The organism is Psychrobacter sp. bablab_jr014, from assembly GCF_016464015.1.
Taxonomy (GTDB): domain Bacteria; phylum Pseudomonadota; class Gammaproteobacteria; order Pseudomonadales; family Moraxellaceae; genus Psychrobacter.
Map to the genome: position 1 here is coordinate 115,343 of NZ_JACDXT010000049.1, position 57,671 is coordinate 173,013.

Sequence of the window (57,671 nt, forward strand, 5' to 3'; positions counted from 1 at the left end):
CACGTTTGTTTTAATACGATAGTCAACATGGAATAAAAAAGATACAACGTGAAAAATGTACCCGATTTAAAGGTATTTTTCTTGCTTGCTGTGACTGCGTCTCTAGAGGCTACTAAAAACACCTTTAAATCTCGATGTCTCTTATTTATAAAGCATTCACTAGACTTCTTGCATAAGTCATCGTCAGCCCTTGTAACTCCGTCAATGGAAGTCAATGAACTAGTACTTTTGCAAGAGATCTACTATATGTATTTTTTGAGCAAAAAAACCACAACGCCCTGCCAATAGCAGAACCTTGTGGCTTTTATTATCAGTAAATAGTTTAGATCGGATACTGGCGCTGCTCGGTCTGTACAGACACCCATTGATAGGTGGTGAACTCATCAAAGGTGATATGACGCCCAAAACGTCCAATACCTGAGGCTTTTTCGCCGCCAAAGGCAATGCGCGGCTCATCATTGACGCTTTGGTCATTGATATGCACCATACCCGTCTTCCAGCCATCAGCAAACTTTTGCGCCCGCTTGATGTCTTTCGAATGCACCGCGCCGCTCAGTCCCGCGTCTGTATCGTTGGCTATTCGCAGTGCGTCATTATCACCTGAGTGCGCGATGAGTGTCGCTACAGGGCCAAACATCTCAGTACAAGCAGAATAACCCTCATTGGTACTCTTGAGCACGTACGGATACACCACTGCGCCGTCGCGTTTACCTTCAAGCAGCACCTCTGCACCGCCTTCTACGGCACGTTTTACTGCTTCTTCCACACGAATAGCTTCTTTTTCATCAATCAATGGACCAACCAACACTTCTGGTTGTGAAGGATCGCCAACTTTAAGCGCTTTGGTGTATTTAACGAACTTTTCGGCAAAATCATCAAAGATAGACTCATGCACGATGATGCGGTTGGCAGACATACAAATCTGCCCGCTGTGTAAGAAGCGCCCAAAGACTGCGGAGCGCGCCGCGTAATCGACGTCGGCATCCTCGAGCACAACAAACGCATTGTTGCCGCCAAGCTCCAAGAGACAACGTTTAATCGCGCCGCCTGCCTTTTCACCAATGCGCTTGCCCACCTCGGTTGAGCCCGTAAAGGAGATGACTTGCGGGATGGGATGCGTGTAAAGCTCGTCACCGATTTCAGAGGTTTTGGGGACAACGACAGACAGCACGCCCGCTGGCAAGCCCGCTTCTTCAAAGATTTTTGCCAATAGGACCCCGCCTGTGATGGGCGTGTTTGAGGCAGGTTTTAACAACACCGCATTGCCACTTGCCAGCGCGGTGACGACCGAACGCATCGCCAAAAATAACGGGAAGTTAAACGGACCAATCACCGTCACCACGCCGACAGGCTTACGAATGATGTGATTGATTTTGTCAGGAATGACAGAGCGCGTGACCGTCGTTTCGAGCAAAAACGGGTACTCTGCCGCGACTTTTATCACGCCGACACAGGCATCGACTTCGGTACTGGCCTTAATGACCGTCGAGCCTGCCTCACGCACCAACATATCAATCAGCTCATCACGGCGCTTGACGATGATTTGCGCCGCTTCTTCAATGATGTGGCTCATGGCGTAAGGGTTGGTCGCGCTCCACGCTTTCTGCGCTTCTTCTAATGCAACATACGCATCGTTCAAATCATCCAAACTTGCCGCCTTAAAGGTCGCAATTTCTTCGCCAGTAAAGGGGTTGCTGGTGACGATGTCATGATTTGAGGTGCCATCGCGCCACTCGCCAGCGATGTAATTTAAATGAAGTTGGTCATAGTGAGCCATAAAATTTCCTTATTCATAATAATAAAACTGCGTTAAGTCTGTCATACGAGACGATATCTGTTGCTTATTGACGTCCCGTATCAGTCTAGCAGTAAGGATTGGTGAATGATATTACCGACACAATAAACCTATATTGATGTATCGAATTATTGCTCATCAGCCATTGGTTTACGCAGGGTCAAAATAATCCAAATCAAAGGCCATCATAGACGTGCTACCTGATTGAACCATGTCGATATGCGTTTGCATGCGTGGCAGAATATGCGCCATAAAATAATCTGCCAATTTGAGCTTATTGGCATAAAACGCGCCTGCCTTACCTTGGCTTGCCGCCACCATCATGGCAGACATATAAGCAAAGCACAGATAGCCTGTCGCATGGAGATAATTGACCGCACAGCCATTCATCTCATCGCCGCGCGCGCTGATATTGGCCAGTAGCGTGTGGGTCAAGCGCTCAATATCATCTGCCGCCGTCAGGGTGGCTTGCTTGATACCATGCGCGCCTGACATCGTGCCAATAAAGCTGCGTATTTCCGCCAAAAAATCAAACAGCATCGCGCCGTTATCTTTGGCGACTTTGCGCCCCAATAGGTCTAATGCCTGAATGCCGTTTGCGCCTTCATAAATCTGAGCAATGCGCGTATCACGCACGATTTGCTCCATACCCCAATCGCAAATATAACCATGCCCGCCAAAGACCTGCTGGCAATCAACCGTTGCCTCGAACGCTTTATCACTTAAAAAGGCTTTGGTAATTGGGGTTAATAAGGCAATGCGCGCATTGGCAGTAGCAATTAATTGCTTATCATCACTGTATTTTGCAATATCGAGCTGCTTGGCGACATACATCGCAAAGCAGCGCGAAATTTCGGCATGTGCTTTGGCATTGAGCAGCATACGGCGTATGTCGGCGTGGTGAATCAAGGCATCGGCATCTTTATCAGGGTTTTTGATGCCCGAATCGCTACGAGACTGCAAGCGGTCATTGGCGTAGGCAGCGGCGTTTTGATACGCCAATTCCGTAAGGGCAATGCCCTGTATGCCAATCGCCAAACGCTCATAGTTCATCACCAAAAACATCGAGGCAAGCCCTGTACACTCCTCCCCGACCAGCCAGCCTTTTGCCTTATCAAAATTAAGCACGCAAGTCGCTGAGCCTTTGACGCCCATTTTGTGCTCAACTGACCCCACGGACGCGGCATTGCGCGCGCCGAGTTGGTCATTGCCAGCCTCATCTTTTTCAAGCAGAAATTTGGGGACAATGAATAAAGAAATGCCTTTGGAGCCTGCTGGCGCGTTGGGCGTTTTTGCCAAGACCAAATGAATGATGTTGTCTGTTAAATCATGGTCGCCACCCGTCACAAAGATTTTGCTTCCTGTGATGGCATAGCTGCCATCGTCATTGGGCACAGCTTTGGTTTTGAGCAACCCCAAATCGGTGCCTGCATGGGCTTCGGTCAAGCACATCGTCCCTGCCCATTCGCCCGTATATATTTTCTCTAAATAGCGCTGTTTTTGTTCTTCTGAGGCGGACTTTAACAAACACAAACCCGCACCCAAGGCAAGATTGGGATACAGCGCAAACGACTGATTGCTACTAAACATCATCTCTTCTTGAAACATCGATACCATTTTGGGAAAGCCTTGCCCGCCATACTCTGGCGTCGCGCCAAGACCGACCCAGCCGTCAGATTTGTACTGTGCGTACGCTGCTTTAAATCCTGTCGGCGTGCGTACCGCGCCATAGCCCATATCGTCGAGCGCAAAACTGACGCCTTCTTTATCACCACTGTGATTTAATGGCAGCAAAACTTTTTGGGTAAATGTTGCCAGCGCTTCGAGTACGACCTCGACTGTGTCCATATCAACATGGCTGAGATGCTTATTGGTCTGCCAAAATACGGGCGCATCAAACACGTCGGTTAATAAAAAACGCATGTCTGCCAGCGGTGCGTGATAACGGTGCATACAACTTCCTTTTGTTAAAACTCCAAATGATGAGGCTTAATGATTTAATCAAGCACCTTTACAAGCAGCACTTGCCGCTTTTACCTTGTCGTACACCGCATCAGCATCAACGCCATTTTGGTTGACAGAATCCAGATATTTTTGCGTGCCTTGCTTAAGCAATCCCGCCCATGCAGGGTCATTGAGCGGATCAGGAATATCCACGATGGTATCGCCTGCATCCTTGGCAGCTTGTAGGGCTTCTATATCGTCCTCGGTCAGCATAGCACCCACTTTTTGCGCCAGTACCATTCCTGAGTTGTCGTCGATAACTTTTTGTAAATCAGGCGGCAGAGCATCGTATTTTGCTTTGTTCATATTCATGACGATGCTAGAAGAATACAGCGGAATATTGGTGTGGTTTTTAACCAATTCATTGACACGGAATATGGGCACGCCATCCCATGGCAGGCTCAAGCCATCAATAACCCCGCGCTGCAATGAGGTATAAATATCGGTCGCGGGTAAGCCCACAGGCGCGGCGCCCATGCTTTCTATAATGTCGCCCGCTACGGCTGAAGGACGGCGAATACGCAGCCCTTTCATATCGTCAGGTTTGGCAATTAATTTGGTGCTGTGCAGCACGCCAGGTCCCAAGCCATATAGCGATATCACATGCGAATCTTCATACTCGCTGGCGATAGTGCCATCATCATACAGCGTCTGCATCAGGCAACCCATCTGCGCCGCCGAATTGGATAACCCCGGCAACTCAGCGATTTGTGATAAGGGGAAGCGACCACTGGTATAACCTTGCAACTGGATGCCAATATCCACTCTACCGTTCACGACGGCTTCGTAGGTGTCTGCTGGCTTAGTCAGTGTGGAGCCTGGAAAGTTTTCGATTTTGATACGACCATTGGATTCTTCTTCAATTTTTTTCGCCCAAGGTTCAAATATCTCGACATTCATTGCTGACGGTGCTGGCATAAAATGTGACATTCGCAACACCACCACATCATCTGCGCCACCGCTGCTGGCCTCTGAGCCACTGCTACAAGCTGTCAAAGTCAAAGGCATCATTAATGACAAGGCAAATAAAACTATGCCTTTTTGTGAATTCAGTGTGTTTTTTCGGCTCGCTCTACGGCTGGTAGTCGCGCTGGCAATTTTGGAACGTGTATTGTCACTAGACATAATCAAATCCTTTTGATTGGGTGGTCGAGGATAACGTGGTTATTTTGCTCTTATAACATTGTTGCCTTATAGCACCAGCGCCAAACCTCATTGCTCATCCATCGCATCAGCCGCGCTACCAAAACACTCTTTATTATAAACTTTCTTTATAATAAAAATTATAAGATTTTAATACCATAACCCAGTTATACCGCATTATTTAGTACATATTACGGTTAAAAGGCTTAATATGTCAAACTATTTTATAAAGTAACTTGACAATAATTTGAATAAGTTGCTATCTTGTAATTCACGTTAAAACAACGTATATGAATGCACTAAATGCGCCCTTGGGCGCTTAGCAGTACAGACAGATCTTTTTCATTTTTTAAACATCGAAGCTTTTAGACACCACAGTTTTTAGAAACTAACGATACAGCGCGCACGCTTGCTTGCTGCTATAGCCTGCTGTCTGGGTATAAGTACGGTCTTTAAAACAGTTTAGAAAAAGCTGGACAAAAAGTGAGCTAACAGTGGACGAAGCACTCATGACGAGCGCGTGCAGTAAATGAACAAAAGGAATTGGTCGGTGCCAGATGACACCATCTGCACTATTTTTTATAAACCAAAGTCACTATCAACAGTGACGCATAGCGCGCATGACTTTGGTTTTAAAATAAACACGGAGTGTGATTTACATGCGTAATCTAAAAACGGCGCTGTTCGCAGCAGCTACAGCAACCCTATGTACCCACGTACAAGCCATTGATGTCGTCACCGAAGGGGATACGACATTAAGTATCGGCGGCTATATTAAGGCTGAAGGACTCTTTATCTCTCCTGATGATAAGGATTCTGAATTTAAGGGCAATATCAGAGAATCAAGAATCAATGTCAAAGCCACCAAGCTGGTGAACGACAAGAAGCTGACTGGCTTTATTGAAGGGGACTTTTATGGTGAGTTTGCAGGTTATGAAAGCGGCACACCTGAGCTGCGACTGCGTCATGCCTATTTGCAATACGATAAATTTACCTTAGGTAAGACGTGGAGCGGTCAGTTTTTTGCCGTTGCCCCGCGTCTCACCGAGCAGCTTGATTTTTATGGTACAGGCTTTGGCACCATCGCGGGTAGTGGGCTGTATGTGCGTCCTGATTTGACGGTTCATTATGTCAATGATGGGCTGCGCTTGACCGCACAAGACCCCATCTATGACGATGCCAGCGTGCCTGATATGGTCGTCAGCTATAGCGACAATATTGCCAATTTTGGCTACACGGCTGCCTTGACAGGCCGTGAAGCGGGCACGAGCATAGACGATGAGTCGGATTCTGATTTCGGTATTGGTGCGTCATTAGCCGCTAAATACACGATAGGCAATGGCTCGCTACATGGCAGTGTCTATACAGGTAAAGGTATGGGCGTCTATTCTGGCGTGTGTACCACAGGCGCGCTCACGCCAGTCAGTGTTAACTGTGATGCCGAAGACGGTAAGCTGGTCTCGCAAACGGGCTTTAGTGTCGGCTATCGACATCAATTCACGCCAAAGCTGCGCGGCAATATGCGCTATGGTGAGGTCAATGTGGATAATGATGCCGACACCTCAATTGATATTAAAAGTGCCAACCTGATTTATGCCTATACGCCCGATCTCGACTTTGGTGTTGAATGGCGAGATCGCAGCGAGACCACTCTTCCATGGCGTTTAAAAGGTCAAGAAGTTGAAGTGATGGCCAAATATACCTTTTAAACGGCTGCTTGAATCTCATTAATCACCGATTGACTGTATTCATTAACATAAAAACCGATACGCGCTACACGTATCGGTTTTATTTTGGGCTGCTTTATTTTCGCTTATGTATACTTTTGCGCGGGTCTTAATCGCCTTGCTTTAAGTTGGTAATCAAGCGCTGCACCGTGGCTTTTAGCATCATCACATTCTCCGCAGGCAACCCCGCCAGCATCCTACTTTCAAACGCCATCGCCTTGATATTGCATTGCTCGTAGATGGCTTGTCCCTCTGGCGTCAGACCGATTAATAAAATTCGCCCATGATTGGGGTCTTCACGTTTGCTGATCCACCCCTTTTCTTCCATGGTTTTGATAATTTGGTTGGAGGCTTGCGGGCTGATAAACGAGCGCGATGCCAGCTTGGCATTGGCCATTTCGCCATGCAGGTGTAGATTTGCCAGCATGGTGAATTGTGGCAAGCTGACTTCCAGCTCTGACAGCGCGTCGCTAAGCTGCTGATTGATCAATTTGTCAAGCTTGCCAACACTGTAGCTAACGGTTGGCGCACTGCCAGTCGGCTTATTTGATGATGTGGTGTTCAATACATTGTCCTCGTTAGCGCTTGGGAAGCCCTCTTGGGTTTTATGGTAAGCTATTTGGCCAAAAACCTCAATTTATCTGCGTCCTCTGCGTACAGCTTCTCCGTCTCTTGGGTTCTATTATTGCGCAGTTTGCGCTGATTGAGGGTGCCTTTATCGGTTTTTTCGCCCTCAACCACATTGGGCGGATTTTCCATCAAGTAGATACGCGCAATCTTTTTTGAGCTGGCGTGATAGCCCTCATTAATGCGGTTCATAAAGTCACGAAACCACGCTTGCAACTTATCATGCGCGAGTACGTGCTTAAATTCAGCATGAGGCAGTGCGGTGAGTTTGCGCGCCGCTTTTTCTTTTACAAATACGAAAGCGCCAATTTCACGCTTGCCTTCCCCTGTGATTACCACATCTTCGATGAGTGCCATTCCTTGGACGACCATGCGATTGCGCAGCTCACCGACATTGACAAACGTACCTGTGGTCAGCTTAAAATCTTCGGCGATACGTCCATCATAGACCAAGCCTTCGGAGAGATCATCAGGGTTATAAGGCAAGACGCCATCGCCTGTGCAATAAAATCCTTCTTCATCAAAGCTGGCTGCTGTATTCACTTTGGTAGAATCATGCCGCCAATACCCAGGCATGACATGCGGGCCTTTGATACGCAGCTCTATTTTGTCTGTCATGGGCACCAGCTTAACCTCAACCCCTGATGCAGGCACACCCACAAAACTCGCGGTGTCATTGGAAGACCCTGTGGTAAAGGTACAAGACGGTGAGGTTTCTGTCATGCCGATACCCGACATGATGCGGATTCGCTCACCGCAGTGCTGATAACTGATGTCACCGAGCTGCTGCCACAAATCGGCTGATAAGCTGGCACCACCGAAAAAATACAAATCGACCTTTTTAAAAAAGTTCTCACGCAGGGCTTCATCTTCTTCCAAGGCATTGGCAAGCATCGACCAACCAATGGGGACATTAAAGTATTTACTGGGCGAGATTTCTTTAAGATTACGAATGGTTTCCTCAAACTTGCCTGCCACAGGGCGACCATCGTCAATATAAAATGTGCCACCGTTATATAAAGCAATACCCAGATTGTGGCTGCCACCAAAGGTATGATGCCAGCTGAGCCAATCCACGAGCACCAGTGGGTCGTCTTCTGATAAGCACAAGCCTTGTTTAAGCATTTGCTGATTGCTGCACAGCATACGGTGCGTCGTGGGCACGACTTTTGGATTGCCTGTAGAGCCTGAAGTAAACAGGAACTTAACGATGGTGTCTGGGGTCATTTTTTCGTGCGTTTTTTCAACCGCGTCGGTCGCTTCAGTCGCCAGCAGCTCATCAAGATGCACGCACGGCTGTCCGTCAATCGTGCCCGTTGAAGTGATAATGGGCTTGTCCATTTGACCACAGGCTTTCAGCTGACGCGAAAACCCATTGCCATCGCCCGCGTAAAACGCTGCAGGTGTGAGCTTATCAATCACGTACTGTAATTTGTCAGGATTTTTTGCCACTAAGGAATAGGCAGGCACGACCAACGCATAAGGTACATTTGCCAGCATCGCACCGCACATCAGCAAAAACACTTCAATAGAATTTTCAGACAAAATCATCAAGGGGCGCTCTTCTGAGAGATTGTACGGCAGCAATCCCTGAGCGATATTGCGCGCCTTTTGTAACACGTCGCGGTAGGTGAGCTTTATCCAGTCGCCGCGCTCGCCTGTGGCCTCGTCTAACTCGCGCTGTGCAATCAGCACTCTGTCGGGATATTTTTCGGCGTATTCGTACAGTTTATCAAATAAAAAATCGGGGTAATCCTCTAAGGGTGTGGCAGCGTTGATGTAATAAATATCGCCTTCTGCATCATGCTGTTGATGCACGATGGCATCATTGCTACCGACAGCAACGGCGCGTTCTGGGTAGCTGTGATAGGTAAATTGGGTCATGTCCTGCTCCATTGTTTCATTATTATCTTCCTTGTTTTTCTCACATCCATGCAGCTTGGGTTGCGCTTGGCAGACCATTAGCCAGAAACCATCCTGCGTTTCCTGAATGATGCTGGTAATAACCAAAGGCGCATCCTTAAAAATACCCAGCTGATACGCCGAACGCGCACCATGTCATCAAAGCGCTCAGCACGAGTTTGCGCGTTTCATCGTGTCATTTTGGATATATTTGGCAAATGGGTAGCCAACTTATTATGTTGGCTACAATAGAGAGGAATACCGAAACGGTTAACAAGCGGCTTGCCACACTCATGGCAAGAGATTAATACTGGCATTCCTTTGCCAAATCAGTGCGACAGCGATATAAGCTGACTTACCTTTTTTATCGTGCTGTCATGGCATGATACAAATAACGCCAAAAATCCCTTGTTATAAAAAGATTTTTGGCACAAATAACGGCTGTTGTTGTCATTGGTTGTTCTCAATCAACCATCAAAGAGGCCTTAGCGCTTATAGGTTTGTAGGCCAGGCTTGATGCTTTTTTCGTCAAGGAACTGACGCATGCCTTCAGCGCGGCCATTTTCTGGATCACGCATCGAGCATTGATCAATCTTGGCGTAAAGGTAGTCTTCGTTTTGATCCCATGTCAGCTCACGGCAGCGCTTAAAGCCATTTTTGGCATAGCGCAGTACGACTGGGTTTTTCTCTAGCAATACTTTGGCAATTTTTTCGACTTCAGCCTTTAGCTCGCTCAGCGGAACGCTTTTATTCACAAGTCCCATCTCTTGTGCTTTTTTACCTTTGAACGGCTCGCCCGTCATGATGTAGTACAGTGACTCACGATGACCGACCGTATCAGCCATAGCCTTGCTCACCAAATTGCCAGGTGGAATGCCCCAGTTCACCTCAGACAGACCAAAGGTCGCCTCATCCGCACAGTAAGCCAAATCGCAGGCCACGAGTGGTGAAAAAGCGCCGCCAAAGCACCAGCCATTGACCATAGCGATAGTAGGTTTGCTGTACATGCGCAGCAACTGCCACTGCCAGCGACAAGCGTCTCTGCGCGTTCTTTCTTGGACAATCTCAGGCTGACCATCTGTCTCGCGGAAATATTCTTTGAGATCCATGCCCGCTGTCCATGCCGTGCCTTCACCAGTGATCACAATAACGCCTGCTTCTGGGTCTTGCTCTAGCGTCTCTAAAATATCAATCATTTCTCGGTTGAGCGTCGGGCTCATACAGTTACGTTGGTCTGGGCGATTGAACGTCACCCAAGCAATATTGTCGCTCACGTCTACTTTGACGGTGGTCCAGCGGTTTTTATAATCTGACATCGTGTGCTCCATGGTTTAGTGGTTACTTCCCTAGTGATATAGATAAGCCATATATAAAGAATCAATATCAGCACTTAGCATGCCTAAAAAGCGATTGCTAATATGCTGCTGACCCTACATCAATATTATCAACAAAGTTGATATAATGTAAAGGAGTTTCTATCCATTTGCGCACGCTGAGACACCTTTTTTTCAGTGAAAGAAAAAAATATAGAATAAAAATTGCTATTTATCATTATGAATCAAGCTTTTATAGGCAACTTACAACCACTTAATCCTTAAAAAAGTGATTAAACAATCATTTGAATGATGCTTAGAATAAATATATTAATAAATTTAGTTGATACTATTTTGACTGTTTTAGCAAGGTATCGCTACATGACACGTCATAACATAAAATCACTAAACCCAAAAAAAAACCATACCGTCATAAAGAAGATATGGCTATTCATATAAAAGACAAAGCGTATGTCGATACCTACTGCGGCATCACTGCACGCCTAGCTAACCAAACAAAGCTTAGTTGAGCAGCGCCAATGAAATGGCAGGAAATGCCACCAACAGCGCCAAGCGAATCACATCCGATACAATAAAGGGCGCGACGCCGCGAAACATCTCCGACAGCTTAATATGCGGTGCCATCGCTTTGATGACAAAGATATTCATCCCCATTGGCGGTGTAATCAACCCAAGCTCAACCGTCAGTACCGCTACGATACCGAACCATACGGGGTCAAAACCTAAGGCCAAAATCACGGGATACACCACAGGAATCGTAATCACCAGCATCGCTAAGGCGTCCATAAACAGACCCAGCAAGAAGTACATAATCAAGATAGAGATTAAAATGATCATGGGACTCACGTCCAAGCCGCCAATCCATGCTGCCAGTGTATTGGACATCTGTGATACGGAAATAAAGTAGCCAAGCGCCTCCGCACCAAGCAGCATAAAGAACACCACTGCCGAAAGCGCCAAGGTCTCTGTCAATGACTGCTTGAGTCCTTGCAAACGCATGCCTTTAAACGCGGCATACGCCCACGAGACAAACGCGCCCACTGCCGCACCCTCTGTTGGGGTAAATATCCCAAAGAAAATACCTGCGATAATCACAATAAAAATAAAGCTAAAGGGAATCAGACCTGTGAGTGATAACAGCTTGGCTTTCCAAGAGGTTTTTTCACCGCGCTTTGCCAAATGCGGTTTCCAGCGCACCATAACCATCACAGTGATGGAATACATAAACATGCCCAGCATACCCGGCAAAAAGCCTGCAATAAACATATCACCGACCGATTGCTGCGTCAGAATAGCGTAGACCAGCAGTGCAATACTGGGTGGAATCATAATCCCCAAAGTACCGCCAGCGGCCAAGATACCGCAAGCAAAGCCTGGCTGGTAGCCGTACTTTTCCATTTGGGGCAATGCCACTTTGGTCATGGTCGAGGCGGTCGCAAGAGACGAGCCTGAAATAGAGGCAAAGATACCTGATGAGCCAATACCCGCAATGCCAAGGCTGCCCCTGACCCCGCCAAAGATGGTGCGCGTGGCGTCAAACAGCTTGCCTGCCATACCCGAATGGGTAGCGAATACGCCCATTAAAATAAATAAGGGAATGGCACTAAAGTCATATTTGGCTAAAACATCGATGGGAATGTCTTTGAGCATTTGTAGCGCGCCACTAGGATCAGTGACCGCACCAAAACCAACCAAACCCACACCCAGCATCGCAAGGGCGACAGGAACACGTAAAACAACAAGGGCGATCATGACCACAAGGCCAATGGCTCCGATAATTTCTGGACTCATGCGCCTGTCTCCTCAGCATCAAAAAATTCGCCTGTTTTAAAAATATGGATGGATTCAATCAATGAGCGAATCGCCAATAACAGACTTAATAAAGCACTAAAGCCGTAAATCGGCATCATAGAGATGCGCAAATCTTGCGTCACTTTGCCATATTCAACCGCGTCAAAAGCACTCTCGTATAGACCCCATGCAAAGACGACGCCGATGCCAAAGAAGCCAAACATAAATATCGCCATCAGATAGCCTTTAATGGCTTTTGGCATTTTTTGGGTAAAGACATCAACGATGATTTGCGAGCGCTCAACATAGGCGGCAAACGCAGCCAGTAGCGCAAAGAGCATCAGGTAGGAGACAATCTCAACCGAGCCTTTGACGGTAAAGCCAAACTCGCCGCCGCTCAGCTTAAAAACATAGCGCGCGACGACATCGGTCATGGTCGTGAGGACAATGATAATTAGGCTCAAACCGCCGATAAATTGACAAAACTTAGAGATAATCTGACTGAGTTTGATTAAAGGTGCCATAACCCACCCCCAATACCATCAGGTGCGGCATCATTCATGCCAGCAAGGTCTAGAAAAGCTGAATGGTTTTTCATCATAAAATCCTTTTTTTGATGGTGAAATACTGTGCGTCGTGTACAGTGTGGCCTATCCCGATAATTCGCCTGTAGCGAGACGTAATGTTGCGCCTGTCTTCGCTTGTAGCGCCTCAAAACTAAGCCCGTCCACCATATCGCGTACCATTAATCCCTCATCGGTGACATCAATCACTGCCAAATCGGTATAAATGCGATTGACGCAGCGCTCGCCTGTGATGGGTAGGTTCAGTTTTTCAACGATTTTGGGATCGCCGTTTTTGCTGACATGATCCATGATGACGTACACTTTTTTGGCACCAACCGCCAAATCCATCGCCCCACCGACCGCAGGAATGTCCTTGGGACGTCCCAAAAACCAGTTGGCAATATCGCCATTTTCAGCGACTTCAAACGCACCGAGCACACATAAATCAATGTGTCCGCCACGAATCATGGCGAAAGAATCGCCGTGATGAAAATAGCTGCCGCCTTTAAGTAGCGTAATGTACTGCTTGCCTGCGTTAATCAAATCGCCGTCTTGGTTGGCTTCATCGGGCGCAGGTCCCATGCCGAGTACGCCATTTTCACTGTGTAAAAAGATGTCTTTATCCTTGGGCAAAAAGTCTGCCACCTTGGTCGGCTGTCCGATGCCCAGATTAACGTACATGCCCTCTTCAATATCTTCAGCGACGCGTTTGGCAATCTCATCAACCGAGCGTGGTGTATAGTCACTCATTATTGTTCTCCTTTAATACAGACCACTTCGTGTACGAAGATACTGGGGGTTACGATATGTTCGGGGTCTAAATCGCCCAATGGCACAACCTCGGTCACTTGTGCGATGGTATGCTTAGATGCGGCTGCCATAATTGGGCCAAAGTTACGCGCGGCCTTGCGGTAGGTCAGATTGCCCCAGCGATCACTTTTATAGGCTTTAATCAGTGCCACATCGGCTTTAATCGGATACTCAAGTACATAATCCACGCCATCTATGGTGCGCGTCTCTTTGCCTTCGGTAAGCAGTGTGCCATAGCCTGTCGGCGTGTATACCGCACCCAATCCACTGCCACCTGCTTGGATACGCGCCGCGAGTGTCCCTTGTGGCACGACCTCAAGCTCAATCTCGCCTGCCCGATACAGCGCATCAAAAATATAAGAATCATGCTGACGTGGAAACGAGCAAATAATCTTGCGCACGCAGCCTGACTTTAATAACAGCGCCAGTCCCGTTTCGCCATTGCCCGCATTGTTGCTGACGATGGTCAAATCCTTGGCGTTGCGTTCAATCAGTGCATCAATCAATTCAGCAGGCTGTCCTGCCAGCCCAAAGCCGCCGACCAATACCGTATCGCCGTCTTTTACATGGTGCATTGCCTCTATAGCAGATGCCGTCACTTTATTTAACATTGAATCATCCTTTAAAAAGTTAAATAACCAAAATTTCTGAGTCTCTACCTAAGGCTTCAAAAAGCTTCTACTCTAAGGCTTCAAAAGGCAAGCCCACATAGTTTTCGGCGATGGTGGCTTTGCCTGCTTCCGAATGAATAAAGTAATCAAACTCCGCCTGCTGAGCACGAAAATCAAAACGCCCTGCGCTATGAAAGCGATGCAGCAGCATGGTCATCCACCACGAAAAGCGCACGGCCTTCCATGTACGCGCAAGGCAGATTTCTTGATAACGGGGAATCAAATCGGTGCGCTGGTCTTGGTAAATTTTGACGAACAAGCGATAAGCGGTATCAACATCGCTGGCGGCGAGGTTTAAGCCTTTTGCGCCTGTTGGCGGAACGATGTGCGCGGCGTCTCCCAGTAAGAATAGGCGACCATATTGCATGGTTTCGCAGACATACGAGCGCAGTGGCGCGATGCTCATCTCAATCGCAGGTCCTGTCACCAAGCGCTCTGCCATCTCAGGAGGAATGCGCTGCTTTAGCTCATCCCAAAACTTTTCTTCGTTCCAATCTTCGATTTTGTCGGTGTCGGGCACTTGGATGTAGTAGCGGCTGCGGGTGGGTGAACGCATGGAGCATAGCGCAAAGCCGCGCTCGTGCGCGCAGTACACCAGCTCTTCATTGACAGGCGGCGTGTCGCTCATGAGCCCCAGCCAGCCAAAGGGATAGACTTTTTCGTATTCTTCTAATTGATTGTCGGGAATGGATTTGCGCGAGACGCCATGAAAGCCGTCACAGCCTGCAATGTAATCGCAGTCGAGACGGTGCAATTCGCCTTGGTGCTCATAAGTGACATACGGCGTATCTGACTCAATATCGTGCAGCTCGACTTTCTGTGCTTGATAAATGGTAATGCCGCCTGTCTGCTCACGTGCTTGCATCAAATCACGCGTGACCTCGGTCTGACCATACACCACGACGTGCTTGCCGTCGGTGTATTTTTCCAAATCGACATGAAAATGCTCGCCTTGGAAGCTAAAATCCGTCCCTATGTGTATCAGCCCTTCTTTGTCCATGCGCTCGCCTGCGCCTGACTCACGAATCAGGTTGACCGTTCCTTGCTCCAGCACGCCTGCGCGGATACGTCCGAGCACGTACTCGCCTGTTTGCCGCTCTAAAATGACGTTATCAATACCAGCCTTAGTAAGCAGTTGACCGAGCAATAGCCCTGAAGGCCCTGCGCCGATGATGGCGACTTGTGTTTTATTTTTCATAATATCCCTCTCGTTACGCGATACGTCTATGTATTCGCCCTATAACTTTCTATGCTGTTTTTTCGCAGCTTACCCAGCAATGGGCGCCTGTTAAAAATCAAAAAATACCGTCTCATTATCGCCTTGCAGATAAATATCAAAGCGATAGCGTGGCACATCGCCACCTGATTCTTTGGTTGCAATTAAGGTTTGGCGGCGCGTCACCGAGGGCACGCTGTTTAAAATCGGGCACGCTGCGTTGGCATCAGCCTCGTCCTCAAAATAGGCGCGGGTTTGCAAGTGCAAATTGATACCGCGAGCAAAAATAGCGATATTTACATGCGGCGCCATTGGCTTACCATCAAAATCAACCTGCCCTGGTTTGACGGTATAAAAATGAAAGTCACCATCATTGGCACAGGCACTGCGCCCAAAACCACTAAAGGCTTGTTTGTTATCAAAGCGGCTGATGTAATTGCCCTCACTGTCGGCTTGCCACAGCTCAATCAGCGCATCACGCACCATATCGCCGTTGCCATCAATCACGCGTCCGACCAGCTCAATGCGCTCACCTTTCGCGCCGTCTTTTGCCAATGTTTCCCAAATTTCATCATCGCGCGAAGCAAAACCTGCAATCTCAAGCGCCAAGCCGATATGCACAAAGGGGCCAGCCGTTTGCGAGGCCGTCTCACGTAGCAAGCCACTGTCGTCTTGCAATTTATATTGGCTATACATGATTTACTCCTCAAAATAAGTTTGTAGGGCGCCGCGCACCACGATGTCAAAACGATAAGCCAAATAGTCCATCGGGCGACTGTGCGCCATGTCCAAGCGCGCCGTCATCGTGTCAACCGCATCGACGTCTTTGAGCACTTGTACAATCGGACACTGTGGAATCAAAGGATCGCCCTCAAAATATAGCTGGGTGATTAAACGCGTAGAAATCGATGGGCCCATGACAGACACATGAATGTGCGCTGGACGCCATGTATTCACACCATTTGGCCAAGGATAAGGGCCAGGACGCACAGTACGAAAGCGATAGCGGCCTTCGCCGTCCGTCATGCAGCGACCAACGCCACCAAAATTGGGATCCAAGGGCGCAAGGTAACTGTCTTTTTTATGACGATAGCGCCCGCCTGCATTGGCCTGCCACATCTCAACCAGCGTATGCGGTACAGGTTTGCCAAATTGGTCAATGACTTGACCATGTACGACGATGCGTTCACCAATAGGCAGGCCTGCTGCCTCGCCTTCGGTACGAAAATTCATGAGCAAATCATTGTCATGTTGTCCCATGTCAAGACCTTCAAAGGTCGGGCCGCTGCGTTCAGAGGGACTACCACGGTGCAGGCTCACCAAACCTTGGCGGGGCGAGCGCGCAATCGAGGTTTTGTAGCCTGGGGTGTAGGCTTCTGGCTGCCAGTTGCGGTCGCGCGGTAGAAAAAAAGGATAAGGTTGACTCATGATAATGCTCTCCATAGATATCAGGCAGACGGTTCCATGTTGTCTGCAAAAAGACGTTAAAGGACGGGGTTGCCCCAGCCGTTATTTTTCGCTAAAGAAAAGGCATGATTGGCCGCAGGAACGCCTGCATAGATCGCCACATGCATCAGTACTTGTTGCAACTGCTTTTCTTGAATGCCAAGGCGTTGGGCGGTGCGCAAATGCAGCTCAAGCTCGCCATCACGCCCAAGTGCCGCCAATATCGCGGTGGTAATCATACTGCGCTGTTGTACAGTTAAACTGGCATCGCCCCACAGCTCGCCCCATGCCGTACGTGTAATAAACTGCTGAAAGGGACTGTCTAATGTGGTGGCATTTTTGGAGGCGCGCTCGACATGAGCGTCGCCTAGAATGCGTTTACGCTGCACAAGGCCTTGTTCATAACGAACGCCTGTCTGTCCAAGGGTAGCGCGGTTACTGTTCGCCTGAATATGAGCGACCAAGCGACTGGGCGCTTCGATTGACGGTACGTGCCCCACCGCATCAAAAATGCTCAAACTCGCTTCGGCAAACTGAGCTTGCAGCGTCTCCAGTGCCGCAACTGGCGTTGAGACATCGTCAGCACCCGCGATAAGGGCGACGGTATCGGTATAGCTGGCGAGATTGTCACGATTGTCCATTTGCGCAATCGCTTCGCACAGTTTGGCGTAGCTCTCATCGTCATTGCGTGACAGCTGTACTTGCCAACCTGCCAAAGCATCAGGGTGCGCTTCAACATAGCTGGGTGAAAACCAGCGCGGTACGATGGTTTCTGCCATTTTCCCAAGACCGATATCACGCACTTTGGCAGCGCGCTCCGCCCATGCTTCAGGCGTGCCAATGACTGCGCCTGTATTGGTCAGCCATACTTGCTCTAAACGCTCGCCAGCGATTTGGCACAGGCTTTGACCAATCATGCCGCCAATAGAGGTGCCAATAAAACAAAAGCGTTCAATACCTAGAGCATCAGCAAGGCTCAAGGCATCTTTTGCTAATGCCTCGATGCTCACATTCTTACTTGCCGCGCCACTACCGCCATGCCCTGGCAAATCCCAGCGGATGCAGCGATAGTGACCATGCAGCTGATCGCAAACGCTGTCCCAGACGCTTTGATTCATGCCCAGTGGATGTGCCAGCAATAGTGCAGGCAGGTACGTCTCACCGCTGTCGTGATAAGCAATCAGATGCGTGTCCGTGTTTAAAAAGGCCATGATTATGCTCCTGCTCTTGATACAACAAGGGCGATACCTTGCCCAACGCCAATGCACATGGTGCAAAGCGCGCGTGTCTTGCTGGTGCGCTGTAGCTCATGCACCGCTGATATAAGGATGCGTGCGCCCGATGCGCCAAGCGGATGACCAAGGGCAATAGACCCGCCTTTTGAATTCAGACGTGGGTCGCGGTCATCGAGTCCGAGCTCACGTGAGCATGCCAATACTTGCGCGGCAAAGGCTTCATTTAACTCAATAACATCGATGTCATCTAGGCTGAGATTCAGACGCGCCAGCAGCTTTTTGGTGGCAGGCACAGGGCCGATACCCATGTGTGTTGGGGCAACGCCTGCGGTCGCCATACCTTCGATTTTGGCGATAGGTGTCAGTCCGTATTTTTGTACCGCTGCCTCGCTCGCTATCAACATCGCCGCCGCACCATCGTTGATGCCCGAAGCATTGCCAGCTGTAATGGTACCGTCTTGATAAATGGGTCGTAGTTTTTCGAGCGCGGCCATAGTGGTGTCGGGACGTGGATGCTCATCCGTGTCGACAACGAGCGGATCTTGTTTGCGGCGGGGAATGGTAATCGGGGTAATCTCGGCAGCGAGCAGACCCTCTTGTTGCGCTTGCGCGGCCTTTTGCTGCGACCAAAGCGCAAAAGAATCTTGGTCTTGGCGCGAGATATGATAATGCTCAGCAAGGTTTTCAGCGGTGCGCGGCATGGCTTCTGTGCCATACATGGCATCGAGCTGCGGATTGATAAAGCGCCAGCCCATCGTCGTGTCTTGTAAGGTTTGGCTGCGGTCATAGGCTTTTTCAGGTTTGCCCATAACAAAAGGCGCGCGGCTCATCGACTCCACGCCACCTGCCAATGCCAACTCTATCTCTCCGCTTGCAATGGCACGATACGCTGTACCGACAGCGTCCAAACTAGAGCCGCACAAGCGATTAATGGTGGTGGCAGGGACTTGCTCGCTCAGGCCTGACAACAGGGCACTCATACGCGCCACATTGCGATTGTCTTCCCCACTTTGATTGGCACAGCCCATAAAGCAATCATCAATCTTGCTGTGATCAAAATCTGGTGCATCGTCCAATACGGCCTTGATAACTTGTGCCAACAAATCATCAGGACGGACAGCGGCTAATGCACCGCCATAGCGGCCGACGGCTGAGCGTTTTGGATGACAAATATAGACTGCAGTCATACGTCTCTCTCCCTAGAGATAATACGAGCAAGACTCGTAATACGGTGATTCCTATTACCATAATGATTCAACAATCATTCTCTTATTTGTTCTATATTAGAATAATTGTTCGTATAGTGAACTAAGCTACACTCTTTTTTTTTGATTGTCAATACAGAAAAACGTCCAGCCGCCCAAAAACAAAAAAAAGACCCGATGGGGTCTTTTAGCGAATTCATTGAGACATAAGACATGCTATGTACGTTTTTAAGTTATCACTGTAGGCACGTCCTAAGACCTACCTTTGTTATTTATCCCCTATTGTCTCCGATAATCACCCGTATCGCATCTGAATCCGTCAGTTCTGAATTCAACATCTGAGCGTAGCGCAAGGTCGCATTGGCATGCTCTCTCATGATGTTTTCTGCTCTAGCGCCGTGACCACAGCTCATCGCATCAAAAACCGCATGGTGCTGCATGTGGGCAAAGTTAAACCGCCGATATTCTCTTGCCAGATTGTCTTTATCAATCGCGAGCGAGCTGACCGAAGCAAAAGGAATATGCTCACTGCCCTTTTTTGCAATCTCAATGGCAGGATTATGACTGGCCGCAATAATCAACGCGTGAAACTCTTGGTTAATCTCGTGATAAACCTCCAAATCCTCTTCGGTGACATAGCCTTTGACAAACAACTCATCCCCTCTGATAAGGCACGTCAACATTCCTTTACGGTGTTCTGCTGACAACCCCCGCTCAGCGGCTTGCCTTGCCGCCAACCCTTCTAAAACCCCGCGTACTTCTACGGCGCCGTTAATCTCTTCAGGCGTAATTTTGCGGACGCGATAGCCGCGATTTTTGAGTTTAATGAGCAGCCCTTCTTGCGCAAGCACGCCAAATGCGATACGTATCGGTGTGCGGGAGACGCCAAGACGTTCAGCCGTCGGTATTTCCGCAATACGCGAGCCTGCCACCAGCTCGCCAGAGACAATCATTTGTCGTAATGTGCTGATCACATATTGTCCTGCTTCGCTCATTAACACCTCATCATTTGTGAATGTTTTAAAAATATAGCCAATCATGTCACTCTAGAATAACACGCCAGCAATATACCCAGTGCGCGCTCATTAAAGATTTGTCATGCGATTTTTCTTAATTCTATCCACTTAGACATTTTTTTGCTAACCATGCTAAAGGCACTGCCAAACCAAGCTAAGCGCATAAATGCCCTTATTCTAAACCCTATCAAATTGGCACAAAGGAACCTTCATAATTTGCTTATTGTATCCAATTTACCCAAATTTCAGTAGACAATCTCTATTTTTATGTTAGATTGGATCCAATTAAACGGAATTTTACAAACAAAAGGAGCTTGTTGTGTTTCCAAAAAATTGCTGGTACGTCGCTTGTACACCTGACGAATATCAAGAAAAACCACTCGGTCGCACCATCTGCGGCGAAAACATTGTCTTTTATCAAAGCGACACAGGTGTCGCCGCTGTCGAAAACTTCTGCCCGCATCGCGGCGCGCCCTTATCCCTCGGTTATGTTGAAGATGGCCTATTGGTCTGCGGCTATCATGGTCTAAAAATGGGCAGTGACGGCAAAACTGCTGCCATGCCTGGTCAGCGCGTGCGCGGTTTCCCCTGTAATAAAAGCTATCCTGTCGTCGAGCGTCATGGCTTTGTCTGGGTATGGACGGGCGATAGCGAGCTTGCCGATGAAGCAAAAATTCCAGAATTAGAATGGGCAAACCATCCTGAATGGGCGTATGACGGCGGTCTGTTCCATATCAACTGCGACTATCGCCTTATGATTGATAACCTTATGGATTTGACCCATGAGACCTACGTTCATGCCAGCAGTATCGGACAAGAAGAAATCGATGAAACCCCTGTTCATACCACCTCTGAAGGCGACATGGTTATTACCAGTCGCTTTATGGAAAACATCATCGCGCCGCCTTTTTGGCAAGCGGCCTTACGCGCAAACCACTTAGCCGATGACGTGCCTGTAGACAGATGGCAGATTTGTAAATTCACCCCGCCCAGTCATGTGATGATTGAGGTTGGCGTTGCGCTGGCTGGAAAAGGCAGCCACAAGGCAGACCCTGAGCATAAGGCAGGCAGCATCGTCGTTGATTTTATTACCCCTGAGACGGAAACCTCAATATGGTATTTCTGGGGTATGGCGCGCAACTTTAAGCCCGAAGACACCGAGCTAACAGCGCAAATTCGTCAAGGTCAGCATCAAATATTTAGTGAAGATTTGGAAATGCTCGAGCGACAACAGTTAAATCTGCTCATGTATCCTGAACGCAAATTATTAAAACTAAACATTGATACAGGCGGCGTCATGTCACGGCGTATCTTGGACAAGCTCATCAAAGAAGAAAACCAACTGATAGAGAGCGTTAATCTATAGTCAAGTTAATTCAAAAATAGTACAGCGAGATTAAATACTATTTTTTGTAGCCTCTGGAGACGAAGTCACAGCAAGCAAGAAAAATAGTATTTAGTTGAGCGTATATCTTATGCTGTATCAATTTTATCTGAGTTCTACTATATAAGCGTCGATATGAACACCGTTATCAAATGACAATTGAATAAATAACGGGCTAAAGACGCTGGTATGTCGCCCGTTAAGGATACCTATCATGATGGAAGTTTTGGTAAAGTCAAAAGAAATGATCGCAAGCGATATCTGCCTTTTTGAGCTGGCAAGCGCAAATGATGAGACGCTGCCGCCGTTTAGTGCGGGCGCGCATGTGGATGTCACCATGCCAAGCGGCATCACACGCCAATACTCGCTATGCAATCATCCCCTTGAGAACCACCGTTATCAAATTGCCGTACTCAAAGACCCTGCCTCGCGGGGTGGATCAATAGCGATGCACGAACAAATCAATATCGGCGATCGTATACAGATTAGCGAACCCAAAAATCTGTTTCCACTCGCTCATGACGCTAAGAAAAGCCTGCTCTTTGCAGGGGGTATTGGCATCACGCCCATATTGTGTATGGCAGAGCGACTGGCGCATTCGGGCGCCGACTTTGAGCTGCATTATTGCACGCGCAGCCCAGCCAAGACCGCCTTTATCGAGCGCATTCAGGCATCAAATTTTGCAGATCGCGTGCATTTTCATTTCGATGACAGTGACGCGGTGCAAAAGCTGGATGCCGCCGATATCCTTAGTACGCCACAAGCAGATACGCATGTCTATGTCTGCGGCCCTACTGGGTTTATGGAGCATGTGCTTGACACTGCAATAGCGCAGCACTGGCCAGCAGAACAATTGCATCGTGAGTATTTTTCGGCAGCGCCCATCAGTCACGAAGATGATGGTAGCTTTGAAGTACAGATTAGCAGTACAGGGCAAGTCATCAACGTGTCCGCAGAACAGACCGTCATCGAAGCACTTGAAGCCTACGGTATCGAAATACCTTTCTCTTGTGAGTCGGGCATTTGCGGTACATGTTTGACGGGTGTATTAGACGGCATACCCGACCACAAAGACTCTTTTCTTACTGAAGAAGAGCAAGCGGAGAACAATCAATTTACGCCCTGTTGTTCACGCGCAAAAAGCGCTCAGTTGGTGCTCGACATCTAGCTTTAAAAAGGTAAAGACAAGTCATTCAAAAAATCACTAGCCCATAAAAAAGACCCTATTCGGGTCTTTTTTTAACAACGAGTAATCCATCAGACTTTACAAGCGGCACTGGCTTCTTGCGCTTTTTGATACACCGTTTGTGCATCTAAGCCCAAAGCGCTGACATCATTCAGATACTTTTTCGTCCCTGCTTCTAATGGTGCTTTCCATTGTGGGTCGTTCAGTGGGTCAGGAATATTAATCATGGTATGGCCTTTCTCTTGTGCTTCAGCCATATACTTTTTGTCTTGAGCGTCAAAGACGCTACCTGCTGCTTTTGCCATGGCCATGCCTGAGTTATCATCGATGACCTTTTTGAGATCATCAGGCAAGTTATTATATTTATTTTTGTTCATCGTGACCATCATAGCAGAGCTATAGAACGGGATATTGGTGTGCGTGTTGGTCAGCTCAATCAACCGAAAAGCTCCCATCGCATCCCATGTTAGACTTACCCCGTCTAATACGCCGCGCTGCAAAGACGTATACAGGTCAGTGGCTGGCAAGCCGACTGGCGTCCCTCCTGCCGACTCAATAATATCGCCTGCAATCGCTGAGGGACGACGGATACGCAAACCACTTAAATCACTGGGTTTACGAATCGGTCGATCGACGGTGTGAATACCGCCTGGACCTGTACCCATCATAAACAGCAAATGCGTGTCGTCGTATTCTTGAGCAATGACGCCCTCATCATACAGCGTTTGTAGCATGCAGTTCATCTGCGTGGCGGAGCTGGACAACCCTGGCAGCTCGGCAACTTGGGTCAAAGGAAAACGACCATTGGTATAGCCTTGCAGCTGAGTGCCAATATCAATCGTGCCTTTTGCCGCAGCTTCATAAGTGGCATCAGGTTTGCTTAGAGTTGCAGACGGATAAATCTCGACTTTGATTCTGCCGTTTGAGTCTGCTTCAATTTTTTTAGCCCAAGGTTCAATGATTTCGGTGTGCGCCGCGGAGGTCGCTGGCCATAAATGTGACAAACGTAAAGTGGTGACCTCGTCATTACTCACTGAAGCACCTGTCGCAGTCTCATTCGACTGTGAGCAACCCGCCAGCGCCAGCAAAGCCGCTAATGTTAAACCCATCGGCAGTTTTTTTCTCATCGTAAAGTCCTTTTTTGCGTATTGAGATACAGTGAATTTGCTACAAACTTAAAAAATGCTTTTTAAGAAAGTTATTTATTGAAGGCTATGTACAGGCAAATATCCTTATGTTTATGCCCGCCACCGACCCAAATGCTCTATTCCCCCCTGTAACGCTATAGCCCTAGCCCAACGTTTATCTAATCCAGTTTGGGTCAATACGCTGCATCAGACGATAGTATGCAGGCCATTCAGGCAGCCGTACCTGTGCGCCCGCTTGAGCATCGCCCTCCTCAAACTGCGCTCGGGTACGCCGCATTGCTTCTGGACTCGCTTGCAGTAGCTCTGCACCTGTTGCCATCGCCTTGAGCTGTACCTCGCAGCCTTGTATCAGCTGATACATACGTACAAATGCTGAGGCGACATCGTGACCTGTAGTGATGACGCCGTGATTGTTTAGCATCAGGGTATGGTTGGTCGCGCCTAAGGACTTAACCAAGCGTTCTTGTTCTGACATATCGAGCACAATACCTTCAAACGGATGGTAGCCTACTCGCTCAAAAAAGATATAAGCCTCTTGGAACAAAGGAATAAACCCGCAGGACAAAGCGCTCACCGCTTGTACATCAGCATTGTGCGTATGCATAACGCAATGCACATCATCGCGCCCTTTGTGCAAGGCGGTGTGTATCACATTACCTGCCTTATTGATGGGGTATGGAGAGTCATCGACCTTATTACCATCAAAGTCTATTTTGACCAAGTTTGAGGGCGTCACCTCGCTGTATAACAAGCCAAAGGCATTGATAAGGATGTGTTCTGTACCCGGTATGCGGTACGAAATATGGTTATAGACCTGCGTGGTCCAGCCATAGTAATCGACCATTCGGTAGCACAGCGCAAGCTCAATACGCGCCCGCCATTCGACCTCGCTATAGCCTGCTGGGGTAACCAGCGATGTAAAAATATCTTCCATAATATGCTCCTTATGCAGGCTGCTCGCCCATCACTACCGCGCGGTACATCTCGCGTCTATAACCCTCATAGTCATTGAATGCTTGGTGTAGGCAGATGCGGTTATCCCACATAATTACCGTATTGTTGTACCATTTTAGGCGGCAGACAAATGACTCTTGTGTCGCAAAGCTCGCCAAAAAATCCAATAGCGGGCGCGATTCGGCCTCAGTCATGCCTTCGATACCACAGGCGTAAGTCTTGTCCACATACAATGACTTTTCTCCCGACACAGGATGCGTTCTGACCAAGGGGTGATACGACCCCTCTATCATCTTTTGGGTATCGACATCGAGCTCTAAACTGCCAAGCTCGCTGGCTTTTTTGTCCGCGCGCTCGGCATGCATGGAGGCGACCACGTGCTTAGCGCTCATCCACACCTTGAGCGGCGCTATCATCTCTTGCATGGCAGGGCTTAGGCTGTTGTACGCCAAGACCGTATTGGCAAATAAGGTATCCCCGCCAAAAGGAGGCATGTCTTTGCCATAGTTGATGGCTATAGACGGCGGACGCGGCAAAAACGCAGAATCGGTATGCCAACCGCTACCAAAGACCATCTTGGTCTGTACGGTCGCCTCTTTAATCACGGGCTGAATGTTTTCGTGTCCCTCGACGCCTTTGGTATAGGCATCGGTGCCAAACTCACCAAAGCGTAGGGTCAAGTTTTCATGGTCGGTGAACGACAAGTCTTGGTCTCTAAAAAAAATCAGTTTGTGCCGATAGAGCGCCGACTCAATCTCACGAAACGCCTCATCGCTTAGGTTGCTTAAGTCCACGCCCTGTATTTCTGCGCCCATCGCCGCTGCTAGAGGCACGGCCTTAATATGCTGATAGTCTTTAGCGCTGTTATCAAAGCGCCCTATTGGGTGGGTAATGCTTCTCATTATGTTCATCCTTTAACCGTTGTTAATTATCCTTTGCACGCCGCGCTGACTTTTTTGACTTCTTCATAGACTTTGTCGGCATCCAAGCCCATGGCTTTAACATCGTTGAGGTACTTTTGACTGCCTGCCAGTAGCGGCCCTCTCCAATTGGGGTCATTGAGCGGGTCAGGAATATCGACCATGGTATGCCCTGCTGCGCGTGCTTGCTCGCGGAACTTAGCATCTTCTTTATCCGTCACCTTACCCACCAAGTCAGACATGACTCTGCCTGAGTTGTCATCCAAGACCTTTTTTAGGTCATCAGGCAGACTCTCATATTTATCTTTATTCATGGTGACCATTAAAGAGGAATTATAAAAAGGAATATTAGTATGCGCGCGGGTCAACTCAATCAGTCGAAAGTCTCCTGTCGGTTGCCAAGGAAAGCTGATCCCATCAATCACGCCGCGCTGTAAAGAGGTGTAGATATCAGTGGCGGGCAAGCCGACAGGTGTGCCGCCTGTCGCCTCAATGATATCGCCTGCGATGGCAGAAGGACGGCGAATGCGTTGTCCTTTCATGTCTGCAGGGACACGGATGGGCTTATCAGTAGTGTGAAGTACAGACGGGCCTGCACCCATTAGGAATAGCAGATGCGTGTCGTCGTATTCGCTCGCAATCGTACCGTTGTCATACAGTGTCTGTAGGATACAGCCCATTTGGGTAGCGGAGTTGGATAGTCCTGGCAGCTCAGCAATCTGTGTGAGTGGAAAGCGCCCACTATTGTAGCCGTGGACTTGCGCGCCAATATCAATGGTGCCTTTAGCAGCCGCATCATAGGTGACGTCAGGTTTGCTCAAGGTGGCAGACGGGTAAATCTCTACTTTTAGCCTACCGTTTGATTCCGTCTCAACTTTTTTGGCCCAAGGCTCAAAAACCTCGACATGCATCGCAGACGTGGCAGGCCAAAAGTGTGAAAACCGTAATACGGTCGTATCTGTTTGTGCACCGCTTGCGTTTTCAGCTTGCCCTGAGCAACCTGCCAATCCAAGCATCAGTGCTGCGACCACAGACAAGCTGGTACGTTTTATGGCTTTTTTCATAACGCTTCTTCCTTGATTGTGTTTAGTGTCATCATCAGCATGACGATGCACCCGTGCTCCCTGCACGACCATCCTTGGTTCAGTCATATACAAGATAATGACAATGCATGGCATTAACCTTATCCAAAAAACATCACTCTTCGTTTATTTTTGTTCTTAATTAGAATTAACGTTCGTATTGTGAATTAAGCTATACTCTTTTTATGAGATTGTCAATGCTTTATCTTTGTTGACTCACAAGCCCTACTTAAACGAAACCGTATCGTCGTTATCGATAGGCAAATGTTATCGGCATCACGCAAACGTATTCAGCAAGTTATCGATAAAAAAGCCAAAAAAACCGCCAGTGTGGACGGGTCGTCACATGGCGGCGTTAATTTTTGATAGGTACAAGATAAGTATGAGCAGTATGTAAGCGGTTGTTCTAAATTAAATATAGTAGGTTTGGATATTGTCCGCGCATTCTTTAAGTAGCGGTAAAAACTGCTCAATCAAATCTGCTTCTGAGACGCGCATGGCATTGGTACTGATATTAATCGCACCTATCAGCTCATTGTTGGACTTATAAACAGGCAGTGCCAATGAGCGCAGTCCCGAATCTAGCTCTTGGTCAACCACGGCATATTGCTGTGCTTTGATATTAGCCAGCGCTTCTTTAAGCACTGTTTTATCAGTAATACTGTGCGGCGTATAGGCGACCATGTCGGTGTTGTCAAGAAACTCAGCAAGCTCGTCTTCGGGTAGATTTGCCAAAATTACGCGTCCCATAGACGTATAGGCGGCGGGCAGGCGTGTCCCAATGGCAATGGCGATAGACAATAAGCGATGCTGTGCGGCAGAGCGTGCAATGTAAGTCACATCGTCACCATCCAATACGGCAAACGAGCAGGATTCGCCCGTCTGCTCGGTGACACGCTCTAGATAAAACTGAATAATATCATGATGGTGCACACTGTTTAGATAGCTTGCACCAAGACTCAATGTCTTGGGTGACAGCTTAAATTGACGCTTGCTTTTGTGCACGTAACCGAGCGCATGTAGGGTGAGCAGATAGCGGCGCGCTTTTGCTCTATCGATATTGACACGCTCGGCAACCTCACTCAGGGTCATGCTGGTGTGGTTCTCGTCAAATGCCAACAAAACGCTCAGCCCGCCTGCAAGCGACGCGACAAAATCTGGACTGTCAGAGGATATTTTTTTATCTTGTGTCATGGGCATACTGTTTTTTACTTACTGAAATCAGGGATTCTAAATGAAAATCAATCGATTAATCAATCAGCCTTTTGTACATCCTGCGGTGGCAGAGGACTTGTCAGACCGTGGTTTCGTCCAAGCCATGCTCGATTTTGAGCTGGCAATAGTGGCCGTGCGTGAGCGTAACGGACTTATTCCTAAAGGAATTTTCGATAGCATGCAGCACGCTTTGTCCCTTGAGAATTTTGATATAGACACCTTAAGCCAAAATACTTATTTGGGCGGTAATACTGCGATTCCGTTTGTGACTCAGGCCAAAGCCTTACTTTCCGATGACTTAAAACCCTATTTTCACCAAACCGTTACCAGCCAAGATGTCATCGACACCGCAATGATGCTAGTGCTCAAACCTGTTGCCCATCGTATCTATGATGACTTATTGCGAACGCTCAAAGCGTGCAAAACATTGATCAGTGACCATCGTAGCACACCGATGGCAGGTAGAACTTTGCTACAACAAGCCTTGCCCATTACTTTTGGGGTCAAGGTCGCACAATGGGCGGCAGGTCTGCTTCCTATCGCAGCACAGCTACAGCATCTGACACAAACAGGATTTTACCTGCAATGGGGCGGCCCTGTCGGTATCGGTGATGAAGAAAACCAGCAGCACCAGTTGCCACAGCACGTTGCGGACTATCTCGGTTTGGCGACGCCGCTATTGCCTTGGCATACCAATCGCCAGCCTATTCACGCCATTGCCAGTAGCCTTGATGCCTGTGCAGGCGCGATGGAAAATATCGCTCTAGATATTGCCTTAATGTGCCAATCTGAAATCAGCGAGCTGTCTGAGCCAGCGATTGAAGGTATGGGCGGCTCCTCGTCCATGCCGCACAAGCGCAACCCCGTACTGTGCGCCCTTATCAAAGCCGCCAGTATAAGAATGCACGGACACTTAAGCGTTATCAGCAACACCACTGCCCAGCCCTTTGAACGCTCATTGGGACAATGGCATGCCAGCTGGGTGCCCTTGACCGAAGGCGCAGCGCTTATCGCGGGCGCGGCTGCCTATCTCAAAACACTGCTACAAGGACTGCAGGTCCATCCTGAGCGTATGGCAGCCAATCTAGATTTAAACAGCGATGCCTACTTAATAAAGCCGCTTACAAAGTACGCTAGAAACACCGAGCAGCATGCGCTACTTGATACGATTGATAACGCCAGTGAATACGCTCATCAGCAGCATGCCGGGTTTGTGACGACGTTACAGCATTTGCTGGCTACCGAATCTAACGAGTTGTCAGACACGTATCAACACAGCTTATTACCTGTCACCAATCCGTTACGCTATTGTGCGTCAGCAGACCGTCAGTGCCAAGACGTTCTAGACGCTATTGGCGCCATTATAGCGCAACACCAAAAAGACAAATAAACCCACAATAACATTGACAGCAACACCAAAAAACGCTAATTTAGTTCTAAATACGAACAATAATTCATATTTAGAACATGGTTGTTTAGAATATGAATACTCAGTAAGCATCAAAAAGGGATTTATGATGAAAAAAAGACTTCCAATGAGCCTTGCATTGACGGCTCTTCTTGGCTTGACTGGCTGCTCGCAATCAGGCGACACCGTAGCTCCGGACAGTACCGAAACCACCACCTTACGCTTTTCACATTTTTGGCCTGCCACTGCCGCGACACATACTGAAATTTTTGAGCCGTGGGCCAAAAAAATTGAAGAAGAGTCAGGCGGCAGACTCAAAGTCGAGATTTATCCGTCTGCGACATTGAGCAAGCCTGATGCCACCTATGACGCGACTGCCAAAGGTACGGTCGATATTGGTTCGCAGCTACAAGGCTATACCAATGGTCGTTTTCCTTTAACTCAAGTCACCGAGCTGCCAGGGCTATCGAACTCCGCGACGCAAATGAACTGCATGCTACAAACGCTGTATGATGAGGGCGTCATTGCTCAAGAATACGACGACACGCATTTGCTGTTTATGATGGGCACGGGTCCTGGCGGGATGCACACCGTTGACCAGCCCATTCGTACGCCAGATGATTTAAAAGGCTTGCGTATGCGTCGTCCTTCAACAATCGCAGGCGACATTATTGAGTCGGCAGGAGGGACGCCAGTTGGCTTGCCTGCTACCGACATTTATACCTCGCTTCAGCGTGGCGTCTTGGATGGGGTCAGCTTGCCATGGGATGCAACAGGCTCATTTCGTTTGATTGAGCTGACCAACACCCACACCAATATTCCGTTCTATAGCTCGGCCATCATGGTCACGATGAATAAAGACAAGTACGACAGTCTGCCCGATGACCTTAAAAAAGTCATCGATGACAACTCAGGTATGGCGATGGCAAAAGCGGCAGGCAAAGTATTTGATGCGGAAGATGACAGATATATGGCCGAAGCCAAAGCCAAGGGCGATACCATGATAGACATTCCTGACCCGCTGAACGACCCACAATGGAAAGCGCCCCTAGAAGCAGGCACGCAAAAGTACCTAAGCGATGTCAAAGCGCAAGGACTGGATGCGGAGAGCGTCTACAAAAAAGCACAAGAAGCAAGCGCTGCCTGTAAAGCATAATAAAACCACAGGGTGCGGCTCTGTCCACGCAGCACAGATCCGCACAGGCATTTCGTTTACTTCGCGTTCAAAGGAATGATGATGACTCAAAATACTCAACAACAAACCCCGCAAAAAACCTACAAAGCCGCCGTGATTCGTGAAAAAGGCGGCAAGTTTCAGATGGAAACCGTCAAGGCGACCGACATGCGTGACGACGAAGTGCTGGTACGCGTGGTCGCTGCGGGCATGTGCCACACCGACATGGTCGCCCGTGACCAAGTCTTTCCCGTACCGCAGCCTATTGTCCTTGGGCATGAAGGCTCAGGTATCGTGCAGGCGGTCGGCAGCAAGGTGACCGAGCTTGCGGCAGGTGACCATGTGGTCTTGACCTTTTTAAACTGCAATACGTGCAATGCCTGTCACGAGGGGCATCCCGCCTACTGCGAAAACTTCAACGATTACAACTTTTCGGGGCAGCGCGTCGATGGCTCGCATGCTTTGAGCGCAGAGGACGACAGCGAGCTGCATGACCGCTTTTTTGGGCAGTCCTCGTTCGGCGAATATGCCATTGCTAATGTGCGTAACGTCATCAAAGTGCGTAAGGACGCGCCCCTTGAGCTGCTCGGTCCATTGGGCTGCGGCATCCAAACGGGCGCAGGCACGGTGATGAATGCGCTCAAGGTCAGCGCAGGCAGTAGCTTTGTGGCTTGGGGCGGCGGCGCGGTTGGGCTGTCAGCGGTCATGGCGGCAGCAGCTTTGGGCGCGACCACCATCATCGCCATCGACATCGTGCCCTCACGTCTGGCGCTGGCGCGCACGCTTGGTGCGACCCACGTCATTAACAGTCAAGAAGAAAATGCCGTCGCCCGCGTCAAAGAGATTACCCATGGCGGCGCACAGTTTGCCATGGATTCAACAGGTATCAGCGCGCTTATTTGCGACATGATGGCGTCTCTACGCTCGCGTGGCACAGCGGCTATCGTGGGTGCGTCTGCGCCAGGCACGACCGCCGCGCTCGATGTCACCGACATCATGCAAAACTGCAAAACGCTGATTGGCGTGGTCGAAGGCGACAGTGTGCCCAGTATCTTTATCCCTGTGCTCATTGACTTATATATGGTGGGCAAGTTCCCATTTGATAAGTTGGTTAAGTTTTATGACTTTGACGACATCAACCAAGCGGCAGAAGACAGCGAAAAAGGCGTCACCCTAAAGCCGATTATCAAAATATCGGCAACGGATGATAGCAAAGAGGCGTAATCGCAAATCTTACTAATCTTGATTGGTAATATGGATAATTCAAAAGCCCGATGCCTCTGGACTGACCCCCAAAAGTTGGACGGTTTAGATTAAATGAAGGACTGCGTTCTGTACTTAACAGGGCTCAGTCCTTTTAGTTTAAGTTGAATACGCTCATTATTGTAATAGTGCATGTACTCATGAATCTGTTTTTCTAGCTGCTCAATCGTTTTGGGTTTTTCAATATAAATGGTCTCGCACTTTAGCGTCCCGAAGAAGCCTTCCATCAGCGCATTGTCCAAGCAGTTACCTTTTCTGCTCATGCTTTGTTTGATACCGTGTGCTTTGAGCGTTTTGCTAAAGTGTTTCATTTGATAATGCCAGCCTTGGTCTGAGTGCAGCAGAAGTGCTTTATCACGACATGCTGTCGTCTTGACGAGCGCAGCATCAAGCATCTTGCGCACCAAGTCATAGGTCGGGCGCTTTGAGAGGGTGTAACTGACAATCTCATGGTTATAACAATCCAGTATGGGCGACAGATACAGCTTGTCTTCACCTACTTTGAACTCAGTAATGTCCGTAAGCCAGCGTGTGTTCGGCTTATCTGCATGAAACTGACGCTTTAGATGGTTCGGGGCAATACTGCCTTGCACTCCTTTATATGAGCGGTACTTTTGCCGTCTTATCTTGGCGCTAAGCCCCAGCATGCGCATGAGCCTTGAGATGAGCCTTGCTTTTTGCTTGCTTGTTCCTCCGCTTTGAGCAAGGCATCGAGCTTTTTTAGGTAGGCAACCTCCGCCCGCAAGTACTCATTCTCACGCTTAAGCTCGGCGACGCTTTTCTCATTCTCTGGCTTGTCTGTGATATAGGGTTTGCTCATGGCGGGTCTACCTTTAGGTTTAGATTCAAGCCCTGATATGCCTTGACGCCTATAGGCGCTCTGCCACTGGCTGATCAAGGCAGGGGCGCTGATGTTAAAGTTGAGTGCAACCTCTGATTGACTCAAACCCTCCTCAAGCATGGTGGTGAGTACGTTGAGTTTGAACGCGCTACTGTATTTGGCTTTACTGCTCTTTGGTTTGATGGCGTCGATACCACCCTTTTGATACTGCCGAACCCATTTGCATACGGTCTTGTCATCAATATCAAATGCTTTCGCGGTCGCTTTGCCTGTGTTCCCTTGTTCATAGTATGCGATGACTTGTTGCTTAAAGTCTAGATCGTAACGCATAAAAATACCCCATAAGTGGTGTCCAACTTATGGGGTGCAGTCCACTCCTATCGGGCTTTTTTGTTTTTGCGTATAAGTGCAAGAGAAACCAAGTACTTGAAAGTGTGCAGATTCATTACCTTCAATAATTGATACTGTCATCAAAATGTTGCGCATAGCATACTTAGTGTTAGTCTCCGTTACCAAAACCCTATACACCATACCGCATGACAAATTGACACAAGTGCTCGCCTTGTAATACTATTAGTTACTTACATTATTCCTACGACTCATTAGTGAGTTTTGTTTTTATTGGAGTCATACCATGCAGTGGACCAAACCAGCTTTTAAAGATATCCGTATCGGCTTTGAAGTCACCATGTATTTTGAAGCACGCTAAGACCTGCCAGCACCCATTTTTATTAAAAGCCCTAGATAATTAGGGCTTTTATTTTTTTGTATTTTGGAAATATCGATTTATGTATATTCATGTTTTAGGCTCAGCGGCGGGTGGCGGCTTCCCGCAGTGGAACTGTAATTGCGCTAACTGTCACGGCGTCCGCCAAGGCACGATTGATGCACAGACGCGCACCCAATCATCTATTGCCATCTCAGAAAACGGCATTGATTGGATTTTGTTTAACGCTTCGCCCGATATTCGCCAGCAGTTATTTGACTTTAAAGCCGCGCAGCCCGCCCGCCAGCTCAGAGACACGGGCATTAGTGCCGTGGTGTTGATGGACAGTCAGCTTGACCACACCACAGGGCTATTGACTTTACGTGAAGGCTGCCCCATCTCGGTATGGTGTACCGACATGGTGTATCAAGACCTGACCACGGGTTTTCCTATTTTTAATATGCTCAAGCACTGGAATGGCGGTCTAGCGTACAATCAAATCGACCCAGCGCAATCCTTTAGCATCGATGGTTTTGACAATTTAGAGTTGACGCCACTTGTCATCCGCAGCTCAGCGCCGCCCTACTCGCCGCACCGCAACGACCCGCATGATGGCGACAATATTGCCTTAATCGTCAAAGACCTTACCACGCAAAAGCAGCTGTTTTACGCGCCAGGTCTTGGCAAGATTGACGATACAGTTATGAACATTATGCAGGCGTCTGATTGCGTGATGATTGATGGCACGCTGTGGACCGACAATGAAATGCAAGAATGCGGCGTCGGTACCAAGACAGGACAAGACATGGGGCATTTGCACATCAGCGGTGATGATGGCTCGCTGCATTATCTCGACCAGCTCGATGACACGCGCAAAGTATTGATTCATATTAATAACACCAATCCAATATTAAATGAGCAATCAGAGCAAGCGGCGACCCTAAAACAGCACGGCGTTGAAGTGGCGTTCGATGGTATGCAGATAGAGCTTTAAGACACACGGTAAGATAAAGACAGCAATCGCAAGGTAAACATAATGCAAGAACCAACCGCAGCACTCAGTCCAGAAGCGTTTGAACAAGCGATTATGGCAAAAGGTCAGTATTACCACATTCACCACCCTTTTCATATAATGATGCACGAAGGGCGCGCCACGCAGCAGCAAATCCAAGCGTGGGTCGCCAACCGCTTTTATTATCAAATCAATATCCCGCTAAAAGACGCAGCAATCATGGCGAACTGCCCCGATCAGCGCGTGCGTCAAGAGTGGATTCAGCGCATGATTGACCAAGACGGCGTGTATCCTGATGGCGGCGGGCGCGAAGCGTGGCTTGGTTTAGCAGAAGCGGTCGGTCTGACACGTGAGCAAGTCATTTCTGAAGAATTGGTTTTGCCAGGGGTGCGCTTTGCGGTCGATGCGTATGTTAACTTTGCCCGCCGTGCCACATGGCGCGAGGCGGCGAGCAGCTCTCTGACCGAGCTCTTTGCCCCGCAGATTCATCAGTCGCGCTTGGAATCATGGCCCAAGCACTATCCGTGGATTAAAGAAGAAGGCTACACCTATTTTCGCTCACGCCTTAGCCAAGCCCGCCGCGATGTTGAGCATGGTCTGACCATCACGCTTGACTCATTCAAAACGGCAGAGCAGCAAGAACGTATGCTTGAGATATTACAATTTAAGCTCGATATCTTATGGACGATCTTGGATGCCTTGAGCCTCGCCTATGTGCATGACCAAGCGCCGTACCAAAGCGTCACCAACGAGAATGTCTGGCATAAAGGATTGTTTAAATGAGTATACCTGCGAGTTTACCTGAGCTGGATCAATCGCTCGTCCCTGTATGGCGTCACGGCTACCGCTTTCAGTTTGAGCCAGCACAAGATGCCTATGTGCTCCTCTACCCTGAGGGCATGATTACGCTGAACGACAGCGCCAGCATCATCGGTCAACAGATTGACGGTCACGCATCGATTGCCGATATCATTAAAAAGATAAAAGCGATGTTCGGCGATGTGCCTGAGATTGAGCAAGATATTATTGAATACATGCTGGTCGCCCAGCGTGAACATTGGATTGAACTGGTATGACTGCACCTGCTGGGCTGCCCTTATGGTTACTTGCGGAGCTGACCTATCGTTGCCCGCTGCAATGCCCGTATTGCTCAAACCCCATTGACTATGCGCGCTATAAAGACGAGCTGACGACCGAAGAATGGTGCGCGGTGTTCGACGAGGCGCGGCAGCTGGGCGCGGTGCAGTTGGGCTTTTCTGGTGGTGAGCCATTGGTGCGCCAAGACTTAGAAACACTGGTCGCCTACGCGCACCAAAAGGGCTTTTATACCAACCTCATCACCTCAGGCATGGGACTGACCGAAGCACGCATTGCCAGTTTAAAAGATGCAGGCTTGCAGCATATTCAAATCAGCTTTCAAGCCAGCGACCCTGTAGTGAATAATCTCTTAGCGGGTTCAAAGCATGCCTTTGAACAAAAATATGAGATGTCGCGATTGGTTAAAAAGTACGACTACCCGATGGTGCTAAACTTTGTGATTCATCGGCAAAACATTGACCAAATCGACAAAATCATTGAGCTGTGCTTAGAATTAGAAGCCGACACGGTGGAACTGGCAATCTGCCAATTTTATGGCTGGGCGTTTGAAAATGTCGAAGGTCTACTTCCGACCAAAGAACAAGTCGTGCGCGCCGAGCGTATCACCAATGAATATCGCAAAAAAATCGCCGAGCTGGGTATTAAATGCAAATTGATTTTTGTCGTCCCTGATTATTACGAAGAGCGCCCAAAAGCCTGTATGGATGGTTGGGGCAAGATTTTCTTGACCGTCGCGCCTGATGGCACCGCGTTGCCCTGTCATGCCGCAAGACAGCTACCGATAGCATTTCCGAACGTCAAGCAAACACCGCTAAAAGACATCTGGTATGACTCGGCGAGCTTTAATCAGTATCGCGGTGATACGTGGATGCCTGAGATGTGCCAAAGCTGTCCTGATAAAGAACGCGATTATGGCGGCTGCCGCTGCCAAGCGTTTATGCTGACAGGCGACGCCAAAAACGCCGACCCTGTGTGCGGCAAATCGCCTTATCATTATTTAATTGAAGAGGCGCGCATCAATAGTAAAACGCCCGTCGCCTTTGAAGACTTACGCTTTAGGAACCCCAAAAACTCCAAACTGCTCAGCAAAGAGGCGCGCATCCCAACGCAGACGGTGACAGAATGAATAAAGCGACCATGACCCAGCCTATAGTCTTTGATGGACACAATGATTTATTGACCCGCCTTTGGCTCAGCGCAGCGGCTGACCCTGTGCATGATTTTATTTACGGCACGCTGCCTGGGCATTTAGATTTGCAGCGCTGCCAGCAAGCGGGCTGGCTCGGCGGACTGTTTTCTATCTTTTTACCGCCTTATGGTTATGTAAAAAATAACCATCCTGACAAGTTGGCCAATCAGTCAAATACAGACTTTACGCCACAAGAAATCGTCGATATTTGCGGCGCGCAATTACAGCTTGCTCAAGCATTGCAAGCGCAATCAGACGGGCAAATTCAGATTTGTACCTCGGTCGCACAAATCAAACAATGTCAGAAAAACCATCAACTGGCCATCGTGCTGCATGTCGAAGGCGCGGAGTTTTTGGCGATTCAGCCTGATTTATTAGACACGTTTTATGCGGCAGGGCTGCGAAGCATCGGTCCACTTTGGAATCGAAAAAGTCTGTTTGGTGATGGTCTAAACGCGGCTTTTCCGCATTCGCCCGATACAGGCTCGGGACTTACCGAGGCTGGCAAAGACCTTGTGGTGACTTGTGCCAAAAAGGGCATGGTCATTGATGTGTCACACATGAATGAGCGCGCCTTTTGGGACACGCTTGAGATTACAAATCAGCCGATTATCGCAACCCACTCCAACGCGCACGCCTTATGCCCGCAGGCGCGAAACCTGACCGACCAGCAGTTGAGCGCCATTAAAGCAAGTGGCGGCATGGTTGGCGTGAACTTTGACGTCGCATTTTTACGCGCCGATGGGCAGCGCAATATACAGACGTCCCTTGATGTCATCATTGACCATCTGGCTTATTTGCTTGAGCAGTTGGGCGATGACCACGTGGGCTTTGGCTCAGACTTTGACGGTTGTCTATTGCCTGAGCCACTTAGCGATGTACGTGATATGGATAAGCTGATTACGCGCATGCAGCAGCGCAATTTTTCTAAGGCGCTCATTAACAAGATAGCCTCAGAAAATTGGTTTAGGGTGTTAGATGAGATATGGCACTAACCCATCATGTGACTGAATAATATCCATGCACCGATAATGATCAGCATGACGCCACCAAGCATCTCGGCGCGATGACCAATCAGCGTGCCAAGCGCCCTGCCCAGCATCACCCCAATCGTCACCATCATTGCGGTCGCCAAACCAATAAGCGCCGCCGCAACAAAGATATTGACATCAATAAAGGCCAGACTGATACCAATCGCCATCGCGTCAATGCTGGTGCCTAGTGCAGTAAGCATGATTTTTACCACAGACATTTTCGCAGGCTTATCACCTGCATCCTCGTCATCATCGTCTGACTGAAAACTTTCAAAAAGCATATAAGCGCCAAGGCCTGCCAAAATAATAAAGGCGACCCAGTGATCCCAGCGCTCGACAAAGGCGGCATCGATAAAATAAGTGGTGGAGCGTCCAATCAACCAGCCAACCAGCGGCGTGATGGCTTCGACAATACCAAAGATAAGTCCCAGACGTAGGGCTTGAGTAAAACGCGGATTTTTGAGATTTGCCCCTTTACCAATCGCGACCGAAAAGGCATCGGTGGACATAGAAAAGGCAAGTAACAGAAGGGCTATTGGGTTCATGCAAAACAGTCTCGGGTCGAGTATAGAGTCCACGACATACCCACACCCTCGACCTCTAGTGTGTATATATCGATGGTCTCGCCAACCGAGTCGGTGTCCGCACCATGGCATGTGGCCAAATATGTTGATACGAACGCTTTTGTTGTTTTATCTCGCTAACAAAAGCAGGCTACTCCCCAAAGAGGGCTTTAGAGTAACATTGATAAAATATAAGTCAATAAGAAAATGCGATAAAAATAAAACTAACGTGGTTTATTCAGCCAGTGCGTGGTCACGCTACGCCCATCCAGCAGCCCTGCTTCAGCGAGCAAAAACGCCCCTGTACATACCGATAAAACCAATTCTACTGCTTTAGCCTGCTTGGCAATCCAATCAATAATAACAGGATTGTGAATCTCAATATTTTTAGCGCCATGGCCACCAGGAATCACTAGGACATCTAAAGGTGGGTGGTTATGAATATCATAACTTGGAATAATAGTTAAGTCATTCCTCGCTATAATCGGAGCCTGCCATTCTGCGATAGTTACCACATTAAAGTGCGCGGCATCTTCGCCATTTTCTACTAAAGAAAAGACTTCAAAAGGCCCAGCGAAGTCCAGCACCTCCACCTCATCGAACAGTAATATGCCAACCGTACGCATAAAATCTCCTTATTTTATTGCCTGTAAATAATATGCCAATTAAGAATATTAACGTAATAAAAAACAGCATAAACAATAGGCAAATCAGATTGCGCTACTTATTTATGCTGCTTGTGTTCAATAACGACCACGCTATATCGTTAGCAACCTACAAGTACAAACTTATAGATTGGGGTTGACGATAATTTTCACTGCCGATTCGTTATTATGAATCAATCTCTCAAAACCTTCTGAAATTAAGTCGTCCAGCTGAATACGCTGGGTAATAAATGGTTCTAAATTAACCAAACCTTGCTCAACCAGCTCGATGGTATCGCGGTGATTGTTGACATAGCCAATCGTGCCGCGTACGTCCAGCTCTTTCATGACCACGCTGTGTACGCTGATAGATGCTGGGTGACTCCAGATAGAAACGATGACCACCACGCCCGCAGGCTTGGTCAACTCAACGAGAGAGTCCAGTACTTTATTGACACTACTACATTCAAAGGCAACGTCAACACCGCGACCTTCGGTGATTTTCATGACTTCTTCTTTTAAGTCCACTTCGGTAGGGTCAAGGATATAATCTGCCACCCCACTCTCATGGGCTTTGTCTTTACGTGCCTTACTCAGCTCAGTCAAGATGACAGTCAGGCCTTTGGCTTTAAGCACAGACGATAGCAACAGCCCAATAGGCCCGCCACCGCCGACCAACGCGACATCGCCTTCTTTTGCACCACTGCGGACAAAGGCATGATAACCAACAGCCAGCGGCTCAATCAATGCGGCTTGGTCAAGCGGAATGTCATTTGAAATGGGATGCACCCAGCGGCGTTTTACAGCGATTTTTTCTGACAGACCACCACCACGACCACCCAACCCGATAAAGTTCATATTTTCGGACAAATGATAGTTATTACCTTCATCAGTCGGTACGTCATCGGCGATGATATACGGCTCAACCACGACATGCTGACCGACTTCAATATCATCAACACCTTCGCCCACTTCATAGACGACGCCTGAAAACTCGTGACCCATAGTGATAGGCGCAGACTCACCTGAGATAGGATGGGGATGCCCACAAGGCGGGATAAAAATAGGCCCTTCCATAAACTCATGTAAATCAGTGCCACAAATACCGCACCATGCCACGTCAATACCTACTGTGCCAGGCTCGACTTTTGGCTCAGGAATGTCCTCGATTCGGATGTCCTTTTTGTCATAAAAACGTGCCGCTTTCATATTTCGCTCCTTAAATTATCATTGTTTTACTATGTCAGTATTGTCAGTATTTCACTGAGTCACGCCTTAGTATGATGCCCAAATACAATTTTTGCTGTCAATGTGTTAAACGTCTGGCTCACAGACTTTATTGTTAAAGGATAAACAAAAGTTATCCATTAATACGATTGACAGTCTTACTTATATCGGCGCATTTATGGTGCGATTGCGTTGTATGAATGCCGCTTCTTGCGTTTTGGTGGATTTGTATTTCCAAAGTTTCGGTTGCATCGCTTGCTTATTACGCCTAGTATTGCCCCACTTTTTATCTTTGGTCAGTAGGCTATAGGCCACCTAGAGTCCATTATTTTTTTGAAAATAGGAGTTGCTATGACAACACAATCGGTCACTATCATTGATGGCGGTATGGGACGTGAGCTGGCAAAGCGTGGCGCACCGTTTCGTCAGCCTGAATGGTCGGCACTTGCCATGATAGAAGCGCCTGAAACCGTGCGTGATGTGCATCGCGCTTTTTTGCAAGCGGGCGCTTCGGTCATTACCACCAATAGCTATGCCCTTGTGCCGTTTCATATTGGACAAGAACGCTTTGAAGCGAATGCACAGGATTTGGCCGTTTCTGCGGGACAAATGGCACGTGCCGCCGTTGAGCTTGAAGGCAACACCGCACGCGTGGCAGGCTCTATTCCGCCATTGTTTGGCTCGTATCGCGCTGACTTATTCGACGCTGAGCACGTTGAAGATATCGCAACTCCGCTGATTCAGGGCTTATCGCCTTATATTGACTTGTGGCTTATTGAGACGCAAAGTCTGATTGCTGAGTCGCTCGCAACACGCCAGCTTATTCAAACCTTAGATAAAGAAGACAAACCTGTATGGGTCTCTTTTACCCTTGAGGACGATGAAAATCTTGATGTGCCGCGTTTGCGCTCAGGTGAGACGGTAGCGGAGGCAATCACTGCCCTTGCCGATGCCAATGTGGCGTCTATTTTGTTTAATTGCTGTCAGCCAGAGGTCATTGATGCCGCGCTCGCGGTAGCAAAAGACACACTTGCAGACAAAGGCGCAAATACCATTCAGCTTGGGGCTTATGCCAATGCGTTTCCGCCACAGACCAAAGAAGCCACCGCCAATGATGGGCTGGATGAGGTACGTGACGATTTAACCCCGCCTACCTACTTAAACTGGGCAACACAGTGGCAAACGCAAGGCGCGTCATTAATCGGTGGCTGCTGTGGTATTGGCCCTGAGCATATTGAGGTGCTAAGCCAGCACTTTGCCGCGAATGCGCGCTAAGGCAGACGGTCATACCATGCAAAGTGTACAAAAAATTGGATTAACCACGCTCGCCGCCTTGGTATTCAGCTCGATGGTGGGTGCTGGGGTCTTTAGTTTGCCGCAAAATATGGCGGAAGTGGCGGGTGTCGATGCCATCATCACCGCATGGCTGATTACAGGTGTGGGGATTTTATTCCTCGCAGGCTGTTTTTTGCATTTATCACGTTTAAAGCCTGAGCTGGACGGTGGTATTTATACGTATGCTAAAACAGGCTTTGGCGACTTGGCGGGGTTTTTCTCAGCGTGGGGCTATTGGCTGTGTGCCACTATCGGCGTGGTGGGCTATTTGGTCGTGGCGTTTGCCGCTATTGGCAGCTTTGTCGATACAGAAAACGCCGTTATCTTTGGTGAAGGCAACACGTTATGGGCGCTGCTGGGTGAATCGGTCATTTTGTGGCTGGTGCATTACTTGGTACTACGCGGCATGCAGCAAGCGGCATTTATTAATTTGCTCGCCACCTTAGCCAAAAGCTTACCGCTGATTGCCTTTATTGTTTTTGCTTATTATAGCTTTGACTTACAAACCTTTAATACCGACCGTACAGGTGCCAGTCTTGAGACGCCCTTTATGGAGCAGGTCAAAAACTCCATGCTCATTACGCTGTGGGTATTTACGGGTATTGAAGGGGCGATTGTTTTATCTCTGCGCGCCAAAAAACGCGCTGATATCGGTCGCGCTACTTATATGGGCGTGCTGTTTGCGTTGATACTGTACATTGGTATTACGCTTTTGTCGCTTGGGGTGATGAGCCGTGCGGATGTGGCAGCGCTCAGCAATCCGTCTATGGCAGGTATCATGACGCAGATGACAGGCAGTTTTGGCAAATGGGGCATCAGCCTTGGTCTGATTGTTTCTGTACTGGCGTCTTATCTGAGCTGGATTATCTATTCAGCAGAAGTACCTTACACGGCAGCTAAATACCATGCGTTCCCGCGCATTTTTACCAAACAAAATGCGCAAGGCACGCCGACAGCCTCGCTGGCATTGACCAGTGTGACGGTGCAAGTCTGTTTGTTAATGATTTATCTGACAGGCGAAGGCTACAACACCTTAGTGCTGATTTCAACCTCGATGATTTTGATTCCTTACTTTTTGGTCGGTGCATATTTAGTAAAGGTTGCCTTTAGCCAAAACGAGCGCTGGTATATCAAAGCGACAGGCTTGGGCGCGAGCGTCTATGGCGCATGGCTGATTTATGCCGCAGGTGTGGACAATCTGTTCTTGTCCCTACTCCTTTATATTCCTGGCTTGGCCATTTATTTTTATAGTCGCTATCAAGCCCGCCAGCAAGAGTTACAGCAGCCATCGTAAAACATGCTCTAAAGCCCTATTAAAGATAAGAAAAGCGCGCTATCGTCATGATGGCGCGCTTTTTTTTGCAAAGTATTCAAAGGTAATTTTAAAATATATAAAAATAGGGAGAGTACAGTGAGATTAAACACTATTTTTCGCAGCCTCTGGAGACGAAGTCACAGCAAGCAAGAAAAATAGTGTTTAATCGAGCGCACCTATCATGTCATATTTTTTATTCGGTGTTGACTATATATTTAATCAGCTATTATTTAATAATCTGCAAACATTGCCCTGAATGGTACAGTGTCAAGCCAACTTCAGTCATGATGGATTTAAGCTTGGGCATAGTGACTTTGCATTCTTCTAAGGTTTTAAACGGTAGCGGAATGCTGTCACGATTGCCTGTCAAAATATAATCGGCAAAGCACTTGCCCATCATCGTCCCTGTGGTGATACCGCGTCCATTATAAGCGGTAGCGGTCACAATGCCTTCGTCAGGCTCTAATACGCGAAAGATATGGTCTTGGGTAAAGCCAAAATTACCACTCCACTCGTACTGCCAGTTAAATGCAGGCAAGTCAGGATAATAGCTCTTTTGTACAAGGTTCGCCCACGACTTATAAAAGGCCGCAGGCTTATAAGCGCGTGCGCCGACCGTTCCCAGTAGCAAGCGATCATCCTTATCACGGCGGATACTCGATAGCGCAAGACGGGTGTCCCAAGCGCCTTGGCGATGGGGCAAAATACGCGCTGCTGCTTCACCACTCAAAGGCTCAGAGGCGATTTGGTAATAAGAAACCAGATAAAAGGTTTTATTCACCTCTGTCCACTCGCCTTCGGTATAGGCGTTGGTCGCAATAATGACGCGCTCCGCGCTCACCTGAGCACGATGAGTGACCGCATGCCACTCACCATCGATTTTTTGTAAGCGCTGGACGGGTGACTGCCCATAGATGGTCACACCAAGGCTGGTAGCGACTTTTGCCAGCCCGCGTACATAGGCCATTGGGTTTAATGTGCCCGCCCGATTATCGAGCAACGCCTTGTTAATACTGGTCGTGCCACAATACTCATGACAGCGTGCGCCTGTTAAGACTTCAACATCCACGCCGCGACGGCTCAATTGCTCATAACGAATATCAACATCTTGTTCGCCCTTGGCGTTATGGCCCATGTGCAAATTGCCTGCATTGGTCGCTTGGGCGTCGATGTTGTAGCGCTCAATTAAATCAAATACCAGCTTGGGCGCGGCGCCTAGGGCAGCGGTCAGACGCTCGCCGTCTGTGTCGCCCAGTTCAGCGTTTAAGTCATCAGGACGCGCCCATGTGCCTGCATTGACCAAGCCCACGCTTTTACCTGAGCCGCCACTACCGATGGTATTGCCTTCTAATACCACGACGCGAACGCCTTTTTCAGCCAAATGAATGGCCGCTGACAATCCTGTATAGCCGCCGCCGATGATACAAACCTGAGCGCTGGTATCGGTGCTAAGTGGCTCATAGTGTGGTGCTGCGGGCGCGGTGATGTCCCATAAACAGTGCCTTTGCAACATATCGTGCCCTCCTTTGTGCAGACGAAAGTGTTGACGGTGGGTCACTAGGATGGTGACCCACTATAGTGAGAATAAATACAATAATTAGAGATGGCGTGCTTAAACCTTTTCGGCAGAAACCGCGTTGTCAACCATTTCCGTACGGTAAGCGGCTGTGTCTTCTTCGGCTTCTTTTGGCGTGAACTTACCCAAAAATGCCCATAACAGACCAAATAAAGGCGATAACCAGCAAGCGAAAGCGAATGGTGCATAAGCCAAGGTTGCGATACCCAGCGTTGCTGCCACAAAGCTACCACCCATGTTCCATGGAATCAGCGGCGATAACAGCGTGCCACTGTCTTCGATAGAGCGCGTTAATGTGGTGCGCTTGTAGCCCATTTCTTGATATTTGTCTTTTAAGAGTCGTGCTGGCAAGACCAAGGTAGTGTACACATCACCAATGATCGTACCGACGCCAATCACGCTGGTATAGCTGGTAAGAATCAAGCCGATGCGTGACTTTACTAGGCTCTTGATTTTGTTCATGATGGCGTTTAGCGTGCCGTAATGCTCTAGTGAGCCAACAAAACCCAGCGCAAAAATAGTCAACGTCACCACCCACGTCATTGACATGACGCCGCCTTTTGACAGCAGCTGATCCACGACCTCTGAGCCTGTTTCACTGACAAAACCGTTTTGTAACACGGTGAAGATTTCGTTGACGCCCACGCCTTGCATAAAGAACGCGACAAGTGACGCCACCACCACACCGCTTAGTACCGTTGGAATGGCGGGCATTTTCATGACCGCAGCACCAACCACCACGACCGCAGGTAATAGCGTCCATAAACTGATGGTGTAGTTGTCTAATAACGTGCTTTGTAGCACCTGAACAACAGACATATCAATATTGTCGCTGCCGTAGCTCATACCAATCCATGCGTAGATAATCAATGCGGTGACCATTGCTGGTACGGTGGTTGGCAGCATGCCTTGAATATGCTCCCACAAGTCCACACCTGCGGCGGCGGGCGTTAGGTTGGTGGTATCAGACAGTGGTGACATCTTGTCACCAAAAAACGCGCCCGACACAATCGCGCCGCCTGTCAAATAGGCAGGGATACCAAGACCAACACCGATACCCATCATCGCCAGACCAACCGTACCGACCGTACCCCACGACGTCCCTGTCGCAACGGAAATGATGGCACAAATGATACAAACGGAGACTAAAAACGATGAGGGTGAAAAGATACTAAAACCGTAATACAAGATGGTCGGTACAGTCCCTGCGATAATCCATGAGCCGATGAGCATACCCACGCCCATCAAAATCAAAATCGCGGGCAAACCGATTTTAATCACCTTTAAAAAACGATCTTCCATACCCTGCCAGTTGCGACCACGCAGCTTGACGAACAACCCTGTCAATAAAATACCGCAGGCAAGTGGAATGTGCGGGGTAAAGTCTTTAAACACAAAGAACTGCACCATAAGGATAATGGCGGTCAATACCAAAGGCGCGATATCAAGTAAAAAATTGGATGAGGCGTTAGACGAGTCGTAGTCGTCATCAGGGTTTGAGGGGGCTTCGTTAATCATAGACACTTACCTTCCTTAGTAGTGGCTTATTGGATGCTTATTATCGCTGTAGCGTATAAGCCGTCTAAATTTCCTTTTATGTTCCTTGTTACCAGTAACTCAAGCGCGCCCCATGCTGGGATAAGACGCGCCGTCTCTTGTGTGCTTTAAAAAGTTTTACACTCTCAGATGATTAACCGAAGTTAATACCCTGCGCGAGCGGTAGCTCTTTTGAGTAATTGATGGTATTGGTCTGACGACGCATGTAGTTTTTCCAAGCATCTGAGCCTGATTCACGACCGCCGCCTGTCTCTTTTTCGCCGCCGAACGCGCCACCAATCTCAGCGCCACTGGTGCCGATGTTCACGTTGGCGATACCGCAATCACTACCACGGTCACTTAAGAACACTTCAGCTTCGCGGATATCATTGGTGAAGATACATGAGGACAGACCTTGTGGTACGTCATTTTGCATGGCAAGCGCGTCATCAAAATCACGGTAGGTCATGACATATAAAATCGGGGCAAAGGTCTCATTGCGCGCCACGTCGTTTTGCTCATCGAGTTCAACAATGGCGGGCTTGACATAATAAGCATCAGGATATTTGTCTGCGAGGACACGCTCGCCGCCAGTGACGCTACCGCCTGAATCTTTGGCATTTTTGAGCGCGGTTTGCATGGTGTCAAAGCTGTCTTTGTCAATCAGTGGGCCAACCAAATTGCCCTCTAGCGGATGACCGATGGTCACGGTTTCATAAGCGGCTTTGACGCGAGGTAGAATGTCGGCTTTGACCGACTCATGCACGAACAGACGGCGTAAGGTAGTGCAGCGCTGGCCTGCGGTACCGACGGCTGAGAACAGAATGCCGCGCAGTGCCAAGTCCAAATCTGCACTTGGGGTCAAAATCATGGCGTTGTTACCACCAAGCTCTAGCAAGCATTTGCCAAAACGTTCAGCAACCTTAGGCCCAACCGTACGCCCCATGCGGGTGCTGCCAGTTGCACTGATTAGTGCCACGTCTTTATTTTCAACCAGCGCATTACCCACTTCGGTTTTGCCTAGAATCACTTGTGATAGATGCGCTGGCGCGTCACCGAATTTTTTAAGCGCTTTTTCAAATAATGCTTGGCACGCGATAGCGGTCAGTGGGGTTTTTTCTGATGGCTTCCAGATAACAGGGTTACCACAGACGATAGCAAGTGCGGTGTTCCATGACCAAACGGCAACAGGGAAGTTAAAGGCAGAGATGACGCCAATCACGCCAAGCGGATGCCATGTCTCACGCATGTGGTGACCTGGGCGCTCTGAAGCGATGGTTAGGCCGTACAGCTGACGCGATAGACCGACCGCGAAGTCACAAATATCAATCATCTCTTGGACTTCGCCAAGGCCTTCTTCTTTGATTTTGCCTGCTTCTAGTGATACCAGCGCACCAAGCTCGTCTTTGTGCTCACGCAATACCTCACCCAAAATACGGATCAGCTCACCGCGCTTTGGCGCAGGAATGGTACGCCATGCGTTAAAAGCGCTCTTAGCATTGCTCACGGCTGTCTGCACATCGTCGGTGCTGTGTAGCGTTACGTGACCAATCACGCTACCATCGGTTGGTGTGTGTACGGCAAAGTCGCCGTTTTGGTATTGGTCGTCTTTAACACCCATGGCGGTCATGTATTGCTGAATCATAGTCATTCCTTTTGTTGTATGTGATAAATTTGCTTCCTTAAGACATTTATTAAATTACCGTGCTGTCTACAGCGTTGCAAAATAATTAAATTCTTACGGGCATTCCTTTTCGGAATAGCAAACTTTGTTTTATAAAATAAAGAGTTTTAAATATTTGTATTTTCGATTATCAAGGATAGCGTGTTAAGACAGCTCGGTCTTAGGTCTACGCTGTGTAAAACTTTGCAAGGCTTGCAAACTTTGGGTTAAGCTCTGCCGCTGCATATCGGTGTACAGCGCCATCTCGTCATAGACTGCAGCGCCTAGCGCCTGTTCAAACTCGTCTTTATTGGACGTGCCTGCATAGTCACTGGGTTTGTCTTCTTGCAAGTTAGACTGAAAAATACCTGCCGCACTCACGGGCAAAAAGTCTTCATAAACAATAGGCTCAATACGCAAAACACCTTGTCGAATCAGCTGACTTAAGTCGTCTTGATTGAGCGTTTTGGGATCACTCGTTATCAGCGCTAGCGTACGCTCTGACGTATCTTGTTCCAACCCATCACACACGGGCTGATAATAAAAATACGCCAGCGCCTCATCATGCAGTGTCTGATAATCATCAGGAAATGCGCTAAAGGCAGCGCTGAGCAGCTTCATGTACTTGGCGGCATTGTCTTCGTTGGGCGTAGCACCCAAGTCGTTACGTGCTTGCGCCAATAGTTCGTCGTAAAGCGCGCGCCCTTTGGCGGTTAAGGCGACACCGCGCTGCTCAATCTCGCCAAAGCGTGCGCTATGCTCGCCCGCTTCATACGTGCCATCTGCTTTGCGAAAGTTCACGGATTCTTGCAGCGCTTTAAAACTGGTCTGACGCAGTAAAATTGGGCAGTGACGCGGTGGTGGCCCTTCGATAATGGCTTTGGGCGGAATACCACGCTCAGCCATGCCTTGCTGCACGGCATCAATATCCAGTGTTCTTGGGGTTAAGTGGTTGATGTGTGGCCCTTTAAAGCCCACCACATCGGCAATCAAGCGATGCTGGTCAGACAGCTGCTGGTATAAGGTCTTTGAAATCGGTGTGTCTTTGTGCCAGCGAAAGGTCTCAAGCGCGGCTTGCACAAAACGCGCACTGTCTGCCGCACCAAGGCCGCCGTCGCGCTCAAATTGCTCAATCAAGGCAATGGCTTCATCAGTAAAGATATGACGCGCTGACAAAGCCTCTTCGGCTGCCGCACGTAACGCCTCATCATCAATCAAATCAAGACGCAATAATGAGGTAAACACCCGAAATGGGCTTTGGTTCAATGACGCCGAGTCAAGCGCCCGAAAGGCCGTTGAATGTACAGGCACAGAGGCAGGCGCTAAATCGTAATAACCCACAGGATGCATCCCCATGACCGCAAACAGACGACGCATCATCGCAAGCTCGTTTGCTGTACCCAAACGGATTGCGCCATGACGCTCCATGTCGAGGCGTGGTAGCTCGCCTGTATGCGCCAGCTGTGCGGCAAGCAATGTATCTTTTTCTAACGTCGCTTTATTAACATCGGCAACCAGCGTGAGCAGGTCTTGATATAGCGGCACTTCGTTTTGGTACATATCCGACATGGCGACAGAAAAGGCGTGACGGATGGTGTCACTCCTGACAAAGCCATTGTGAGCGGTAGTCGTGCTTTCACGGGTCATTAGAATTCTCTCCGATAATGAGTGTCATAAACATAAGTTATAAAACAGGCATAACACAGACGGCACTTAGCCTGCCGCCAGCGTTTTTGCAGCAGTATTGTTATTAGATTCAGCGCTGGTAGGCTGCGTATTGGTTGGCTGGCTAAAATGCTTAGGAATGCTTTGCAGCACTTCTTTTAAGATATCTAGGCCGTGCTGCAACGTTTCAGGTTCAATCGTCAGTGGCGGCAGCAGGCGAATGATATGACGGTATTTACCACTTGGCATCAGTAACAAACCACGCGCACGTGCTTCGGTCAAAATATGCGTCATGACTTGTGGATTCGTGCCCGCTTCCTTGTGACGCAGTTCAATACCACGCATCGCACCGACACCTGTGAGGCCATGTAGCCAAGGCGAGAGATTCTCAGCTTGCCAAGTAGATACGCTCGTTTCAATCACATCGCTATAATGCTGGGCGTTTTCCCACGTGGTAGCGTCTGCCATGATGTCAAAGGTGGCATTTGCTGCTGCGCAGGCGACAGGGTTACCCGAATAAGTCCCACCCAGACTGCCCTTTGGTAAGTCATTCATCAAGTCATCAGTGCCGATGACCGCGCCCAGCGGCAACCCGCCAGCGATACTTTTACCGAGCAATAGTAAATCAGGATTGACACCCAAATGCATAAAGGCAAAGGGCACGCCTGTACGACCATAGCCCGATTGAATCTCGTCCATAATCAACACAATACCGTGCTCATCGCAAAACGCGCGCAGATATTGGGCAAAGCTTGGGGAGAGACGCTGAAAGCCGCCCTCGCCTTGAATCGGCTCTACAATAAATGCGCCAATATTGTCGACATCGGTCTCAATCTCAAACAGGCGGGTCAGCGCAGCCATCGCTTGCTGGTCACTGACGGTATTGTCTGGGCTGGGAAAAGGAATATGATAAACAGCGCTCGATAATGGTCCAAGGCCGCGCTTATAAGGGGCAACCTTGCCATTAAGATTGACTGCCGCAAGCGTACGCCCATGAAAGCCGCCATCAAACGCAATCACCCCGACACGCTTGGTTTTTAGGCGCGCGATTTTTAGGGCGTTTTCGGTGGCTTCTGCACCAGAATTGGTGAGCATACCTGATAAGGCAACGGCTTTTGCGTGCGGTTCGCTGTCAAAATCAGCGATGGCTTGCGGGCTTAAGGCGGCTGGGGCTTTATTGGTATTGACCGCATGCATACTGGCAGCGACCCACTGGCACAGACGCGGCATGAGGGTTTGATACGGTAGGTGGCCTGCGGCATTGTACGCATAATGGGTTAATAACTGGGCTTGCTTGGTAATCGCCTCAACGATTTTAGGCTGACAATGACCAAAGTTTAAAACACCAATACCGCCGACAAAGTCGATATAGCTTTTATTATTCGTATCCCAAACGCATGCATTCTTGCCATGCGTCAGAGTAATAGGATGTACCATGGTAAAGGCATTAGTCACTTGATAACGTGTGTTCATGAAAGTCTCTCGTCCTTGAATCAGACTTTCATTTCAACAAATGCCTTGTCATGCCGCAAACGAATAAAAGTTGGTCTGGCATTCCTTTTGCTCATTGGCTTTTGGCAATGACCTGCAGTAGTCAATCCATTAGGGCGCTACGGCATCATCAACAGAGCACTCGGCCTTTTCAATGGCATGTTTAATCCAATCGACCATTACTTTGGTCTTGTGTGTGCGCTCTAAGGATAATGGATAGGCCATGTAATACGCACAGCGCCCTTTTGACGCAAACTCCCAGACTTGTACCAGCGTCCCCGCTGCCAGTTCAGGCGCAACCAAACGCTGGGGCACTAAGGCAATGCCATAGCCGTTTAGCGCTGCGGCAATACAAGCATGAAATGTGTCAAAACGTGGGCCGACAAACGTACCATCAATACTGATGTCTTGCTGTTTAAAATACTCATACCATGCACTTGGACGCGAGTCGATATGCAGTAGCGTGGTATTTTGGGCGCGCGCTTCGGTTAATGGCTGATCGCTGATGTCCTTATTTAGCAGATAATCAGGGTGACACACTGCAATACAGTATTCATCAAAGAGTTTTACCGCTTCCATACTGTTCCAAATACCATCACCGTATAAAAACGCAATATCTACCTTTTGATCTTCAAAAAAGAAGGGCGCAGGCTGCTCTTTGACATTAAGACGTATCAGCGGATACGCCTCATCAAAGCCCTTTAAGGTTGGAATGAGCCAGCGAGAACACAAGGTTGGGTGCGAAACGATGTTTAGAATTTCAGTGTTGTCACTATGCGACATCAGGCTCGTGGTTGCAGTCTCAATATGCTTTAGGATATTGAGCACCTCTAAGTAATAAGCCTTGCCCGCAGGTGTCAATGAGATGCGCTGTGAGGTGCGGTAAAACAGCGTGATATTAAGCATTTCTTCAAGCTGTGCGACCTGTTTACTAATCGCGCTTTGGGTCATGTGCAGCTCGGCGGCAGCATTGGTAAAGCTTAGGTGGCGCGCGGCTGTCTCAAAGCATTGTAGCGCAGTGGTTGAGGGATAACGGCGAAAAGACAAAGAAGGCGCAGTATTGGTCGTCATAGGTCACAAATCAAAAAACAAGAACAAAGAAAAGGGCGCACACGATGACGCCCCACTACCCTAAGCATATACGTTAAGTCAGTCGTACACAATACGCGTACGACCTTCATTTTGGGATTGCTAGTGGGTATGCTGATTATCTGTAAGAAGCGTTAAATAGCCTACTTTTACGGCTGTATAGACGTGCCTTATCAGCGCAATTATGCAACATAACCGCCACGATAGGCAGCAGCCAGCTACGCTATCATGACACCTTGCTTTAAACGCTACTGCCCAACCTATCGCTCGATCAATACAGCCATAATAAGAATAAGAAAGATAAGGATTCACCCTGATGTTCGCGCTATTACAAGAAAACCCTCAGCTCGCCAGCCTCGGTGCAGCGATGATTGTCGTATTGCTGGTACTCGCGCTGATAGAGACAGTGGCGGTTCGTTATGGCGAAAGGGTATTAAAGCGCATTTGGCATTATATAGAGGTGACGCGCTATCATTTATTACAGCAGCCTTTAGTACTGCGTTTTATGACACGCCATCCTGTATTGGCGGGTTTTTTGGCTGCGCGTTTCCGGCGGCAGCATTTTTTTGGCTTAACCTTAACCACACTGGTGATTATAGGCGGCTATGTGCTCGCCCTGTACGCAGGCTTGGTCGAAGATGTGGTCGAAGCTGATGCGATAGTGGCCTTTGACCATTATGTATCCGCGCACATGAGCGTACTGCGCAGCTCTCCTGTGATTGAGGGATTTATTGTCATTACCAGCTTGGGTGCGGCGGCGATTACTTGCCTCATCACTGTTTTAACCAGTATGGTTTGCGCCGTAATGCGTAAGCCGTATGTCATCGTTGGTCTGCTCATATCGACCATTGGCAGTACGTTGTTTTCGTTTTGGAGCAAGATATTATTCGCACGCGAGCGCCCGAGTGCGATTTTGTTAACTGAGCAGTCCTATTCGTTTCCCAGTGGGCACGCGACCATTAGCCTTGCGTTATATGGTTTTATTGCTTATATCGCCATACGTTTGGCGACCAACTTTTCACGGCAGGTGCGCTTGTTTTCACTGGGCGTTATCCTCTGTGTACTGGTGGGACTGAGCCGCATTGTGCTAAATGAGCATTACCTAAGCGATGTTTTGGGCGGGTTTTTGGTTGGTTCCTTATGGCTGGTTGTGGCGATTAGCGTGACCGAATGGCTGACCAGCCTCGGTAAAATCCATTGGCAACACACATGGCGCACCTCGGAGAAACTTTTGGTCGCAGCATGTCTTATCCTCACCGCTATCGCCAGTACGCTGTATGCGTATTTTCATTATATGCCGATGCTTGGCGCGTAGTTTTTAATAGCTATCAAGTAACGTCTGTAATGAGGTGCTAAACAATTCGCCATGTGACTGGCCATAAGACTGAGCGTGGCAGCGTTTGCCAAAATAGGCACAAACCTGCTGGCCGAATTGTGCTTTGTCATCGTTAACGGTTGAGTCCTCTTCTGCCCGTTGAGTGGCAGATTGACTAAAGGTCAGGCGCACACTTGGCACGCTGTCTGTCCCCTTATTAGCGCACTGATAGGTTTGCCAACGTGTGAGCATGGCTTTATCGTCCCACCATAATGAAGGATCCGCGCTGTCATAATGTTGATAAGCCTCTGGATGTTCAAGTAGCGTATACAGCACAAACAGTCCGCCGTATGAATGTCCCCACAAGGCTTCATGTGTGGGCTGCTGTGGCAACTGTTTATACACCCATGGTTTGATTTTAGTTTCGATGAGCTGATAGAACGATTCTGCGCCGCCGTTCAATCGCGCTCTTTCCGCCTCTTTAAATGCCGCTGGCATCTCTTCGCTAGGCTCATTTGCTACTCTTGGTGGCGTATAATCATAAGCCCGCGCATCAACATCAAACCGATAAGGCACTTGATAACCAATAAACACTAAGACAGGCGCAGATTGCTCTGATAGACGCTTCAGTCCTGCTTTATCCAGTTCATCTAGTGCTGCATTACCATCAAGCATATACAGCACTTTATGATGGTTTTGGTTGCTTGCCACTTTTGGTATGCCCAGCCACACACGATAGTGCCTCGGCTTGGCATATTGCTCATTATCTGCTTTATCTACCTTTGGTGCAGGCGCTATAAAATCCTGCGACATAAAATGATAGCCGCTGTCTTTTGCATACAACAGCTGCATATCTACAGGTGTGGTTAAGTCAGGTTTTGCCATTGCTTCGATACTCATCACCCCCATTGCTATCATCATAAATACAGATACTGCTTTTCTTTTGAAACGTCCCTGTACTTGGTATGCTGTGCAGCGCAGTTTATTGTCAAATGCATTACTGTCTTGCCCCATTTGTAGCCTCATTACTTATTGTCTTATTTTTATGCCGCAGCTTTAGGGCATGTCATCCGCTTATTTTAATGCCATTATCTTTAGCAAAGATGATTGACATCTCGTTACATTATAGTAATAATAAATAGGATGATAATAATTATCAATATTATTTTCATTTGTCCTTTTCTTTAGACAGTCACAGCGTCTCTACACACCTCTACTCTTCTTATTATTAATAGGTTTTACGCATGTCTTTATCCATTAAATCATTATCTTTATCTGTCCTTTGTGTGTCTTTAGGACTGACAGGTTGTCAAAGTCTAAATACGCATAACACTGCTGCACCGACCGTCGCCGCGCACGGATTGATGCAAACACAAAGTCATTATGGCCATGCCCGTAGCTTGACTATTAATAAGACAGACTACCCAGTCTCTGAGACATCGGCGCGTCTGCTGGTCAATAATGCAAAAACCGCGCCTGAATTGGTAGCAGATATTTTTGATGGAAAAGCACAGCGCGCAGTACCTGGCTATCAGCTGATGGTGATGAATCGTACCAGCTCAGTCGCAGCCGAAGCACGTACGTTAGAGGATGGCCGCGTGATGGACAACCGCATGATTCATCGCGGCAGCAAGGCATTGATTGGTATTCCTGTGACTGATGGCAAAGCCCAATTAGACCAAGCTCAGTTATTAAGTTTTGATGTGATTTATGATGACCCTACCAAAGCACTGCCAAAAGGCGAAGCGCTCAAACCACGCGGCACAAAGCTCACCAAACGAGATACCCCCGTTACTGACCAAAAAGTCACCATCAATTCTTTGACACTACCGAATTTTGTAAGTGGTGAAACCTCAGGCGGTGGTATTGACTATAGTGCAGAGGCCATTGTCGATGGCAAACTGGTCACTGCGAGCGCCAACAGCAGCTTTGATATCTTTTATACCACGACGCCTGAGACGGCTCGCGGATTTTAATACTTTCTTAGGCAACAACTTTACTATGGCTGTGGCGCTTGTATAGCGCCGCAACCATGACTATGGTTATGATGAGCGAATCGATATAAAACGATTATAGCGTGTGGCATTCGCCAAAAACGACGGCTAAGGCAAGTACTATCATTGGTAACGTATCGTTTTTATTGAGAATGAATCATAGCCATCTTACCTACTTCTTATCTTGTTTTTTGTTTCTCAATTATATTTTAAGATATTTTATGACCACACATCTCCCCACAATGGCCACTCTCCGACCCTTTCGTTTAAGTTCACTTTGTTACGCGCTACTGCCACTATTATCCTTGTCTGTTAGCAGTGCTCATGCTGCGGAGACCACCGAAGATGCGCCGAGTGCGACGCTAGATACTATCGTGGTCAAAGCAAACCCGCTGTATCGTCTGGATACCAGTTATGACAATGATTTATACAGTGCCAACGTGGCTACTGTCGGCACGAAAATTCCTGACTATTTAGAAAATATCCCCCAATCTATCAGTGTGATTACGAAAGCCAAAATCGAAGATACCAACGTCAATACCTTAGACCAAATTGCTAAGCGCACTCCAGGACTCCGAGTACTACAAAACGATGACGGCCGTTCCTCGATTTTTTCACGCGGTTATGAGTATGACCAATACAGTATTGATGGGCTTAGTGCGCCGATGGCCAGTATCAATGGTACCCTACCGAATCTGGCCCCATTTGAACGAGTAGAAGTGTTGCGTGGCCCTTCAGGGTTATTTAACGCCGCATCAGAACTTGGCGGCGTCGTCAACTTGGTGCGCAAGCGCGGAGAAGCTGGCGGCGAGCAGACCCTAAAAGCCAGTATCAGCGACCCGAAAGGCTATGAGGTCATGGCAGACGTACAAGGCAGCTTAAGCGAAGACGACAGCTTGGTCGGCCGCAGCGTCATTCAGTATGACAGACAAGCCAACCCTATTGTTGATGATATTGATGGTGAAGATAATGACAATAGCAGTGCTTACTTTAGTATAGACAAGCGACTCAACGACACCACAGCAATAGGTGCAGGCTATCTCTATCAGGAGCGCAATATCACGCCCAACAATGGCTTACCCACAGCAGCAGATGGCTCACTGTTGTCGCTACCTAATGATGACTTTTATGGTGCACGCTGGAATGATTTTAGTAGCAAAAGCAATGATGTTTTTGCTGACCTACAGCATCAGCTTCCCAGTAAAGGCATTGTCAGTGCTGGTGTGCGCTACTCTGACCGCAAATCTGACTACAACTATGCCTTCGCTGGTAGTGCACTGAGTAATGGCACGACCAATGTGGCAGGGACTAGCGGCGATATTGACGAAAACTCGATTTCTGCAGACATCAGTCTTAGTCAGCCCTTTGTGACAGGTAAGACGCAAAGTGAATATGTCATTGGTATGGACTATAAACGCTTCAATGTCGATAGCGCCCGTGCCAGTTCAAGAGCGTTAGCCAAATCATTGACCGCCTCACAAATCAATGATTTAGGTTATATTGATATTTTGCAAGAAGCCCGTAATGGCACGGACGGCTATCGCTTGACGCATACCGAAAACACCCTACGAGAACTGGGGTTATATGCTAAGGTGAACTACAAGCTCTTAGAGCGCTTGTCATTAATTGCAGGTGGCCGCATCAGCAACTATGAGGTCGATAGTGAAAACAAGGTGACAGGCACCACCGCCAGCATCAGCGATGACCATCACACCACAGGTTATGGCGCGCTGGTCTATGAGCTGACGCCAAGCATCAATGCTTATGGCAGTTATACGCAAGCCTTTGCACCGCAGTACGTGGCGGATGTTAACGGCGATCTACTCAAACCGCGTGAAGGCGAGCAGTTTGAGATTGGCCTAAAAGGCAACTGGCAAGATACCCTTTCTGCACGGTTAAGTGCCTATCGTATGACTGACGAGAATGCTGCTGCCACTACAACGAGCGGCGATCAAGTTGCCTTGGGTGAACGCGAAATGCAAGGTTTTGAAGTCGAGTTTAATGGTGAGATTACGCCAGACTGGCAGTTGTCCGCAGGTTATACCTATCTAGATAGTGATATCAAGCAAGCCTCAACAACCAGCGATGATGGTATTTTCCTATTGATGCCTAAGCACTCAGCCAACTTATGGACGACTTATAAAGTTAATAATGTA

50 protein-coding genes (1 of these 50 cut by a window edge) are annotated in these 57,671 nt (G+C 48.4%); 17 read left to right on the forward strand and 33 right to left on the reverse strand.

What is annotated here, in order from left to right:
• Window positions 1-322: 322 nt before the first annotated feature.
• The 3 genes from JIE71_RS11335 to JIE71_RS11345 form a co-directional block, all read right to left on the reverse strand.
• The gene (locus JIE71_RS11335) at window positions 323-1,777 is read right to left on the reverse strand and encodes an aldehyde dehydrogenase family protein (protein ID WP_199508820.1); all 1,455 of its coding nucleotides are present in this window, start codon (window positions 1,775-1,777) and stop codon (window positions 323-325) included.
• A 168-nt stretch (window positions 1,778-1,945) separates the two neighbouring features.
• Complete coding sequence (locus JIE71_RS11340) at window positions 1,946-3,748, reverse strand: acyl-CoA dehydrogenase C-terminal domain-containing protein (protein WP_199508821.1); 1,803 nt, start codon at window positions 3,746-3,748, stop codon at window positions 1,946-1,948.
• A 48-nt stretch (window positions 3,749-3,796) separates the two neighbouring features.
• Window positions 3,797-4,810: a TRAP transporter substrate-binding protein gene (locus JIE71_RS11345; RefSeq protein ID WP_199508885.1), complete on the reverse strand. Its 1,014-nt coding sequence runs from the start codon at window positions 4,808-4,810 to the stop codon at window positions 3,797-3,799.
• A 791-nt stretch (window positions 4,811-5,601) separates the two neighbouring features.
• On the opposite strand from JIE71_RS11345, the gene JIE71_RS11350 reads away from it, so the two are divergent.
• Window positions 5,602-6,651, forward strand: a complete 1,050-nt coding sequence (locus tag JIE71_RS11350; RefSeq protein ID WP_199508822.1) for a hypothetical protein — start codon at window positions 5,602-5,604, stop codon at window positions 6,649-6,651.
• A gap of 127 nt (window positions 6,652-6,778) precedes the next feature.
• Here JIE71_RS11350 and JIE71_RS11355 read toward each other — a convergent pair whose 3' ends face one another.
• From JIE71_RS11355 to JIE71_RS11415, 13 genes are all read right to left on the reverse strand, one after another.
• A complete protein-coding gene (locus JIE71_RS11355) occupies window positions 6,779-7,234 on the reverse strand; it encodes a MarR family winged helix-turn-helix transcriptional regulator (protein WP_199508823.1) in 456 nt (151 codons plus the stop codon).
• 50 nt (window positions 7,235-7,284) lie between these two features.
• Window positions 7,285-9,180: a feruloyl-CoA synthase gene (locus JIE71_RS11360; protein WP_199508824.1), complete on the reverse strand. Its 1,896-nt coding sequence runs from the start codon at window positions 9,178-9,180 to the stop codon at window positions 7,285-7,287.
• Window positions 9,181-9,683: 503 nt separating this feature from the next.
• Complete coding sequence (locus JIE71_RS11365) at window positions 9,684-10,514, reverse strand: p-hydroxycinnamoyl CoA hydratase/lyase (RefSeq protein WP_199508825.1); 831 nt, start codon at window positions 10,512-10,514, stop codon at window positions 9,684-9,686.
• 519 nt (window positions 10,515-11,033) lie between these two features.
• The gene (locus JIE71_RS11370) at window positions 11,034-12,323 is read right to left on the reverse strand and encodes a TRAP transporter large permease (RefSeq protein WP_199508826.1); all 1,290 of its coding nucleotides are present in this window, start codon (window positions 12,321-12,323) and stop codon (window positions 11,034-11,036) included.
• Window positions 12,320-12,847 (reverse strand): TRAP transporter small permease, encoded by a 528-nt coding sequence (locus tag JIE71_RS11375; protein WP_199508827.1) that lies wholly within the window; start codon window positions 12,845-12,847, stop codon window positions 12,320-12,322. The genes JIE71_RS11370 and JIE71_RS11375 overlap by 4 nt, the downstream gene beginning before the upstream one ends.
• Window positions 12,848-12,973: 126 nt before the next feature.
• Window positions 12,974-13,639 carry a 3-oxoacid CoA-transferase subunit B gene (locus JIE71_RS11380; RefSeq protein WP_199508828.1) on the reverse strand — a complete coding sequence of 222 codons (666 nt, stop codon included), beginning with the start codon at window positions 13,637-13,639 and terminating at the stop codon, window positions 12,974-12,976.
• Window positions 13,639-14,310, reverse strand: a complete 672-nt coding sequence (locus tag JIE71_RS11385) for a 3-oxoacid CoA-transferase subunit A (RefSeq protein ID WP_199508829.1) — start codon at window positions 14,308-14,310, stop codon at window positions 13,639-13,641. Before JIE71_RS11385 ends, JIE71_RS11380 begins: the two co-directional genes overlap by 1 nt.
• Window positions 14,311-14,377: 67 nt before the next feature.
• Entirely contained in the window at window positions 14,378-15,571 is a 1,194-nt protein-coding gene (gene pobA, locus JIE71_RS11390) for a 4-hydroxybenzoate 3-monooxygenase (RefSeq protein WP_323126936.1), read from the reverse strand.
• An 87-nt stretch (window positions 15,572-15,658) separates the two neighbouring features.
• Window positions 15,659-16,282 (reverse strand): protocatechuate 3,4-dioxygenase subunit alpha, encoded by a 624-nt coding sequence (pcaG, locus tag JIE71_RS11395; RefSeq protein WP_199508831.1) that lies wholly within the window; start codon window positions 16,280-16,282, stop codon window positions 15,659-15,661.
• A gap of 3 nt (window positions 16,283-16,285) precedes the next feature.
• Window positions 16,286-17,017, reverse strand: coding sequence for a protocatechuate 3,4-dioxygenase subunit beta (gene pcaH, locus JIE71_RS11400; RefSeq protein ID WP_416232033.1), 732 nt, complete (start codon window positions 17,015-17,017; stop codon window positions 16,286-16,288).
• A 53-nt stretch (window positions 17,018-17,070) separates the two neighbouring features.
• A complete protein-coding gene (locus JIE71_RS11405; protein WP_199508833.1) occupies window positions 17,071-18,243 on the reverse strand; it encodes an alpha/beta fold hydrolase in 1,173 nt (390 codons plus the stop codon).
• A gap of 2 nt (window positions 18,244-18,245) precedes the next feature.
• A complete protein-coding gene (pcaF, locus tag JIE71_RS11410) occupies window positions 18,246-19,454 on the reverse strand; it encodes a 3-oxoadipyl-CoA thiolase (RefSeq protein WP_199508834.1) in 1,209 nt (402 codons plus the stop codon).
• Window positions 19,455-19,744: 290 nt separating this feature from the next.
• Window positions 19,745-20,467 carry a GntR family transcriptional regulator gene (locus JIE71_RS11415; RefSeq protein WP_199508835.1) on the reverse strand — a complete coding sequence of 241 codons (723 nt, stop codon included), beginning with the start codon at window positions 20,465-20,467 and terminating at the stop codon, window positions 19,745-19,747.
• A gap of 340 nt (window positions 20,468-20,807) precedes the next feature.
• On the opposite strand from JIE71_RS11415, the gene JIE71_RS11420 reads away from it, so the two are divergent.
• Together JIE71_RS11420 and JIE71_RS11425 are read left to right on the forward strand one after the other, a co-directional pair.
• A complete protein-coding gene (locus JIE71_RS11420) occupies window positions 20,808-21,854 on the forward strand; it encodes a Rieske 2Fe-2S domain-containing protein (RefSeq protein WP_199508836.1) in 1,047 nt (348 codons plus the stop codon).
• 232 nt (window positions 21,855-22,086) lie between these two features.
• Complete coding sequence (locus JIE71_RS11425; protein WP_199508837.1) at window positions 22,087-23,040, forward strand: PDR/VanB family oxidoreductase; 954 nt, start codon at window positions 22,087-22,089, stop codon at window positions 23,038-23,040.
• Window positions 23,041-23,129: 89 nt separating this feature from the next.
• Here JIE71_RS11425 and JIE71_RS11430 read toward each other — a convergent pair whose 3' ends face one another.
• From JIE71_RS11430 to JIE71_RS11450, 5 genes are all read right to left on the reverse strand, one after another.
• Window positions 23,130-24,185, reverse strand: a complete 1,056-nt coding sequence (locus JIE71_RS11430; RefSeq protein ID WP_199508838.1) for a TRAP transporter substrate-binding protein — start codon at window positions 24,183-24,185, stop codon at window positions 23,130-23,132.
• Window positions 24,186-24,360: 175 nt separating this feature from the next.
• Window positions 24,361-25,140 carry a class II aldolase/adducin family protein gene (locus tag JIE71_RS11435; RefSeq protein WP_199508839.1) on the reverse strand — a complete coding sequence of 260 codons (780 nt, stop codon included), beginning with the start codon at window positions 25,138-25,140 and terminating at the stop codon, window positions 24,361-24,363.
• Window positions 25,141-25,150: 10 nt separating this feature from the next.
• Window positions 25,151-26,062 carry a TauD/TfdA dioxygenase family protein gene (locus JIE71_RS11440; RefSeq protein ID WP_199508840.1) on the reverse strand — a complete coding sequence of 304 codons (912 nt, stop codon included), beginning with the start codon at window positions 26,060-26,062 and terminating at the stop codon, window positions 25,151-25,153.
• Between the two features lie 26 nt (window positions 26,063-26,088).
• A complete protein-coding gene (locus JIE71_RS11445) occupies window positions 26,089-27,144 on the reverse strand; it encodes a TRAP transporter substrate-binding protein (protein ID WP_199508841.1) in 1,056 nt (351 codons plus the stop codon).
• A gap of 429 nt (window positions 27,145-27,573) precedes the next feature.
• Entirely contained in the window at window positions 27,574-28,356 is a 783-nt protein-coding gene (locus tag JIE71_RS11450; RefSeq protein ID WP_228284667.1) for an IclR family transcriptional regulator domain-containing protein, read from the reverse strand.
• Between the two features lie 40 nt (window positions 28,357-28,396).
• On the opposite strand from JIE71_RS11450, the gene JIE71_RS11455 reads away from it, so the two are divergent.
• The 3 genes from JIE71_RS11455 to JIE71_RS11465 all read left to right on the forward strand — a co-directional run bounded on the left by JIE71_RS11455 (window position 28,397) and on the right by JIE71_RS11465 (window position 32,183).
• Entirely contained in the window at window positions 28,397-29,767 is a 1,371-nt protein-coding gene (locus JIE71_RS11455) for a lyase family protein (protein ID WP_199508843.1), read from the forward strand.
• Window positions 29,768-29,894: 127 nt separating this feature from the next.
• Window positions 29,895-30,941: a TRAP transporter substrate-binding protein gene (locus JIE71_RS11460; protein WP_199508844.1), complete on the forward strand. Its 1,047-nt coding sequence runs from the start codon at window positions 29,895-29,897 to the stop codon at window positions 30,939-30,941.
• A gap of 81 nt (window positions 30,942-31,022) precedes the next feature.
• Window positions 31,023-32,183, forward strand: coding sequence for an NAD(P)-dependent alcohol dehydrogenase (locus JIE71_RS11465; protein WP_199508845.1), 1,161 nt, complete (start codon window positions 31,023-31,025; stop codon window positions 32,181-32,183).
• 89 nt (window positions 32,184-32,272) lie between these two features.
• On the opposite strand, the gene JIE71_RS11470 is transcribed toward JIE71_RS11465, so the two are convergent.
• Together JIE71_RS11470 and JIE71_RS11475 are read right to left on the reverse strand one after the other, a co-directional pair.
• Window positions 32,273-32,869, reverse strand: a complete 597-nt coding sequence (locus tag JIE71_RS11470; RefSeq protein WP_199508846.1) for an IS3 family transposase — start codon at window positions 32,867-32,869, stop codon at window positions 32,273-32,275.
• Complete coding sequence (locus JIE71_RS11475; protein ID WP_199508847.1) at window positions 32,845-33,393, reverse strand: helix-turn-helix domain-containing protein; 549 nt, start codon at window positions 33,391-33,393, stop codon at window positions 32,845-32,847. The genes JIE71_RS11470 and JIE71_RS11475 overlap by 25 nt, the downstream gene beginning before the upstream one ends.
• Window positions 33,394-33,697: 304 nt before the next feature.
• Here JIE71_RS11475 and pqqA point away from each other — a divergent pair, with 304 nt between their 5' ends.
• The 6 genes from pqqA (at window position 33,698) to JIE71_RS11505 (ending at window position 38,063) form a co-directional block, all read left to right on the forward strand.
• Complete coding sequence (gene pqqA, locus JIE71_RS11480) at window positions 33,698-33,772, forward strand: pyrroloquinoline quinone precursor peptide PqqA (RefSeq protein WP_199508886.1); 75 nt, start codon at window positions 33,698-33,700, stop codon at window positions 33,770-33,772.
• Between the two features lie 79 nt (window positions 33,773-33,851).
• Window positions 33,852-34,763, forward strand: a complete 912-nt coding sequence (pqqB, locus tag JIE71_RS11485) for a pyrroloquinoline quinone biosynthesis protein PqqB (protein ID WP_199508848.1) — start codon at window positions 33,852-33,854, stop codon at window positions 34,761-34,763.
• Window positions 34,764-34,805: 42 nt separating this feature from the next.
• The gene (gene pqqC / locus JIE71_RS11490; RefSeq protein ID WP_199508849.1) at window positions 34,806-35,564 is read left to right on the forward strand and encodes a pyrroloquinoline-quinone synthase PqqC; all 759 of its coding nucleotides are present in this window, start codon (window positions 34,806-34,808) and stop codon (window positions 35,562-35,564) included.
• Window positions 35,561-35,857, forward strand: a complete 297-nt coding sequence (gene pqqD, locus JIE71_RS11495; protein ID WP_199508850.1) for a pyrroloquinoline quinone biosynthesis peptide chaperone PqqD — start codon at window positions 35,561-35,563, stop codon at window positions 35,855-35,857. Before pqqC ends, pqqD begins: the two co-directional genes overlap by 4 nt.
• On the forward strand, window positions 35,854-37,005 hold the full coding sequence (pqqE, locus tag JIE71_RS11500) for a pyrroloquinoline quinone biosynthesis protein PqqE (protein WP_199508851.1): 1,152 nt from the start codon (window positions 35,854-35,856) through the stop codon (window positions 37,003-37,005). Before pqqD ends, pqqE begins: the two co-directional genes overlap by 4 nt.
• Window positions 37,002-38,063, forward strand: a complete 1,062-nt coding sequence (locus JIE71_RS11505) for a dipeptidase (protein WP_228284670.1) — start codon at window positions 37,002-37,004, stop codon at window positions 38,061-38,063. Before pqqE ends, JIE71_RS11505 begins: the two co-directional genes overlap by 4 nt.
• On the opposite strand, the gene JIE71_RS11510 is transcribed toward JIE71_RS11505, so the two are convergent.
• The 3 genes from JIE71_RS11510 to JIE71_RS11520 form a co-directional block, all read right to left on the reverse strand.
• The gene (locus JIE71_RS11510; protein WP_199508852.1) at window positions 38,060-38,647 is read right to left on the reverse strand and encodes a manganese efflux pump MntP family protein; all 588 of its coding nucleotides are present in this window, start codon (window positions 38,645-38,647) and stop codon (window positions 38,060-38,062) included. The genes JIE71_RS11505 and JIE71_RS11510 overlap by 4 nt on opposite strands.
• A 242-nt stretch (window positions 38,648-38,889) precedes the next feature.
• Entirely contained in the window at window positions 38,890-39,291 is a 402-nt protein-coding gene (locus JIE71_RS11515; RefSeq protein ID WP_199508853.1) for a DJ-1/PfpI family protein, read from the reverse strand.
• Between the two features lie 162 nt (window positions 39,292-39,453).
• Window positions 39,454-40,518 carry a 2,3-butanediol dehydrogenase gene (locus JIE71_RS11520; protein WP_199508854.1) on the reverse strand — a complete coding sequence of 355 codons (1,065 nt, stop codon included), beginning with the start codon at window positions 40,516-40,518 and terminating at the stop codon, window positions 39,454-39,456.
• A gap of 369 nt (window positions 40,519-40,887) precedes the next feature.
• Between JIE71_RS11520 and JIE71_RS11525 the strand changes: the two genes are divergently transcribed.
• Both JIE71_RS11525 and JIE71_RS11530 read left to right on the forward strand, forming a co-directional pair.
• Window positions 40,888-41,811, forward strand: a complete 924-nt coding sequence (locus tag JIE71_RS11525) for a homocysteine S-methyltransferase family protein (protein WP_199508855.1) — start codon at window positions 40,888-40,890, stop codon at window positions 41,809-41,811.
• Between the two features lie 16 nt (window positions 41,812-41,827).
• Window positions 41,828-43,165: a basic amino acid/polyamine antiporter gene (locus JIE71_RS11530; RefSeq protein ID WP_199508856.1), complete on the forward strand. Its 1,338-nt coding sequence runs from the start codon at window positions 41,828-41,830 to the stop codon at window positions 43,163-43,165.
• A 247-nt stretch (window positions 43,166-43,412) separates the two neighbouring features.
• Here JIE71_RS11530 and JIE71_RS11535 read toward each other — a convergent pair whose 3' ends face one another.
• The 6 genes from JIE71_RS11535 to JIE71_RS11560 form a co-directional block, all read right to left on the reverse strand.
• Window positions 43,413-44,699, reverse strand: coding sequence for an NAD(P)/FAD-dependent oxidoreductase (locus JIE71_RS11535; RefSeq protein ID WP_199508857.1), 1,287 nt, complete (start codon window positions 44,697-44,699; stop codon window positions 43,413-43,415).
• A 99-nt stretch (window positions 44,700-44,798) separates the two neighbouring features.
• Window positions 44,799-46,280 carry a Na+/H+ antiporter NhaC gene (gene nhaC, locus JIE71_RS11540; protein ID WP_199508858.1) on the reverse strand — a complete coding sequence of 494 codons (1,482 nt, stop codon included), beginning with the start codon at window positions 46,278-46,280 and terminating at the stop codon, window positions 44,799-44,801.
• A 172-nt stretch (window positions 46,281-46,452) separates the two neighbouring features.
• Window positions 46,453-47,943 carry an aldehyde dehydrogenase family protein gene (locus tag JIE71_RS11545; protein ID WP_199508859.1) on the reverse strand — a complete coding sequence of 497 codons (1,491 nt, stop codon included), beginning with the start codon at window positions 47,941-47,943 and terminating at the stop codon, window positions 46,453-46,455.
• Window positions 47,944-48,126: 183 nt separating this feature from the next.
• A complete protein-coding gene (locus JIE71_RS11550; protein WP_199508860.1) occupies window positions 48,127-49,608 on the reverse strand; it encodes a VOC family protein in 1,482 nt (493 codons plus the stop codon).
• Between the two features lie 66 nt (window positions 49,609-49,674).
• Window positions 49,675-51,099 carry an aspartate aminotransferase family protein gene (locus tag JIE71_RS11555; RefSeq protein WP_199508861.1) on the reverse strand — a complete coding sequence of 475 codons (1,425 nt, stop codon included), beginning with the start codon at window positions 51,097-51,099 and terminating at the stop codon, window positions 49,675-49,677.
• 129 nt (window positions 51,100-51,228) lie between these two features.
• Window positions 51,229-52,188 (reverse strand): LysR substrate-binding domain-containing protein, encoded by a 960-nt coding sequence (locus JIE71_RS11560; RefSeq protein ID WP_199508862.1) that lies wholly within the window; start codon window positions 52,186-52,188, stop codon window positions 51,229-51,231.
• Window positions 52,189-52,522: 334 nt separating this feature from the next.
• On the opposite strand from JIE71_RS11560, the gene JIE71_RS11565 reads away from it, so the two are divergent.
• Window positions 52,523-53,521, forward strand: a complete 999-nt coding sequence (locus tag JIE71_RS11565; RefSeq protein WP_199508863.1) for a phosphatase PAP2 family protein — start codon at window positions 52,523-52,525, stop codon at window positions 53,519-53,521.
• Window positions 53,522-53,524: 3 nt separating this feature from the next.
• Here JIE71_RS11565 and JIE71_RS11570 read toward each other — a convergent pair whose 3' ends face one another.
• A complete protein-coding gene (locus JIE71_RS11570; RefSeq protein WP_199508864.1) occupies window positions 53,525-54,442 on the reverse strand; it encodes an alpha/beta hydrolase in 918 nt (305 codons plus the stop codon).
• 323 nt (window positions 54,443-54,765) lie between these two features.
• Between JIE71_RS11570 and JIE71_RS11575 the strand changes: the two genes are divergently transcribed.
• Both JIE71_RS11575 and JIE71_RS11580 read left to right on the forward strand, forming a co-directional pair.
• Window positions 54,766-55,497, forward strand: a complete 732-nt coding sequence (locus JIE71_RS11575) for a hypothetical protein (RefSeq protein ID WP_199508865.1) — start codon at window positions 54,766-54,768, stop codon at window positions 55,495-55,497.
• 239 nt (window positions 55,498-55,736) lie between these two features.
• A protein-coding gene (locus JIE71_RS11580) for a TonB-dependent siderophore receptor (protein ID WP_199508866.1) crosses the window boundary here: on the forward strand, window positions 55,737-57,671 show its 5' portion. Its footprint extends 255 nt past the window's final position; the window shows 1,935 of its 2,190 coding nt (coding positions 1-1,935); it begins with the start codon at window positions 55,737-55,739; its stop codon lies off the right edge, out of view.

Bases quoted from the DNA above. Each gene is read 5' to 3' on its own strand.
- JIE71_RS11560 (WP_199508862.1), bottom strand. From the start codon at position 52,188: ATGACGACCAATACTGCGCCTTCTTTGTCTTTTCGCCGTTATCCCTCA.
- JIE71_RS11345 (WP_199508885.1), bottom strand. From the start codon at position 4,810: ATGATGCCTTTGACTTTGACAGCTTGTAGCAGTGGCTCAGAGGCCAGC.
- JIE71_RS11570 (WP_199508864.1), bottom strand. From the start codon at position 54,442: ATGATGATAGCAATGGGGGTGATGAGTATCGAAGCAATGGCAAAACCT.
- JIE71_RS11575 (WP_199508865.1), top strand. From the start codon at position 54,766: ATGTCTTTATCCATTAAATCATTATCTTTATCTGTCCTTTGTGTGTCT.
- JIE71_RS11415 (WP_199508835.1), bottom strand. From the start codon at position 20,467: ATGAGCGAAGCAGGACAATATGTGATCAGCACATTACGACAAATGATT.
- JIE71_RS11360 (WP_199508824.1), bottom strand. From the start codon at position 9,180: ATGACCCAATTTACCTATCACAGCTACCCAGAACGCGCCGTTGCTGTC.
- JIE71_RS11505 (WP_228284670.1), top strand. From the start codon at position 37,002: ATGAATAAAGCGACCATGACCCAGCCTATAGTCTTTGATGGACACAAT.
- JIE71_RS11535 (WP_199508857.1), bottom strand. From the start codon at position 44,699: ATGTTGCAAAGGCACTGTTTATGGGACATCACCGCGCCCGCAGCACCA.
- JIE71_RS11450 (WP_228284667.1), bottom strand. From the start codon at position 28,356: ATGACACAAGATAAAAAAATATCCTCTGACAGTCCAGATTTTGTCGCG.
- JIE71_RS11530 (WP_199508856.1), top strand. From the start codon at position 41,828: ATGCAAAGTGTACAAAAAATTGGATTAACCACGCTCGCCGCCTTGGTA.
- JIE71_RS11565 (WP_199508863.1), top strand. From the start codon at position 52,523: ATGTTCGCGCTATTACAAGAAAACCCTCAGCTCGCCAGCCTCGGTGCA.
- JIE71_RS11425 (WP_199508837.1), top strand. From the start codon at position 22,087: ATGATGGAAGTTTTGGTAAAGTCAAAAGAAATGATCGCAAGCGATATC.
- JIE71_RS11475 (WP_199508847.1), bottom strand. From the start codon at position 33,393: ATGCGTTACGATCTAGACTTTAAGCAACAAGTCATCGCATACTATGAA.
- JIE71_RS11460 (WP_199508844.1), top strand. From the start codon at position 29,895: ATGAAAAAAAGACTTCCAATGAGCCTTGCATTGACGGCTCTTCTTGGC.
- JIE71_RS11515 (WP_199508853.1), bottom strand. From the start codon at position 39,291: ATGCGTACGGTTGGCATATTACTGTTCGATGAGGTGGAGGTGCTGGAC.
- JIE71_RS11510 (WP_199508852.1), bottom strand. From the start codon at position 38,647: ATGAACCCAATAGCCCTTCTGTTACTTGCCTTTTCTATGTCCACCGAT.
- JIE71_RS11375 (WP_199508827.1), bottom strand. From the start codon at position 12,847: ATGGCACCTTTAATCAAACTCAGTCAGATTATCTCTAAGTTTTGTCAA.
- JIE71_RS11520 (WP_199508854.1), bottom strand. From the start codon at position 40,518: ATGAAAGCGGCACGTTTTTATGACAAAAAGGACATCCGAATCGAGGAC.
- JIE71_RS11340 (WP_199508821.1), bottom strand. From the start codon at position 3,748: ATGCACCGTTATCACGCACCGCTGGCAGACATGCGTTTTTTATTAACC.
- pcaF (WP_199508834.1), bottom strand. From the start codon at position 19,454: ATGACTGCAGTCTATATTTGTCATCCAAAACGCTCAGCCGTCGGCCGC.
- JIE71_RS11440 (WP_199508840.1), bottom strand. From the start codon at position 26,062: ATGAGAAGCATTACCCACCCAATAGGGCGCTTTGATAACAGCGCTAAA.
- JIE71_RS11335 (WP_199508820.1), bottom strand. From the start codon at position 1,777: ATGGCTCACTATGACCAACTTCATTTAAATTACATCGCTGGCGAGTGG.
- JIE71_RS11370 (WP_199508826.1), bottom strand. From the start codon at position 12,323: ATGAGTCCAGAAATTATCGGAGCCATTGGCCTTGTGGTCATGATCGCC.
- nhaC (WP_199508858.1), bottom strand. From the start codon at position 46,280: ATGATTAACGAAGCCCCCTCAAACCCTGATGACGACTACGACTCGTCT.
- JIE71_RS11435 (WP_199508839.1), bottom strand. From the start codon at position 25,140: ATGGAAGATATTTTTACATCGCTGGTTACCCCAGCAGGCTATAGCGAG.
- JIE71_RS11550 (WP_199508860.1), bottom strand. From the start codon at position 49,608: ATGACCCGTGAAAGCACGACTACCGCTCACAATGGCTTTGTCAGGAGT.
- JIE71_RS11465 (WP_199508845.1), top strand. From the start codon at position 31,023: ATGACTCAAAATACTCAACAACAAACCCCGCAAAAAACCTACAAAGCC.
- pqqD (WP_199508850.1), top strand. From the start codon at position 35,561: ATGAGTATACCTGCGAGTTTACCTGAGCTGGATCAATCGCTCGTCCCT.
- JIE71_RS11525 (WP_199508855.1), top strand. From the start codon at position 40,888: ATGACAACACAATCGGTCACTATCATTGATGGCGGTATGGGACGTGAG.
- JIE71_RS11365 (WP_199508825.1), bottom strand. From the start codon at position 10,514: ATGTCAGATTATAAAAACCGCTGGACCACCGTCAAAGTAGACGTGAGC.
- pqqB (WP_199508848.1), top strand. From the start codon at position 33,852: ATGTATATTCATGTTTTAGGCTCAGCGGCGGGTGGCGGCTTCCCGCAG.
- JIE71_RS11385 (WP_199508829.1), bottom strand. From the start codon at position 14,310: ATGTTAAATAAAGTGACGGCATCTGCTATAGAGGCAATGCACCATGTA.
- pcaG (WP_199508831.1), bottom strand. From the start codon at position 16,282: ATGTATAGCCAATATAAATTGCAAGACGACAGTGGCTTGCTACGTGAG.
- JIE71_RS11455 (WP_199508843.1), top strand. From the start codon at position 28,397: ATGAAAATCAATCGATTAATCAATCAGCCTTTTGTACATCCTGCGGTG.
- JIE71_RS11380 (WP_199508828.1), bottom strand. From the start codon at position 13,639: ATGAGTGACTATACACCACGCTCGGTTGATGAGATTGCCAAACGCGTC.
- pqqC (WP_199508849.1), top strand. From the start codon at position 34,806: ATGCAAGAACCAACCGCAGCACTCAGTCCAGAAGCGTTTGAACAAGCG.
- JIE71_RS11405 (WP_199508833.1), bottom strand. From the start codon at position 18,243: ATGGCCTTTTTAAACACGGACACGCATCTGATTGCTTATCACGACAGC.
- pqqE (WP_199508851.1), top strand. From the start codon at position 35,854: ATGACTGCACCTGCTGGGCTGCCCTTATGGTTACTTGCGGAGCTGACC.
- JIE71_RS11555 (WP_199508861.1), bottom strand. From the start codon at position 51,099: ATGAACACACGTTATCAAGTGACTAATGCCTTTACCATGGTACATCCT.
- JIE71_RS11350 (WP_199508822.1), top strand. From the start codon at position 5,602: ATGCGTAATCTAAAAACGGCGCTGTTCGCAGCAGCTACAGCAACCCTA.
- JIE71_RS11545 (WP_199508859.1), bottom strand. From the start codon at position 47,943: ATGATTCAGCAATACATGACCGCCATGGGTGTTAAAGACGACCAATAC.
- JIE71_RS11430 (WP_199508838.1), bottom strand. From the start codon at position 24,185: ATGAGAAAAAAACTGCCGATGGGTTTAACATTAGCGGCTTTGCTGGCG.
- JIE71_RS11470 (WP_199508846.1), bottom strand. From the start codon at position 32,869: ATGCTGGGGCTTAGCGCCAAGATAAGACGGCAAAAGTACCGCTCATAT.
- JIE71_RS11445 (WP_199508841.1), bottom strand. From the start codon at position 27,144: ATGAAAAAAGCCATAAAACGTACCAGCTTGTCTGTGGTCGCAGCACTG.